The organism is Micromonospora sp. RP3T (assembly GCF_003027925.1).
In the GTDB taxonomy this organism is placed as follows: Bacteria; Actinomycetota; Actinomycetes; order Mycobacteriales; family Micromonosporaceae; genus Micromonospora.
In genome coordinates, this window is the sequence record NZ_PYPS01000038.1 from 1 (window position 1) to 56570 (window position 56570).

Annotated in this window: 55 protein-coding genes (1 of these 55 running past the window's edge); 39 read left to right on the forward strand and 16 right to left on the reverse strand. The window is 72.6% G+C overall.

Annotation, left to right across the window (positions count from 1 at the left end; translation table 11 throughout):
* Positions 1 to 607: DUF1775 domain-containing protein (locus C8054_RS25740; RefSeq protein WP_146179969.1), on the reverse strand; the 607-nt coding region annotated here is incomplete at its 3' end.
* Between the two features lie 200 nt (positions 608 to 807).
* Between C8054_RS25740 and thrS the strand changes: the two genes are divergently transcribed.
* Positions 808 to 2817, forward strand: a complete 2010-nt coding sequence (thrS, locus tag C8054_RS25745; protein WP_107161164.1) for a threonine--tRNA ligase — start codon at positions 808 to 810, stop codon at positions 2815 to 2817.
* Positions 2818 to 2867: 50 nt separating this feature from the next.
* Complete coding sequence (locus C8054_RS25750) at positions 2868 to 3413, forward strand: HIT domain-containing protein (RefSeq protein WP_107161166.1); 546 nt, start codon at positions 2868 to 2870, stop codon at positions 3411 to 3413.
* 31 nt (positions 3414 to 3444) lie between these two features.
* Here the strand turns inward: C8054_RS25750 and C8054_RS25755 are convergent, their stop codons facing one another.
* The gene (locus C8054_RS25755; RefSeq protein WP_107161168.1) at positions 3445 to 3981 is read right to left on the reverse strand and encodes a hypothetical protein; all 537 of its coding nucleotides are present in this window, start codon (positions 3979 to 3981) and stop codon (positions 3445 to 3447) included.
* An 82-nt stretch (positions 3982 to 4063) separates the two neighbouring features.
* Between C8054_RS25755 and C8054_RS25760 the strand changes: the two genes are divergently transcribed.
* Both C8054_RS25760 and C8054_RS25765 read left to right on the forward strand, forming a co-directional pair.
* Complete coding sequence (locus C8054_RS25760) at positions 4064 to 4696, forward strand: hypothetical protein (RefSeq protein ID WP_107161170.1); 633 nt, start codon at positions 4064 to 4066, stop codon at positions 4694 to 4696.
* 262 nt (positions 4697 to 4958) lie between these two features.
* Entirely contained in the window at positions 4959 to 6017 is a 1059-nt protein-coding gene (locus C8054_RS25765; RefSeq protein ID WP_107161172.1) for an aldo/keto reductase, read from the forward strand.
* Between the two features lie 109 nt (positions 6018 to 6126).
* Here C8054_RS25765 and C8054_RS25770 read toward each other — a convergent pair whose 3' ends face one another.
* On the reverse strand, positions 6127 to 8289 hold the full coding sequence (locus C8054_RS25770) for an elongation factor G-like protein EF-G2 (RefSeq protein ID WP_107161174.1): 2163 nt from the start codon (positions 8287 to 8289) through the stop codon (positions 6127 to 6129).
* 252 nt (positions 8290 to 8541) lie between these two features.
* On the opposite strand from C8054_RS25770, the gene pgsA reads away from it, so the two are divergent.
* The 6 genes from pgsA to pdxT all read left to right on the forward strand — a co-directional run bounded on the left by pgsA (position 8542) and on the right by pdxT (position 13577).
* Positions 8542 to 9162 carry a phosphatidylinositol phosphate synthase gene (gene pgsA, locus C8054_RS25775; protein ID WP_107161176.1) on the forward strand — a complete coding sequence of 207 codons (621 nt, stop codon included), beginning with the start codon at positions 8542 to 8544 and terminating at the stop codon, positions 9160 to 9162.
* Positions 9159 to 10094 (forward strand): phosphatidylinositol mannoside acyltransferase, encoded by a 936-nt coding sequence (locus C8054_RS25780; protein ID WP_107161178.1) that lies wholly within the window; start codon positions 9159 to 9161, stop codon positions 10092 to 10094. Before pgsA ends, C8054_RS25780 begins: the two co-directional genes overlap by 4 nt.
* Positions 10095 to 10103: 9 nt before the next feature.
* Entirely contained in the window at positions 10104 to 11264 is a 1161-nt protein-coding gene (locus tag C8054_RS25785; RefSeq protein ID WP_107161180.1) for a glycosyltransferase family 4 protein, read from the forward strand.
* An 82-nt stretch (positions 11265 to 11346) separates the two neighbouring features.
* Positions 11347 to 11850 (forward strand): hypothetical protein, encoded by a 504-nt coding sequence (locus tag C8054_RS25790; protein ID WP_107161182.1) that lies wholly within the window; start codon positions 11347 to 11349, stop codon positions 11848 to 11850.
* A 128-nt stretch (positions 11851 to 11978) separates the two neighbouring features.
* The gene (gene pdxS / locus C8054_RS25795) at positions 11979 to 12896 is read left to right on the forward strand and encodes a pyridoxal 5'-phosphate synthase lyase subunit PdxS (RefSeq protein WP_107161185.1); all 918 of its coding nucleotides are present in this window, start codon (positions 11979 to 11981) and stop codon (positions 12894 to 12896) included.
* A 75-nt stretch (positions 12897 to 12971) separates the two neighbouring features.
* On the forward strand, positions 12972 to 13577 hold the full coding sequence (pdxT, locus tag C8054_RS25800) for a pyridoxal 5'-phosphate synthase glutaminase subunit PdxT (RefSeq protein ID WP_107161187.1): 606 nt from the start codon (positions 12972 to 12974) through the stop codon (positions 13575 to 13577).
* Positions 13578 to 13596: 19 nt separating this feature from the next.
* Here pdxT and C8054_RS25805 read toward each other — a convergent pair whose 3' ends face one another.
* Genes C8054_RS25805 through C8054_RS25815 form a run of 3 tightly spaced genes read right to left on the reverse strand, consistent with a single transcriptional unit; the run spans position 13597 to position 16452 of the window.
* The gene (locus C8054_RS25805) at positions 13597 to 14979 is read right to left on the reverse strand and encodes a type IV secretory system conjugative DNA transfer family protein (protein ID WP_107161189.1); all 1383 of its coding nucleotides are present in this window, start codon (positions 14977 to 14979) and stop codon (positions 13597 to 13599) included.
* Between the two features lie 10 nt (positions 14980 to 14989).
* Positions 14990 to 15529 (reverse strand): hypothetical protein, encoded by a 540-nt coding sequence (locus C8054_RS25810; protein WP_107161191.1) that lies wholly within the window; start codon positions 15527 to 15529, stop codon positions 14990 to 14992.
* Positions 15526 to 16452, reverse strand: a complete 927-nt coding sequence (locus C8054_RS25815; protein ID WP_107161193.1) for a hypothetical protein — start codon at positions 16450 to 16452, stop codon at positions 15526 to 15528. The genes C8054_RS25810 and C8054_RS25815 overlap by 4 nt, the downstream gene beginning before the upstream one ends.
* Positions 16453 to 16920: 468 nt before the next feature.
* Here C8054_RS25815 and C8054_RS25820 point away from each other — a divergent pair, with 468 nt between their 5' ends.
* The 3 genes from C8054_RS25820 to C8054_RS25830 all read left to right on the forward strand — a co-directional run bounded on the left by C8054_RS25820 (position 16921) and on the right by C8054_RS25830 (position 18387).
* Positions 16921 to 17670: a YebC/PmpR family DNA-binding transcriptional regulator gene (locus C8054_RS25820; RefSeq protein ID WP_107161195.1), complete on the forward strand. Its 750-nt coding sequence runs from the start codon at positions 16921 to 16923 to the stop codon at positions 17668 to 17670.
* 112 nt (positions 17671 to 17782) lie between these two features.
* Positions 17783 to 17995, forward strand: coding sequence for a type II toxin-antitoxin system VapB family antitoxin (locus tag C8054_RS25825; RefSeq protein ID WP_107161197.1), 213 nt, complete (start codon positions 17783 to 17785; stop codon positions 17993 to 17995).
* Entirely contained in the window at positions 17992 to 18387 is a 396-nt protein-coding gene (locus C8054_RS25830) for a PIN domain-containing protein (protein ID WP_107161199.1), read from the forward strand. Before C8054_RS25825 ends, C8054_RS25830 begins: the two co-directional genes overlap by 4 nt.
* A 62-nt stretch (positions 18388 to 18449) precedes the next feature.
* On the opposite strand, the gene C8054_RS25835 is transcribed toward C8054_RS25830, so the two are convergent.
* Together C8054_RS25835 and C8054_RS32125 are read right to left on the reverse strand one after the other, a co-directional pair.
* Positions 18450 to 18704, reverse strand: coding sequence for a hypothetical protein (locus C8054_RS25835; RefSeq protein ID WP_107161202.1), 255 nt, complete (start codon positions 18702 to 18704; stop codon positions 18450 to 18452).
* Positions 18701 to 18877, reverse strand: a complete 177-nt coding sequence (locus tag C8054_RS32125; protein ID WP_158273891.1) for a hypothetical protein — start codon at positions 18875 to 18877, stop codon at positions 18701 to 18703. The genes C8054_RS25835 and C8054_RS32125 overlap by 4 nt, the downstream gene beginning before the upstream one ends.
* Positions 18878 to 19225: 348 nt before the next feature.
* Here C8054_RS32125 and C8054_RS25840 point away from each other — a divergent pair, with 348 nt between their 5' ends.
* The 3 genes from C8054_RS25840 (at position 19226) to C8054_RS25850 (ending at position 20902) form a co-directional block, all read left to right on the forward strand.
* Positions 19226 to 20092 (forward strand): helix-turn-helix transcriptional regulator, encoded by an 867-nt coding sequence (locus C8054_RS25840; RefSeq protein WP_107161204.1) that lies wholly within the window; start codon positions 19226 to 19228, stop codon positions 20090 to 20092.
* Complete coding sequence (locus C8054_RS25845; RefSeq protein ID WP_107161299.1) at positions 20088 to 20276, forward strand: DUF397 domain-containing protein; 189 nt, start codon at positions 20088 to 20090, stop codon at positions 20274 to 20276. Before C8054_RS25840 ends, C8054_RS25845 begins: the two co-directional genes overlap by 5 nt.
* 65 nt (positions 20277 to 20341) lie before the next feature.
* The gene (locus C8054_RS25850; protein ID WP_107161206.1) at positions 20342 to 20902 is read left to right on the forward strand and encodes a GNAT family N-acetyltransferase; all 561 of its coding nucleotides are present in this window, start codon (positions 20342 to 20344) and stop codon (positions 20900 to 20902) included.
* Between the two features lie 61 nt (positions 20903 to 20963).
* Here C8054_RS25850 and C8054_RS25855 read toward each other — a convergent pair whose 3' ends face one another.
* Positions 20964 to 21908 carry a permease prefix domain 1-containing protein gene (locus C8054_RS25855; protein WP_107161208.1) on the reverse strand — a complete coding sequence of 315 codons (945 nt, stop codon included), beginning with the start codon at positions 21906 to 21908 and terminating at the stop codon, positions 20964 to 20966.
* The gene (locus C8054_RS25860) at positions 21905 to 22246 is read right to left on the reverse strand and encodes a PadR family transcriptional regulator (RefSeq protein ID WP_107161211.1); all 342 of its coding nucleotides are present in this window, start codon (positions 22244 to 22246) and stop codon (positions 21905 to 21907) included. The genes C8054_RS25855 and C8054_RS25860 overlap by 4 nt, the downstream gene beginning before the upstream one ends.
* Positions 22247 to 22435: 189 nt before the next feature.
* Here C8054_RS25860 and dnaE point away from each other — a divergent pair, with 189 nt between their 5' ends.
* The 4 genes from dnaE to C8054_RS25880 all read left to right on the forward strand — a co-directional run bounded on the left by dnaE (position 22436) and on the right by C8054_RS25880 (position 29570).
* A complete protein-coding gene (gene dnaE / locus C8054_RS25865) occupies positions 22436 to 25969 on the forward strand; it encodes a DNA polymerase III subunit alpha (RefSeq protein ID WP_107161215.1) in 3534 nt (1177 codons plus the stop codon).
* Between the two features lie 38 nt (positions 25970 to 26007).
* Entirely contained in the window at positions 26008 to 26913 is a 906-nt protein-coding gene (locus C8054_RS25870) for a hypothetical protein (RefSeq protein WP_107161217.1), read from the forward strand.
* Positions 26914 to 26934: 21 nt separating this feature from the next.
* Positions 26935 to 28326, forward strand: coding sequence for a cation:dicarboxylase symporter family transporter (locus C8054_RS25875; RefSeq protein WP_107161219.1), 1392 nt, complete (start codon positions 26935 to 26937; stop codon positions 28324 to 28326).
* 206 nt (positions 28327 to 28532) lie between these two features.
* Positions 28533 to 29570, forward strand: coding sequence for an aminotransferase class V-fold PLP-dependent enzyme (locus tag C8054_RS25880; RefSeq protein WP_107161221.1), 1038 nt, complete (start codon positions 28533 to 28535; stop codon positions 29568 to 29570).
* A 54-nt stretch (positions 29571 to 29624) separates the two neighbouring features.
* On the opposite strand, the gene C8054_RS25885 is transcribed toward C8054_RS25880, so the two are convergent.
* Complete coding sequence (locus C8054_RS25885) at positions 29625 to 30146, reverse strand: peptidoglycan-binding protein (protein ID WP_107161223.1); 522 nt, start codon at positions 30144 to 30146, stop codon at positions 29625 to 29627.
* A 90-nt stretch (positions 30147 to 30236) separates the two neighbouring features.
* Positions 30237 to 31409 carry an acyl-CoA dehydrogenase family protein gene (locus C8054_RS25890; RefSeq protein WP_107161302.1) on the reverse strand — a complete coding sequence of 391 codons (1173 nt, stop codon included), beginning with the start codon at positions 31407 to 31409 and terminating at the stop codon, positions 30237 to 30239.
* A 138-nt stretch (positions 31410 to 31547) separates the two neighbouring features.
* Between C8054_RS25890 and C8054_RS25895 the strand changes: the two genes are divergently transcribed.
* Entirely contained in the window at positions 31548 to 32624 is a 1077-nt protein-coding gene (locus C8054_RS25895; RefSeq protein WP_199199919.1) for a zinc-binding dehydrogenase, read from the forward strand.
* Here C8054_RS25895 and C8054_RS25900 read toward each other — a convergent pair.
* Complete coding sequence (locus tag C8054_RS25900) at positions 32608 to 33543, reverse strand: TetR/AcrR family transcriptional regulator C-terminal domain-containing protein (RefSeq protein WP_107161227.1); 936 nt, start codon at positions 33541 to 33543, stop codon at positions 32608 to 32610. The two genes, C8054_RS25895 and C8054_RS25900, sit on opposite strands and share 17 nt — an antisense overlap.
* Before the next feature lie 144 nt (positions 33544 to 33687).
* Between C8054_RS25900 and C8054_RS25905 the strand changes: the two genes are divergently transcribed.
* The 7 genes from C8054_RS25905 to C8054_RS25935 all read left to right on the forward strand — a co-directional run bounded on the left by C8054_RS25905 (position 33688) and on the right by C8054_RS25935 (position 40559).
* Positions 33688 to 34887 (forward strand): FAD-dependent monooxygenase, encoded by a 1200-nt coding sequence (locus C8054_RS25905; RefSeq protein ID WP_107161229.1) that lies wholly within the window; start codon positions 33688 to 33690, stop codon positions 34885 to 34887.
* 263 nt (positions 34888 to 35150) lie between these two features.
* The gene (locus tag C8054_RS25910; protein WP_107161304.1) at positions 35151 to 35912 is read left to right on the forward strand and encodes an ABC transporter ATP-binding protein; all 762 of its coding nucleotides are present in this window, start codon (positions 35151 to 35153) and stop codon (positions 35910 to 35912) included.
* Entirely contained in the window at positions 35899 to 36591 is a 693-nt protein-coding gene (locus C8054_RS25915) for an ABC transporter ATP-binding protein (RefSeq protein ID WP_107161231.1), read from the forward strand. The genes C8054_RS25910 and C8054_RS25915 overlap by 14 nt, the downstream gene beginning before the upstream one ends.
* A gap of 44 nt (positions 36592 to 36635) precedes the next feature.
* Positions 36636 to 37892 (forward strand): ABC transporter substrate-binding protein, encoded by a 1257-nt coding sequence (locus tag C8054_RS25920; RefSeq protein ID WP_107161233.1) that lies wholly within the window; start codon positions 36636 to 36638, stop codon positions 37890 to 37892.
* Position 37893: 1 nt separating this feature from the next.
* The gene (locus tag C8054_RS25925) at positions 37894 to 38775 is read left to right on the forward strand and encodes a branched-chain amino acid ABC transporter permease (RefSeq protein ID WP_107161235.1); all 882 of its coding nucleotides are present in this window, start codon (positions 37894 to 37896) and stop codon (positions 38773 to 38775) included.
* Positions 38776 to 38828: 53 nt separating this feature from the next.
* Positions 38829 to 39842 (forward strand): branched-chain amino acid ABC transporter permease, encoded by a 1014-nt coding sequence (locus C8054_RS25930; protein ID WP_107161306.1) that lies wholly within the window; start codon positions 38829 to 38831, stop codon positions 39840 to 39842.
* 75 nt (positions 39843 to 39917) lie between these two features.
* Positions 39918 to 40559 carry a transcriptional regulator gene (locus C8054_RS25935; protein WP_233220184.1) on the forward strand — a complete coding sequence of 214 codons (642 nt, stop codon included), beginning with the start codon at positions 39918 to 39920 and terminating at the stop codon, positions 40557 to 40559.
* 83 nt (positions 40560 to 40642) lie between these two features.
* Here the strand turns inward: C8054_RS25935 and C8054_RS25940 are convergent, their stop codons facing one another.
* Positions 40643 to 41200: a TetR/AcrR family transcriptional regulator gene (locus C8054_RS25940; protein ID WP_107161237.1), complete on the reverse strand. Its 558-nt coding sequence runs from the start codon at positions 41198 to 41200 to the stop codon at positions 40643 to 40645.
* 55 nt (positions 41201 to 41255) lie between these two features.
* Between C8054_RS25940 and C8054_RS25945 the strand changes: the two genes are divergently transcribed.
* The 3 genes from C8054_RS25945 (at position 41256) to C8054_RS25955 (ending at position 44776) form a co-directional block, all read left to right on the forward strand.
* Positions 41256 to 42317 (forward strand): FAD-dependent monooxygenase, encoded by a 1062-nt coding sequence (locus C8054_RS25945; RefSeq protein WP_107161310.1) that lies wholly within the window; start codon positions 41256 to 41258, stop codon positions 42315 to 42317.
* Between the two features lie 273 nt (positions 42318 to 42590).
* Positions 42591 to 44156, forward strand: a complete 1566-nt coding sequence (locus C8054_RS25950; RefSeq protein WP_107161239.1) for an MFS transporter — start codon at positions 42591 to 42593, stop codon at positions 44154 to 44156.
* Between the two features lie 11 nt (positions 44157 to 44167).
* Positions 44168 to 44776, forward strand: a complete 609-nt coding sequence (locus tag C8054_RS25955) for a TetR/AcrR family transcriptional regulator (RefSeq protein WP_107161243.1) — start codon at positions 44168 to 44170, stop codon at positions 44774 to 44776.
* Between the two features lie 65 nt (positions 44777 to 44841).
* Here the strand turns inward: C8054_RS25955 and C8054_RS25960 are convergent, their stop codons facing one another.
* Both C8054_RS25960 and C8054_RS25965 read right to left on the reverse strand, forming a co-directional pair.
* On the reverse strand, positions 44842 to 46761 hold the full coding sequence (locus tag C8054_RS25960) for a helix-turn-helix domain-containing protein (protein ID WP_107161245.1): 1920 nt from the start codon (positions 46759 to 46761) through the stop codon (positions 44842 to 44844).
* Between the two features lie 14 nt (positions 46762 to 46775).
* Positions 46776 to 47558, reverse strand: coding sequence for a 3-hydroxybutyrate dehydrogenase (locus tag C8054_RS25965; protein ID WP_107161247.1), 783 nt, complete (start codon positions 47556 to 47558; stop codon positions 46776 to 46778).
* A 184-nt stretch (positions 47559 to 47742) separates the two neighbouring features.
* Here C8054_RS25965 and ruvC point away from each other — a divergent pair, with 184 nt between their 5' ends.
* From ruvC to C8054_RS26005, 8 genes are all read left to right on the forward strand, one after another.
* Entirely contained in the window at positions 47743 to 48273 is a 531-nt protein-coding gene (gene ruvC / locus C8054_RS25970; RefSeq protein WP_107161249.1) for a crossover junction endodeoxyribonuclease RuvC, read from the forward strand.
* Positions 48270 to 48872: a Holliday junction branch migration protein RuvA gene (gene ruvA / locus C8054_RS25975; protein ID WP_107161251.1), complete on the forward strand. Its 603-nt coding sequence runs from the start codon at positions 48270 to 48272 to the stop codon at positions 48870 to 48872. The genes ruvC and ruvA overlap by 4 nt, the downstream gene beginning before the upstream one ends.
* On the forward strand, positions 48869 to 49933 hold the full coding sequence (ruvB, locus tag C8054_RS25980; RefSeq protein WP_107161253.1) for a Holliday junction branch migration DNA helicase RuvB: 1065 nt from the start codon (positions 48869 to 48871) through the stop codon (positions 49931 to 49933). Before ruvA ends, ruvB begins: the two co-directional genes overlap by 4 nt.
* Positions 49934 to 50071: 138 nt before the next feature.
* A complete protein-coding gene (gene yajC / locus C8054_RS25985; RefSeq protein ID WP_107161256.1) occupies positions 50072 to 50416 on the forward strand; it encodes a preprotein translocase subunit YajC in 345 nt (114 codons plus the stop codon).
* A 224-nt stretch (positions 50417 to 50640) separates the two neighbouring features.
* Positions 50641 to 52557, forward strand: coding sequence for a protein translocase subunit SecD (secD, locus tag C8054_RS25990; protein WP_199199920.1), 1917 nt, complete (start codon positions 50641 to 50643; stop codon positions 52555 to 52557).
* Position 52558: 1 nt separating this feature from the next.
* Positions 52559 to 53746, forward strand: coding sequence for a protein translocase subunit SecF (secF, locus tag C8054_RS25995; RefSeq protein ID WP_107161260.1), 1188 nt, complete (start codon positions 52559 to 52561; stop codon positions 53744 to 53746).
* A 97-nt stretch (positions 53747 to 53843) separates the two neighbouring features.
* Entirely contained in the window at positions 53844 to 54410 is a 567-nt protein-coding gene (locus C8054_RS26000; RefSeq protein ID WP_107161313.1) for an adenine phosphoribosyltransferase, read from the forward strand.
* 255 nt (positions 54411 to 54665) lie between these two features.
* Positions 54666 to 56570 carry the 5' portion of a bifunctional (p)ppGpp synthetase/guanosine-3',5'-bis(diphosphate) 3'-pyrophosphohydrolase gene (locus C8054_RS26005; RefSeq protein ID WP_199199922.1) on the forward strand. 543 nt of this gene lie beyond the right edge of the window, so only the first 1905 of its 2448 coding nucleotides appear in the window; the start codon lies at positions 54666 to 54668; its stop codon lies off the right edge, out of view.

Sequence of the window (56570 nt, forward strand, 5' to 3'; positions counted from 1 at the left end):
CCGGCGCGCCGTGGCCGCCGTGCGCGCCACCGGCCGCGCCGGCGTCGCCGCCGTGCGGGGCGGCGCCCGACAGCGGCGGCAGCAACGCGACAGTCGGCGCCGGGTGCGCGCCACCGGCCGGGTCCGCCCAGCGGACCACAGTGCCGTCGGCGTACGTCTGCACCACGGTGAAGGTCAGCCGGTCGGTGGCCGGCATCGGGCCCATGCCCAGTGGCAGCCGGACCGCCCCGGCGCCACCGCCGGGCACCCGCAGCCAGGTCACCGCGTGCGTCACCTGGTTCAGCTCGGCGGCGTGGATGCCGGCCACCGGCTGGTCCAGGGTGCGGGTGGTGATGGTCGGCGCCCAGTCCGGCACGGACAACGGGTAGACCTCGCCGATCGGCGCGTCCGCCGGCATGGTCAGCTCGATCTTGCTGGTCCGGGTGCCGGGGCGGTCGGCGGGCACCACCACCGACAGCTCGATCGCGTCGCCCTGGCGCACCTCGCCGGGAGAGGTCGTGACGGTCACGCCGGCGGCGGCGGCGGCCGGGCCCGGCCAGCTCACCGCTCCGGTCAGCGCGGCGGCCAGCAGCGACGCCGCCCACCGGCCCTGACGGGTCATCCTCATGGTCGTCCCCATCCTCGTCGACTGGGGCCGGTTCCGGCTCCGGCCCCACCCGGTAGTTCGGCCGGGACGGCGGAAAGGTTCAACGCGGCGCGGAACTCGTGACCGGCGGGCCGGCGTCGGCGACGGCGTGGTCCGGGTGACCGATAGCATCGCAGGGGCCGGTCCCCGGCAGATCCGTACCGTCGACGACAGGAGTCACCGTGTCCGCACCCCGTACCCCCGCCGTGGCCGACCCCGTCGTCGTCGCCGCCGGGACCACGGCGGCCGACGCGGTGGCCGCGGCCGGCCTGCCCACGACCGGGCCCAAGGCCGTCGTGGTGGTCCGCGACCCGCGCGGTCAGCTCCGCGACCTGGACTGGGTGCCGGCCGAGGAGACCACTGTCGAGCCGGTGGCGCTGAACAGCCCGGCCGGTCTGGAGGTGCTGCGGCACTCCACCGCGCACGTGCTCGCCCAGGCCGTGCAGGACGTCTTCCCGGAGGCGAAGCTCGGCATCGGCCCGCCGATCGAGAACGGCTTCTACTACGACTTCGGCGTCGACAAGCCGTTCCAGCCGGACGACCTGGCGAAGCTCGAGAAGCGGATGCAGGAGATCGTCAAGTCCGGCCAGCGGTTCCGCCGGCGGCGCTTCGCCAGCCTGGACGAGGCCCGGGCCGAGTTGGCCGCCGAGCCGTTCAAGCTGGAGCTGATCGAGGTCAAGGGCGAAGGGCTGGACTCCTCCGAGGTGATGGAGGTGGGCGGCGGCGAACTGACCATCTACGACAACCTCGCCGCGAACGAGGAGAAGGTCTGCTGGTCGGACCTGTGCCGGGGCCCGCACCTGCCGAACACCCGGCTGATCGGCGCGTTCAAGCTGATGCGCTCCGCCGCCGCCTACTGGCGGGGCTCCGAGAAGAACCCGCAGCTCCAGCGCGTCTACGGCACCGCGTGGCCGACCCGGGACGAGCTGAAGGCGTACCTGAAGCTGTTGGAGGAGGCCGCCCGGCGCGACCACCGCAAGCTCGGCGCGGACCTCGACCTGTTCAGCTTCCCCGACGAGATCGGCTCCGGCCTGCCGGTCTTCCACCCCAAGGGTGGCGTGCTCAAGCGGGTGATGGAGGACTACGTCCGCACCCGCCACATCGAGGAGGGCTTCCAGTACGTCGGGACGCCGCACATCTCCAAGGAAGGTCTCTTCCACACCTCGGGACACCTGCCCTACTACAAGGACACGATGTTCCCGCCGATGGAGATGGAGGGCAGCGACTACTACCTCAAGGCGATGAACTGCCCGATGCACAACCTGATCTACCGGTCGCGCGGGCGGTCCTACCGGCAGCTCCCGATCCGGCTGTTCGAGTTCGGATCGGTCTACCGGTACGAGAAGTCGGGCGTCATCCACGGGCTGACCCGGGTGCGCGGCTTCACCCAGGACGACTCGCACTCCTACTGCACCCGCGAGCAGGCGCCGGCGGAGATCAAGCACCTGCTGGGCTTCGTGCTCAGCCTGCTGCGTGACTTCGGCATCGACGACTTCTACCTGGAGCTGTCCACCCGCGACGACACCCGGCCGGACAAGTTCGTCGGCACCGACTCCGACTGGGCCACGGCCACCGCCGTGCTGGAGGAGTGCGCCCGGGAGACCGGCCTGGACCTGGTGCCCGACCCGGGCGGCGCGGCGTTCTACGGCCCGAAGATCTCCGTGCAGGCCAAGGACGCCATCGGCCGGACCTGGCAGATGTCGACGATCCAGTACGACTTCAACCAGCCGAAGGGCTTCGGGCTGGAGTACCAGGCCGCCGACGGCACCCGGCAGCAGCCGGTGATGATCCACTGCGCGAAGTTCGGCTCGATCGAGCGGTTCATCGGCGTGCTCACCGAGCACTACGCGGGCGCGTTCCCGGCCTGGCTCGCGCCGGTGCAGGTGGTCGGCATCCCGATCCGCGACGACCACGGCGACTACCTGGAGGAGTTCGCGGCGACGCTGCGCCGGCACGGGATCCGGGCCGAGGTCGACCTGGGCGACGACCGGATGCAGAAGAAGATCCGCAACGCGCAGCAGCAGAAGATCCCGTTCATGGTGATCGCCGGCGACGACGACGTGGCCGCCGGCACCGTCTCGTTCCGCTACCGGGACGGCTCGCAGCGTAACGGGGTGCCGTTGGCCGAGGCGGTGGCGCACGTCCGCGAGGTTGCGGAGTCCCGCACGAACAGCGGCCCCAGCGCCGCCTGAGCGGCGGCGCGGTTCAGCGGAGGCGGGGCGCGGATCGTAGGATCGCCGGTGTGACAGGGGTGGAGCGGCACACGGACAGTGGCCTGGCGGACGGGCTGGACCGGCTCTGGACGCCGCACCGGATGACCTACATCTCCGGTGACGACCGGCCCGAGGGCGGGTACGAGAAGCCGACCGGCTGCCCGTTCTGCCTGGCTCCGGGCCGGCCGCCGGAGGAGAGCCTGGTGGTCGCCCGGGGCGAGCACGTCTTCGCGGTGCTCAACCTCTATCCCTACAATCCGGGCCACCTGCTGATCTGCCCCTACCGGCACGTGGCCGACTACACCGAGCTGGACGCGCCGGAGACGACCGAGCTGGCCGCGTTCACCAAGGACGCCATGCGGGTGGTCCGGCGCACCTCCAGCGCGCACGGGTTCAACCTCGGCATGAACCAGGGCGGCGTGGCCGGTGCGGGCATCGCCGCGCACCTGCACCAGCACGTGGTGCCGCGCTGGGGCGGCGACGCCAACTTCATGCCGGTCATCGGCCGTACCAAGGTGCTGCCGCAGTTGCTCGCCGACACCCGCGACCTGCTCGCCGAGGCGTGGCCCGCCTGACCCGGCGCAATCGGCCCCGCGCCGGCCCGACTCAGCGCAGCCGGCCCCGCACCCGGGCGAGTCGGCGGCGGGCCCCGCTGGCGGTCCGCTGGGCCGCCGCGGCCCGGTCGGCGGCGAGTTCCGCGCGGACCGCGAGCTGACGCAGCCGACGCTGCACCATCCGGTCGCCGTGCCGCGCGATCCACAGGCAGACCCCGGCCAACGGCAGCTCGACCAGCACCGCCAGCACCACCGACACCACCAGGTCCGGCCCGGGCGGCGTGGTCGTCACGTCGAACCAGGCGTCCACCGCGAGCATGGTCGCGGTGGCGGCGGCCGCGAGCACCACCTGCCGGTTCCCCCGGTACGCGTGCCAGGCGGTCAGCCCGAGCAGCGCCACCAGGCCCAGGTCGAAGCCGACCCAGGCGGCCCGGTAGTGCACCGTGACCTGGTGCCGGGGCAGGGTGAACGCCAGGTAGCCGATCCAGGGCAGGGTGAGCACGGCCAGCGCCACGAACGTGGGCGCCACCCAGCGGGGCGCCGGGCGTACCCGCGCCGCCTCGTCGACCTGATCCACCGACGTCTCCATGCGCGCCTCCCGGCCCCGGTGGTGCCCGCGCCACCGGGCTCGGCAAACCCGACGGTCACCCCTCGACAGTACGATCTTGCGCATGGCCCTGCTGCACCGCGCGGAACTGCGCCCCTCGAAGTTGGAGTTGCTCGCCGGGTGGCTGCCCGGCCGGCCCTGGTTCACCGGCGACACCGACGGGCCGGTGACCCGGGTGGCTGCCTACCGGTTCGACGATCCGGCCGGCGAGGTCGGCATGGAGACGCTGCTCGTGCGCGCCGGCGCCGGGCCGGTGCTCCAGGTGCCGCTGACCTACCGGGGTGCCCCGCTGCCCGGCGCGGAGCGGTTCCTGGTCGGCATCGTCGAGCACTCGGTGCTCGGCCGCCGCTGGGTGTACGACGCCTGCGGCGACCCGGTCTACCCGCTGGCGCTGGCCGCGGCGGTGCTCGCCGACGCGGGCCAGGCGGAGGAGCACTTCGAGGTCGACGGCGAGCGGGAGGTACGGGCCCCGAGCATGACCGTGGCGGGCAGCCGCACCGACCGCGCGCTGCCGGCCGGCCCGGTCGACGAGGTGGTGGACGGCGATCCCACGGTGATCCGCGTCGACGGGGTGGAGTTGGCCCTGGTTCGCCGGCCCGTTCCGGCCGATGTCCCGGCCGACGTCCCGGCGGTGGGCCAACTCACCGGTGCGTGGCCGGGCCGGGACGCGCCGGTGCTGCTGGCCTACGCCCGCTGACGCCCGCCCGTTGCGGGCCCACGGTTCGCGGCCGGGCGCCGAGTGCCGGCGTCCCGGCCCGCTTCGACGTGCGGTGCTCGACGATGTGGCGCTCGACGAACGATTGCTCCGGAGCGATATGACGAGGAGTCATGATTATGACTCTGTGGTATGTCGGTTACCCGGCGACACCTCCCCACTGACGTCACGGAGCGTGACGAGAAGCCGGTACGTCCGGTGACGAACGGGCCCGCGCGTGCCGGGAAGGTGACAGGATTCGGCGATGGCAGTCAGCACGCGGCCGCTCGGCCGCAGCGGCATCGAGGTGAGCGCGCTCGGCATGGGGTGCTGGGCGATCGGCGGCCCGTGGGCCGAGGGCACCCGCCCGTTGGGCTGGGGCGCGGTCGACGACGACGAGTCGGTCCGGGCGGTCCGCCGTGCGCTCGACCTCGGGGTGACGCTCTTCGACACCGCCGACACGTACGGGGCCGGGCACGGCGAGCGGGTCCTCGGGCGGGCCCTCGCGGGCCGGCGCGACGAGGCGGTGATCGCCACCAAGTGGGGCTACACGTTCGACGAGCGCACCCGGCAGGCCACCGGCGAGAACGCCTCGCCACAGTATCTGCGCCGGGCGGTGGTCGACTCGCTGCGCCGGCTGGGCACCGACCGGATCGACCTCTATCAGCTCCACCTCGGCGACCTTCCGCTGCCCCGGGCCGAGGCGCTGATCGGCACGCTGGACGAGCTGGTCGCCGCCGGCCTGATCCGCGCGTACGGCTGGAGCACCGACCGGGCCGACCGGGCCGGCGCCTTCGCCCAGGTGGCCCACGGTGCCGCCGCCGTGCAGCACGCGCTGTCGGTGCTGCGGGACGCCCCCGCCATGCTGGCCGCCTGCGACAAGCACGACCTGGCCAGCCTGGCCCGGGGACCGCTCGGGATGGGGCTGCTCACCGGCAAGTACACGCCGGAGTCGACGCTGCCCCGCGACGACGTGCGCGGCCTCGGGCCGACCTGGCTGGAGTGGTTCCGCAGCGGCCGGCCCGCCCCGGAGTGGCTGCGCCGGGTGGCCGCGGTCCGGGACGCGCTCACCGCGGACGGCCGTACCCTGGCCCAGGGCGCGCTCGGCTGGATCTGGGCGCGCAGCGACCGGGCGGTGCCGATCCCCGGCGCCCGTACGGTCGCCCAGGTGGAGGAGAACGTCGCCGCGCTGGCCCGGGGCCCGCTCGCCCCGGACCACTTCGCCGAGGTCGAGCGCCAACTCGCGGCGGTCAGGTCGGCCGCCCGCCGCGACGCCGACCGCCCGCACTGGCCGATGCCCCCCGTCCCCACCGTCCGCCCCTGACCCACCTCCCCGCTGACCACCGCGCAGATTCACGGAAAGCGTGGCCATCCGACCCGGAATGGCCACGCTTTCCGTGAATCTGCGCCCCCGAAAGGGGGTGGGGTGGGGGTCAGGGGCGGGGGGTGGACTCCTTGACGGTCTGGTCGGCCAGGTGTGGGGGCATGGGGTCGTGGCGGGCGAACTCGCGGCGGAACGTGCCGGTGCCGGCGGTCATCGCGCGCAGCTCGACCGCGTACCGCAGCAGTTCGGTGGCGGGCACCTCGGCGCGCACCAGCGTCCGGCCCTCGGCGTCCGGGTCGGGCTCGGTGCCCAGCACCCGGCCGCGCCGGCCGGACAGGTCGCCCATGACCGCGCCGACCGAGGAGTCGGGCACCCGGACGACGATCTCGTCGACCGGCTCCAGCAGCGTCGGCCGGCCCTTCTCGGCGGCGTCGCGCAGCGCCAGCGCGCCCGCGGTCTGGAACGCGGCGTCGGACGAGTCGACGCTGTGCGCCTTGCCGTCGACCAGCGTCACCCGCAGGTCCACCACCGGGAAGCCGGCGACCAGACCGCGTTCCATCTGCGCCCGGACGCCCTTCTCCACCGACGGGATGTAGTTGTGCGGGACCGCGCCGCCGACCACCCGGTCGACGAACTCGAAGCCGGCGCCCCGGGGCAGCGGCTCCACCTCGAGGTCGCAGACCGCGTACTGGCCGTGGCCGCCGGACTGCTTGACGTGCCGGCCGTGCCCCCGGGAGGCCGTGGTGAACGTCTCCCGCAGCGACACCCGGACCGGCTCGGTGTCCAGCTCGACGCCGCCGCCGCGCAGCCGGTCGAGCACCACGTCGGCGTGCGCCTCGCCCATGCACCAGAGCACCAGTTGGTGGGTCTCCGGGTTGCGCTCCAGACGCAGCGTCGGATCACCGGCGACCAGCCGGGACAGGTTGCGGGCCAGCGCGTCCTCGTCGGCCCGGCTGCGCGCCACGATCGCCACCGGCAGCAGCGGCTCGGGCATCTCCCAGGGCGCGATCAGCAGCGGATCGTCCTTGGCGGACATCGTGTCGCCGGTCTCCGCGCTGCCCGACTTGGTGATCGCGCAGAGATCACCGGCGACGCACACCGGCACCTCGCGCAGCGTCGCGCCGAGCGGGCTGTAGACGTGCCCGACCCGCTCGTCGGCGTCGTGGTCCGGGTGGCCGCGTTCGGCCAGGCCGTGCCCGGACACGTGGACCACCTGGTCGGGGCGGAGCGTGCCGGAGAAGACCCGGACCAACGAGACGCGCCCGACGTGCCGGTCCACAGTCGTCTTGACCACCTCGGCGACCAGCGGGCCGTCCGGGTCGCAGGTCAGCGGCGGGCGGGGCGAGCCGTCCAGCCCGGTGACCGCCGGCAGGTCGTGCTCCAGCGGCGACGGGAACGCCGCGACCAGGCCGTCGAGCAGCGCGTCCAGGCCGACGCCGGTCTCCGCGCAGACCGGCACCACCGGATAGAAGTGGCCGCGGGCGACCGCCGTCTCCAGGTCGGCGATGAGCACCTCGCTGTCGATCTGCTCGCCGCCCAGGTAGCGGTCCATCAGGGTCTCGTCCTCGCTCTCCGCGATGATCCCCTCGATCAGCTCGTCGCGGGCCTCCTGGATGGCCGGCAGGTGCTCCGGGTCCGGCTCGCGTACCGCCGGCGGCAGCCCGCCGGAGTAGTCGAACACCCGGCGGGTGATCAGGCCCATCAGCCCGGCCACCGACTCGCCGTCGTCGCCCAGCATCGGCAGGTAGAGCGGGAGCACGTTGTCGCCGAAGACGCGCTGGCAGAGCGCCACCGCCTCGTCGAAGTCGGCACGCGGGTGGTCCAGCCGGGAGACCGCCACCGCGCGCGGCATGTCCACCGCGGCGCACTCCTCCCAGAGCGCGGCGGTGGCGGCGTCCATCCCGTCGACCGCGGAGACCACGAACAGCGCGGCGTCCGCGGCGCGCAGGCCGGCGCGCAGCTCGCCGACGAAGTCGCCGTAGCCGGGCGTGTCCAGCAGGTTGACCTTCACGTCGCGGTGGACCAGCGGGGCACAGGCCAGGCTCACCGAGCGTTGCTGGCGGACCGCCGCCGGGTCGTGGTCGCAGACCGTGGTGCCCTCGGTGACGGACCCGGCCCGGCTGATCGTGCCGTTGGCCGCGAGCAGCGCCTCGACCAGCGTGGTCTTACCCGCGCCGGAGTGCCCGACGAGCACCACGTTGCGAACCCTGCCGGGCTCGGTCACCACCGGCGCGCCGCCGGTGACACCCTTCTCGTGACTCTTCTGCGCCATCGCGGCGCACCTCCCTCAACCGGTGGTGGTGGCGACCGCCGCGGGCGACGGGAGCGAAGCCCCGGGGTGGGCGCCGCGGCGATATCTTCCGGTGGACTCCTGCGGGACGGGAACGCCGACCGTGATCCGGTGAACTGGCTCACCTCCCACGCTCGATCTCACACCCGCGCCGGTGCCGGCACAAGGTCCGCCGGGCGGGTCGTCCGCCCGGCTGTGTCCCCGGTCCCGGCCGGCCGTTATCGTGGGACCGCCATGGCGAAGATCTTCCAAGTGACGGCCCGAGCGGGGATGACCCGCGTCGTGGAGCCGATCGCGCGCGGACTGCTCCGCGCGGGCGTGTCCCCCAACGCGGTCACCGTGACCGGCACCGTCGGCGTGCTCGTCGGCGCGCTCGGCTTCGGCGCGCGCGGCCAGCTGGTCGCCGGCGCGCTGATCGTCACGGTCTTCGCCCTCACCGACCTGCTCGACGGCACGATGGCGCGGATGAGCGGCGGCTCCACCCGGTTCGGGGCGTTCCTCGACTCGAGCATGGACCGGGTCGCCGACAGCGCGGTGTTCGGCGCGGTCGCCTACTGGCTGGCCACCCAGCACCAGTATTCCGGCGTGGCCGCCGCGCTGGTCTGCCTGGCCGCCGGCGGCCTGGTCTCCTACGTCAAGGCCCGCGCCGAAGGGCTCGGCATGACCTGCAACGTGGGCATCGCCGAGCGCACCGAGCGGCTGCTCATCGTGGGCGTCGGCGGTGTGCTCACCGGCGTCGGCCTCGATCGGGCCCTGGAGGTCGCGCTCTGGCTGCTCGCCGCCGTCTCGATCTTCACGGTGGGGCAGCGGATGGCGCACGTCTACCGGCAGGCCCAGCGGGTCGGCACGGAGTGAACCTCACCGAGGCGGGCTACGTCGCGGGCTGGCGCGTGATCCGCGCGCTGCCCCGGCCCGTCGCGGCCGCGGCCTTCCGGGCGGGCGCCGACCGCGCCCACCGCAAGGACGGCGGGGGTACGCGTCGACTGCGCGCCAACCTGCGCCGGGTGGTCGGCCCGGAACTGCCCGACGCGGAGCTGGACGCGCTGGTCCGCGCCGGCCTGCGCTCGTACGCCCGCTACTGGCTGGAGGCGTTCCGGCTGCCCGGTCTGAGCCGGGCGGAGATCCTCGCCGGGTTCCGCCTCGACGGCGCGGAGAAGCTCGCCGCGGACGTGGCGGCCGGTCGGGGCGCGGTGGTGGCGTTGCCGCACGCCGGCAACTGGGACGCCGCCGGCGCCTGGGTGGCGGCCACCGGCTGGCCGATGACCACGGTGGCCGAGCGGCTCAAGCCGGAGGGCGTCTACGAGCGGTTCGTCGCGTTCCGGGAAGGGCTGGGGATGGAGATCCTGCCCACCCACGGCGGCCCGCGTCCGGCGTTCGACGTCCTGGTCGACCGGCTGCGGGCCGGCGCGGTGGTGCCGCTGCTGGCCGACCGGGACCTGTCGGCCCGGGGTGTGGAGGTGGACTTCTTCGGCGGCCGGACCCGGATGCCGGCCGGCCCGGCGCTGCTGGCGCTGCGCACCGGCGCGCCGCTCTACGTGGCCTCGATGTGGTACGAGCCGGACGCCGCCTGCGCCTCGATCGAGGGCCCGCTGGCGTTGCCGGAGCCGGACAGCGCGCCGCTGGACGCCCGGGTCAAGCTGGTGACCCAGCGGATAGCCGACGGTCTGGCGGCGGGCATCGCCCGGCATCCGCAAGACTGGCACATGTTGCAGCGGATGTGGCTGGACCAGGGACCGGCCGGGGCGCCGGCGTCGGCGCAGCCGCCTTCCACCACCGGGACGGTCTAGGGGGACGCCATGCGGATCGGCATCGTCTGCCCGTACTCCTTCGACGTCCCGGGCGGCGTGCAGAACCACGTCATGGACCTGGCCGAGGCGCTGCTCGGGCTGGGCCACGAGGTGAGCGTGCTGGCCCCGGCCGACGAGGACGCGACGTTGCCGCCGTACGTGGTGTCGGCGGGGCGGGCGGTGCCGCTGCCGTACAACGGGTCGGTGGCGCGGATCGCGTTCGGCCCGGTCTCCACCGCCCGGGTGCGCCGATGGATCAACCGGGGCGACTTCGACGTGCTGCACGTGCACGAGCCGCTCACCCCGAGCCTGTCGATGCTGGCGGTGCTCTGTGCCCGGGGCCCGGTGGTGGCCACGTTCCACACCGCGATGACCCGGTCCCGGGTGCTCTCCGCGGCGCAGGGCGTGCTCCAGATCCTGCTGGAACGGATCACCGCCCGGATCGCGGTCAGCGCGCTCGCCCGCAAGGTGCAGGTCGAGCACATGGACGGCGGCGCGGTGGAGATCCCGAACGGCGTGGCGGTGGCGAAGTTCGCCGGCGTCGAGCCGCTGCCCGGCTGGCCGGGGGAGTGCGCGCCGGGCGCCGGCGGCACGCTGGGCTTCCTGGGCCGGTTCACCGAGCCGCGCAAGGGCTTCCCGATCCTGCGGGACGCGTTCGTGGCGCTCGCCCCGGACCGTCCGGGGCTGCGCCTGCTGGTGGCCGGGCCGGGTGACGCCGACGAGCTGTACGGCCGGTTTCCGGCCGAGCTGCGTGACCGGGTCACGTTCCTCGGTCTGGTCTCCGAGGCGGACAAGGCGCGCATGCTGCGCAGCGTGCACCTCTACGTCGCACCGAACACCGGCGGGGAGTCGTTCGGGATGATCCTCACCGAGGCGCTCGCCGCCGGGACCACGGTGGTCGCCAGCGACCTGGACGCGTTCCGCCGGGTGCTGGACGGCGGGCGGGCCGGGCGGCTCTTCCCGACCGGGGACGCGGCCGGCCTGCGGGCCGCGCTGACCGAGTTGCTCGACGACTCGGGTGGACGGGCCGCGCTGACCGGCCGGGGCGACCAGGTGGTGGCGAATTTCGACTGGCCCGTGGTTGCCCGCCGGGTTCTGGAGGTATACGCAGCGGCGATCGAGGCCACCGACGGTCGGGTCATGGACCAGGAGTGGGCGGGGCTGGGCTGACCAGGGTGGCCGGTGGGGCCGCTGTGACGAGCGCGTCGACCGGTGCCCACGCCGGCCGGCCGGGATGAGGGGCAGCACTACGATGCCGGGCATGTGGTGGGTGGTGGGCACGGCACTGGTGCTCGGGCTGGTCTCGGCGTACCTGATCTGGACCGCCGGCCGGGTGCAGCGGCTCCAGGTCCGCGCGGAGTCGGCGGCCCGCGCGCTGGAGGCGCACCTGCTGCGCCGCGCGGCCGCCGCCGCGGTCCTGGCCGAGCAGCGGTACGGCGTGGAGCTGTACGCCGCCGCCCGGATCGCGCTGGACGCGCTCCCGGAGGAGCGGGAGGCCGCCGAGAACGACCTGACCCGGCAGTTGCGCGCGGTGCGGCTGGACCCGGACGACCCGGCCTGCGGCGCGGTGATCGCGGCGAGCCGACGACTGGCACTGGCCCGGCAGGTGCACACCGATCTGGTCCGGGACGCCCGCTCGGCGCGGGGCCGTCCGGTGGTGCGGCTGTTCCGGATGGGGCGGGGGCGTGAGTGGCCCCGCTACTTCGACATCGACGACCCGACAGTGGTCCCGCGCGCGGACGTCACCACCGGCTGAGGCGGCGCCGGGCGGGGCCGTGACGGCGGCCACAGGGCAGGCCACCAGGGGTGCGATTGGCTGTCGGAGCGGCGTCGTGGCGGCCGTAGCATTTCCGCGCAGCCACCCCGACCGCCTGCCGAGGAGCGATGACCGTGTCCGAACCCACCGCACCGACCACCGACCCCACCGTCGGCACCGCCCGCGTGAAGCGGGGCATGGCCGAGATGCTCAAGGGCGGCGTGATCATGGACGTGGTCACGCCCGAGCAGGCGAAGATCGCCGAGGACGCCGGCGCGGTGGCCGTGATGGCGCTGGAGCGGGTGCCGGCGGACATCCGCGCCCAGGGCGGCGTGTCCCGGATGAGCGATCCGGACATGATCGACGGCATCATCTCCGCCGTCTCGATCCCGGTGATGGCCAAGGCCCGGATCGGCCACTTCGTCGAGGCGCAGGTCCTCCAGGCGCTCGGCGTGGACTACGTCGACGAGTCCGAGGTGCTGACCCCGGCCGACTACGCCAACCACATCGACAAGTGGGCGTTCACGGTGCCGTTCGTGTGCGGCGCGACCAACCTGGGTGAGGCGCTGCGCCGGATCACCGAGGGCGCCGCGATGATCCGCTCGAAGGGCGAGGCGGGCACCGGGGACGTCTCCAACGCCACCACCCACATGCGGAAGATCCGGCAGGAGATCCGCCGGCTCCAGAACCTGCCGGCCGACGAGCTGTTCGTCGCGGCGAAGGAGCTTCAGGCCCCGTACGAGCTGGTCAAGGAGGTCGCCGAGCGCGGCAAGCTGCCGGTCGTGCTGTTCACCGCCGGCGGCATCGCCACTCCGGCGGACGCGGCCATGATGATGCAGCTCGGCGCCGAGGGCGTCTTCGTCGGCTCGGGCATCTTCAAGTCCGGCAACCCCGCCCAGCGGGCCGCCGCCATCGTCAAGGCGACCACGTTCCACGACGACCCGGACGTGCTGGCGAAGGTGTCCCGTGGGCTGGGCGAGGCGATGGTCGGCATCAACGTCGACGACATCCCCGTCCCGCACCGCCTGGCCGACCGCGGCTGGTGAGTAAGGCGGGGCCCCCGCTTAACGTTTTCGGTATAGGCGGGGCCCCCGCCTAACACCTGTGAGAGGAGCGACCGGGTGCGCGTACCCGTGATCGGGGTGCTGGCCCTGCAGGGCGACGTGCGTGAGCATGTCGCGGCGCTGGCCGGTGCGGGCGCCGAGGCCCGGCCGGTCCGCCGGCCGGGCGAGCTGGACGCGGTCGACGGCCTGGTGGTGCCCGGCGGTGAGTCCACCACGATCAGCAAGCTGGTGGACATCTTCGAGATGCGCGAGCCGATCGACAAGCGGATCGCCGGCGGCATGCCGGTCTACGGCTCCTGCGCCGGCATGATCATGCTGGCCGCCGAGGTGCTGGACGGCCGCCCCGACCAGCGTGGCTTCGCCGGCATCGAGATGACCGTGCGGCGCAACGCGTTCGGCCGCCAGGTCGACTCGTTCGAGGCCCCGGTGACGATCACCGGGGTCGACGGCGAGCCGTTCCACGCGGTGTTCATCCGCGCGCCCTGGGTGGAGCGGGTCGGCGCGGGCGTGGAGGTGCTCGGCCGGGTCACCGACGGCCCGGCCGCCGACCGGATCGTCGCGGTCCGGCAGGGAAACCTGCTGGCCACCTCGTTCCATCCCGAGCTGACCGGGGACCTGCGCCTGCACCGCCTCTTCGTGGACCTGGTCCGGGCGGCGTCCTGACGCGCCCACCCGACGTCGGTCAGCGGTGTCGCGGATTGGGTGCGGCCCACTCCCGGAGCACCGGGTCGGTGAGGTGGTTGAAGCGTTGGATCCGGGTCGGCTGCTCGCTCTTGAAGGCGACCACCTGCTCTCCGGGGGACAACTGCAACAGCTCGCCCACGTTGACGCCGAGCCGTCGGGACAGCTCGGCGGCGGCGCCGAAGTTCGCCGGACTGAACACCTGGAGCACGCCGGAGTTGTTGATCATCGTTTCGCCGACGCCCCGGTAGATGCTGGTGAGCTGCGCCAGGTCCTGCCAGAACGTCCAGGTGCGCAACCCGTAGCCGCGCAGCAGGGTGATCGCGTCCTGGAGCAGGGAGAACCGGCCCAGTTGCGCCGCCTCGTCGATGAGGAACAGCAGGCGTGACTGGTTGATCGTCCGGCTGTTCATGACGTAGTAGAGCAGGCAGCCGATCCAGGCCCGGAGCAGGCGCTGGTGGGTTCGGAGCTTGTGCGGCGGGACGACCACGTAGATCGAGATCCGGCGGTCCGGGTCCACCAGGTGGGCGAGCGGAAAGCTCGTACGGTCGGTGGCCTCCACCGTCCGCCGGGAACTGAACGGCGCGAGCTGCTGGGCCGCCGTGACCACGATGCTGGGGAAGGTCTTCTCCCGGTCGACGCCGAGCAGCATCTGGAACTCCTGCCGGGTGCCGGCCGGCATCCGGCCGTCCCGGTCGTTGATCAACGCGTCGGCCATATACGTCACCAGGTCGCTCTGGAACAGCCGACTGCGCAGCTTCTGGAGGGTCAGCGAGGAGGCGCCCGACGGTTCGGCCGTCGCCTCCGCGGTGATCAGGTGGGTGGTCAGGCCCGCGATCAGGAGCTGGGCCATCTCGTCCCAGAACGGCTCGACCGTCGACTTCTCGCCCCCCATCAGCAGGTCGGACAGGAGCCGCCCGAAGTCCTCCGGCTCCTCGGCGTCCTCGTTGTCCCGAACCAGTTCGGCGAACACGTCGAAGGGGTTCAGGGCGCCGCGGTCGGCTCGGCTGCCGTTGCTGGCCCCGAACGGGTCGAGCAGCACGATCTCGTGACCCAGCGCGTCGCGCCGGTGGGCGTGGGTGACGTCGTAGTTCTCCCCCTTCGGATCGAGCACCACCACCGAGCCCTCGTAGCTGAGCAGGTTCGGGATGATCACGTCGCGGCCCTTACCGGCGCCGGTGGGCGCGATGGTCATGAGATGGCTGTCGTCGTCCGAGGCGACCACCGGGCCCAGCGCGTCGTCCGCGATGATGTGTTCCTCGCGCAGGCCGAGCCGGATCCGCGCGTCGGTGACGCTCGCTCGACGCGGCGCGAACTGGCTCCTCGACTTCGACTCCGGATCGAGGTGGCGGGCCAGGAAGCGTCCGATGATCAGCTTGGACACCGGGATCCCCTCACGCTCGACGACGGGTGATGTGGGCGGGCGTGAAGCCGGTCATCGTGCCGCTGCCGGATCCGGCTGAGATGCGGAGGTTGAGGGGCTTGTCGTGTTCGTTGCCGAGCACGTCGAAGTAGCGGATCCGGAGCACCAGCGAGCCCAGCTCGGGGATGTGCGGCGGGTCGCGGAACCGCAGCCGCTGTTCGATGTCCGTCATGGGTTGCACCGCGTCCGCCTTCGGCTCGCCCAACGGCACGAACTCCAGCGCCGAGCGGTCCAGCGTGATCTGGTCGATCCGCAGGCCGAGCAGCGGGCCGGCGCCGACGTTGCGCAGCCGGACGGAGAGCACCACCAGCTCCTGCCCGCGCCAGGTGAGCCGGGAGTCCTGAATCATGGCGACCGGCACCACCGACGCCTCCAGCTGTTCGCCGGCGATCCGCGCCTCCCGGGCCGTGGCGCGGTTGTTCTGCCAGGACAGGATCAGGGCGATGACACTCAGGGTGAGCGTGACCGCCAACCCGACGACCTGGAGCGTGTTGAGCGATTCCTGACTCATGGCATCGAGCCGACGGCGCAGGAGAAGTTCCATTCCCGGAAGAAGTCCGCCATGAAACCCTTCACCACCCGGTCGCGGAAGAAGTCGCGGTACGGCACCTCGTAGTTCTCCAGCAGAAAATCCGGACGGGGCGCGATGCGCGCACCCGGCTCCGCGTTGTCCGAGCCGATCGTCTCGGCGATGGAGTGGAAATCCAGCCAGATGCCCCGGTAACCCTGATTGGCCGGCGCCTGGATGTCGTAGACCTCCCGCAGGTGCACGCCGGGGGCGGCCTCCCGGAAATTGGAGATCTTGATGTCGAGCCGACCGGTGCGCAGCGAGCTGGCCGCGTCCTGACCGGTCGGCACCGGTCGGAACCGGCCGTCCTCGTCGGGCCGACGGGACAGCAGCGGTCCGATCAGTTCATGGCTGCTTACCGGTTTCTGCCGGTGCACCGGAATGAAGTCGTAGACGATCATCGAGAAGCGGTAGGCGGCGCGCAGGGGTTGCAGGTCGAAGTCCGAGTGCAGCACCTCGGACAGGTCGATCGCGATTCGGGAGACCAGCCCCCGGAGGTACGGCATCAGGAGCCGGTACCAGTTGTGGAACAACCGCAGCGACGAGCCCGAACGGCTCAGGGTGATCCGCAGGTCCCGCCGGATGTCGATGCGGAAACCGAACGAGGGCTCCTTGTAGACCACGCCGACGTCGCCGTCGCTCCAGTCCAGCCGCAGCGTGTCCACCTCGTGCAGCTCGCTGGCCTCCAGCACCTCCGCCACCGCCCGGTAGAGTCGCGCGCCCAGTTCGCGCCGCAACGCGTCCAGCCCTTGGAGGTCCCGCGCCGCGGGCAGTTCGACGATGAGGGAGAAACCATTCAGGGCGTCCACACCGTGCGGCCCCAGCATGTCGATTCCGGCGGAGAATTCGTCGAACGTCTCGAGCACGCTTCCTCCGCTCATCGCTTTCGGAGATTCGCAGGCTAGCCGGGATGCCAATCAGCTCCGTAGGACCGGACAAGGCAGGAGAGACTGACTCGTCGTTCGGGCCCGGATGGCTGTTCGGTTGAGCGGGTCCGGTAGGCCGACCCAAAGACGCAGGTCGACGCGAATACGCGAGCCGATCGCCATCCGACGCGGGGCGTCACGGTCATCGGGCGGGGCGTACCCGAATGATTGTCGGATCTCCGTCATCGGCCCGGCGCGGCGGCCACTCCGGCCGGTTGCCGCGTCCGGCCGGCGGGCGTGCGACGTCCGGGGTGCGACCTCGGTAGGATTGCCGACGGTTCGGCAGGGCCGTCACCGCCCCAGCCCGTCACGCGGAGCCGTCGGGGTGCTGCGGCTCGCGGCGCCCGGGCGGTGGGGTGCCGGCGCGAGCAGTCGACGCAGGCGTGGGTCAACAGACGGAGGTATCAGATGTCCGGCCACTCAAAGTGGGCGACCACCAAGCACAAGAAGGCCGTGATCGACGCCAAGCGCGGCAAGATGTTCGCCAAGCTGATCAAGAACGTCGAGGTGGCGGCCCGCACCGGCGGCGGCGACCCGGCCGGTAACCCGACGCTCTTCGACGCCATCCAGAAGGCCAAGAAGAACTCCGTCCCGAACGACAACATCGACCGCGCGGTCAAGCGGGGCTCCGGCCTGGAGGCCGGCGGCGCCGACTGGCAGACGATCATGTACGAGGGGTACGGCCCGAACGGCGTGGCGATGCTGATCGAGTGCCTGACCGACAACCGCAACCGCGCCGCCACCGAGGTCCGCACCGCGCTGACCCGCAACGGCGGCTCGCTGGCCGACGCCGGCTCGGTGTCCTACATGTTCTCCCGCAAGGGCGTGGTGATCGTGCCGAAGACCGGCACCTCCGAGGACGACGTGATGATGGCGGTCCTCGACGCCGGCGCCGAGGAGGTCAACGACCTCGACGAGGCGTTCGAGGTGATCTCCGAGCCGGGTGACCTGATCGCGGTCCGGACCGCGTTGCAGGACGCCGGCATCGAGTACGAGTCGGCCGAGTCCTCCCTGATCCCCAGCGTGAACGTGCCGCTGGACGAGGACGGCGCGCGCAAGATCTTCAAGCTGATCGACGTGCTGGAGGACTGCGACGACGTGCAGAACGTCTACGCCAACTTCGACGTCTCCGACGAGGTCATGGCCGCGGTCGGCTGACCCGCACCCCTGCGACCGAACGCCGGACACCCTGACCCGGGTGTCCGGCGTTTCGCCGTCCATCAGCGCGGCATCGTGGATATACGAATCCTTGTCCGGGAGGTGTATCTCAATGGCGAAGACTCTGCTCGACCTTGATGAGGATCTTCTTGAGGAGGCGACTGCCGCACTCGGCACCGCAACCAAGAAGGAGACGGTGACCGAAGCGCTCCGGCAGGCCGTGGAGTCCAGTCGTGAGCGCCGGCAGCGCGCGCTGGCAGACCTCCAAGAGATCGCCGACGAGGGCGGTTTCCACTTCGACCAACTCGACGAGCTGGATCGATGAGATACCTCGTCGACACGAGCACGTTGGTCCGAATGGTCCGCCGTCAGGTCGACCCGAAGTGGGCCGAGCCGGCCGGTCGCGGCTTGATCGCGATCTGCGACCCGGTGCTCGTGGAGACGCTCACCATCGCCGACGCCAAGGCCTACGATCGGGCCGAGCGCGGGCTTCGCGATGTGTATCCCTGGGTTACCGTGCCGAAGGACGCATGGCAGATGGTGCGCGCAGTGCGGCAGGAACTCGCCACCCACAGTGCCCATGAGGGTCTGTCGGTGGCCGATCACTTGGTGATCGCAACCGCGATTCGCCTGAAGCTGGTCGTGCTGCATCAGGACGCCGACTTCGAAACCGCGGCGAGATTCGTACCGCAGTTGGGCCAGGAGCGCATCGCCTGACCGCCTTCATGATCGATTCCAGCACGGCGTAGTGGCGGTATCCCAGACCCGGGATACCGCCACTACGCCGTACCGGTGCGTCGCCGCTTCGGTTGATCGCTGGTGGTCGACGGGCGGCGTAGGCCCGCCGGCCGGACGAAGACGGTCCGGCGGGCGACGGCGTCGCCGGTGGCGTCCAGTTCGTAACCCTCCAGCCAGGCCCACCCGTCGTACGTGGTCCAGTCCAGTGTCCTGATGACGCGGAACATGATGGGCCGGACGAACTGGACCGAGGCCGCCCGGCTGATCTCCAGCAGCTCCCCGGAGCGCGGCGTCACCCGCGCTTCCGGTCCCGCCACGCCCGCAGCGTCTCCCCGGCCCGGGCGAGCCGTTCGCAGCCGCCGTCCGGCCGGCACCGGGAACACGCGTCCCGATGGTGCAGGTCGACGACGTAGCCGGCCAGGACGACGGCGAACGGCGGCTCGGGCAACCGCTGCTCCGCCCCCGTCACGACGCGCCCCGCGAGTGCCCGGTGCCGTGGCCGGCTCGTCCGTCCCCGGGCCGGTCCGTCGGAGGGTCGTCTGTCGACGCCCCCGGACCGTGCGTGCCGTAGGCGCCGCCCCGGTGCGCGTAAGCCGGGCGCTGCACCACGTCGACGGGTCCGTCCTGCCGCTGGAACCACTTCCACCGCCCCATGCCCACCTCCGGTCTCCTGCCGTCACGATCGGGGACTGTCGGTGCCTTCTGCAACACTCTCCGTGAGACAGTCACCGCAGGGGGCGACTGACGGTTGTTGATGCGGAAGGCGTCTCACGGCAGGCCGGATGAGGCGTCAGGATGAGACAGCGAGGACGGGCCGATGAACGAAGCGGGATCGACGGTGCCGAGGCGCGAGCTGGGCCGCCTGCTGCGGCAGACCCGGGAGGAGGCGGGCATCGGGCTTGAGGCTGCCGCCGCCGAGCTTGAGTGGTCGCGCGCCAAGATGTACCGCATCGAGGCCGGGCAGACGCCCATGCGGGCCCTGGACGTGGACCAGATGTGCCGGCTCTACCAGGCCCCTCCGGACATGACGGAGGTTCTCGTCAGCCTCGCCCGGGAGTCCAAGAGCAAGGGGTGGTACCACGCCTACGGGGATGTGATTCCCCGCTGGTTCGAGCTGTACGTCGGCCTGGAGTCGGCGGCCAGCCGACTACGCACCTACGAGCACGCGTTGGTGCCGGGGCTGCTGCAAACACCGGAGTACGCGGCTCAGGTGGCCAGAACGCGGCCGAACGTCTCCGACGACGAGGCGGCGAAAGTGGTGGAGCTGCGCATCGAGCGGCAGCGGCTGCTCATCCGGAAGCGACCCGCAGCGCCCGTGCTGGACGCGATCATCGAGGAGGCGCTTCTGCACAAGAACGTGCCCGGAATGCGGGCCCAGATCGACAAACTCGTGCAGGCCAGCGACGCGCCGAACGTGTCCGTCCGCGTGCTCCCGCTCGGCGGCGCGATCACTCATATAGTGGTTTCCGGCGGTTTTGTCATTCTCGATTTCCCGTCGAAGGGCGCGAGGTCGGCCGAGCCGACGACGGTCTACAACGAAGGTCTCTCGGGTGCGCTCTACCTCGACCGGATCGACGAGGTGAGGACGTACGCGGAAGTCTGGAAGGCGCTCGCGGCTCAGGCGTTGGGCGTGGCGGAATCCCGGAAGCTGATGCAGGAGATCAAGGAGAGACACCGTGATTGATCTGACGGAAGCGACCTGGCGCACGAGCACCAGGAGCAGTGCCCAGGGCAATTGTGTGGAGGTCGCCGACAACCTCCCCGGTGTGGTCGCCGTTCGGGACAGCAAGGATCGGCAGGGCCCGGTCCTGGCCTTCACGCCACGCTCCTGGCAGGCGTTCGTCTCCCACACGAAGTCGGTCGCCTGACCCGCCGGCGTCACGCCCACCGAAACCGGGCTGACCGGGGCGCAGGCAGCCCGTAGCCTGCCGGGGTGCTCGTACCCGATCTGCCGTTGCGCACCGCGCGCCTGGTGCTGCGTGCCTTCACCGCCGACGACCTCGCCGTGGTCCGGGACTACCGGGGCCGCCCGGAGGTCACCCGGTTCCTCTACCACCAGCCGTACGACGACGCCGCCGCCCGGGCGGCGATCGACCGGCTGGTCCGGCGCACCGCGTTGCGCGCGCCGGGCGACGTGCTCAACCTGGCCGTGACGCTGGCGGACACCGGCGTGTTCGTCGGCGACGTGCTGCTGACCTGGACCAGCGCGGAGCACCGGCAGGGCGAGATCGGTTACGTGGCCCATCCCGACCACACCGGCCACGGCTACGTGACGGAGGCGGCCCGGGAGTTGTTGCGGCTGGGCTTCGAGGGGCTGGGCCTGCACCGGATCGTCGGCCGGTTGGACGCCCGCAACACCGCCTCGGCCCGGGTGCTGGAACGGTTGGGCATGCGTCGCGAGGCGCACCTGCGGGAGAACGAGTTCGTCAAGGGCGAGTGGACCGACGAGGCGGTCTACGCCCTGCTGGCGCGGGAGTGGCAGGCGGCGGGCTGACGGCCCGCGTACCGGAGGGCCCGGCGCGCCCTCGACGGGCGGCGCCGGGCCGTCGCACGTCTCAGCGGGCGGCCCGCCGCGCCTTGATCATGCTGTCGGCCACGTCCCAGATCGCGATGACCACGGTGACCACCACGGCGACGCGGGCCACGTCGTCCGCCCCGCCGTCGCGCAGCCAGGTGAACCGTTCGATCAGCTCCGGGTTGAGCAGCCGGTCGGTGAGCAGCAGCCAGACCACCGGGCCCGCGAACGCCAGGTTGAGCAGCGCGTTGACCGCCACCAGCGGCCAGGTCCAGCGGCCGGCCCGGTACTTCGCGACCTCCAGGCCGACGGTGGCCAGCAGCACCACGATCAGGGCGGGGAGCCAGAAGCTCCACAGTGCCGGGTCGAGCACCGGCAGCCGGGAGCCGTCGTCGGTGGCCCAGCGCTGGAAGTGCTGCCCGACCAGGACCGCGACGGTGCCGAGCAGGAAGACGACCGAGGCCACGCTGTCCGGCTGGCTGATCTGCCGGTCGCGGCTCTCCTCGGGGAGCTGGTCGACGGTCCACTCGGGCAGGCCGAGCGGGGCCCGGGTGCGCTCCAGGATGGCGAAGCTCAGCGTCACCCAGAACGCGACCTGCACCGCGGTCTGGAGCGCGACCGAGATCGCCGCGCCGATGGCCCGGCCGGGCTCGTCGCCGACGGTGGCCGTGACGAGCCCGGTGATCACGCCGACCGCCGCCGGGATCCAGGTGAGCAGGGTGCGCAGCAGCCGCCACCAGAGCAGGTAGTAGCGCGGGCCGATGAGCTGGAGCGTGCGGTCGCTGTAGCGGGCGGCGAGCTGCTCGGGGCGGCCCAGCTCGGTGAGCACCTCGCGTTCGGCGGCGGCGTGGTCCTGCCCGCCGGCGGTCCGGTCGTCGATCATGTCGGCGATGGAGGCGCGCAGCTCCTCGGCGAGTTCGGCGCGGCGCGGCGCGGGCACGGTCCGCAGCGTGGCCGCCAGGTAACGGTCGGTCAGGGAACTCATCGCCCTACTCCTTCGATCAACTGGGTGACGGACGTCCGCACCGCGGTCAGGTCGTCGAGCAGGCGGCCCAGCACCGTCTCGCCGTCGTCGCTGGTGCGGTAGAACTTGCGCGGCCGGCTCTCCTCGGTGTTCCACTCGCTGGTGAGCAGGCCCTGTTCCTCGAGCCGGCGCAGCAGCGGGTAGAGCGTGTTGGCGTCGACCGCGAAGCCGTGCGCGGCCAATCGTTGCAGCAGGGCGTAGCCGTAGTCGGGGCGGCGCAGGGCGACCAGGCTGGCCACCACGACCGTGCCGCGTCGCAGCTCCTGGAGATGGGTCCGGAGGACCTCGTCGCTGACCATGCGTCACACGATACTGTGTGGCACACACTATGGCAACCGGATACAGCATCGTGTGGTGTACCTGCTGGGTCGTCGGAGAGACGGCCACCACCGCCGCCCGCGTGGCCAATGGAGCCGCCGAGATCACCTCGGTAGGGTGGGTCGGTCGACTCCGACGCAGCTTGATCCACAACCCGGGGGGCGCCACGCATGGGCGATTCGTTCGCGCATCTGCACGTACACACCGAGTACTCGATGCTCGACGGTGCGGCCCGCCTCAAGGACCTGTTCGCCGAGGCGGCGCGGCTCGGCATGCCGGCCGTGGCGATCACCGACCACGGCAACATGCACGGCGCGAACGACTTCTACAAGCAGGCCATGGCCGCCGGCGTCAAGCCCATCCTCGGCGTCGAGGCGTACGTGGCGCCGGAGTCGCGCTTCCACAAGGCGCGGGTGAAGTGGGGGCGCCCCGAGCAGAAGAGCGACGACGTCTCCGGCAACGGCGCCATCACCCACATGACCATGTGGGCGGCGAACCGCACCGGCCTGCACAACATGTTCCGGCTCAACTCCCGCGCCTCGATGGAGGGCCACTACGTCAAGTGGCCCCGGATGGACATGGAGCTGATCGCCGAGCACGCCGAGGGCATCATGGCCACCACCGGCTGCCCCTCCGGCGCGGTGCAGACCCGGCTGCGGCTCGGCCAGTTCGACGAGGCGCTCAAGGTCGCCGCCGCGTACCAGGACATCTTCGGCAAGGAGAACTACTTCCTGGAGATCATGGACCACGGCCTCGACATCGAGCGCCGGGTCCGCGACGGGCTCACCGAGATCGCCCACAAGCTCGACATCCCGCCGGTGGTCACCAACGACTCGCACTACACGCACGAGGCGCAGGCCGAGGCGCACGACGTGCTGCTCTGCGTGCAGACCGGCAGCAACGTCGCCGACCCCAACCGGTTCCGCTTCGAGGGCGGCGGCTACTTCGTCAAGTCCGCCGACCAGATGCGCGCGGTCGACTCGTCCGAGCTGTGGCAGCAGGGCTGCCGCAACACGCTGCTGGTGGCCGAGAAGGTCGACCCGACCGGCATGTTCACGTTCCACAACCTGATGCCGCGGTTCCCGATCCCGGACGGCGAGACCGAGGAGTCCTGGTTCCGCAAGGAGACGTTCGCCGGGCTCAAGCGCCGCTTCCCGAACGGCATCCCGGAGGGCCACGTCGTCCAGGCCGAGTACGAGCTGGGCGTCATCATCCAGATGGGCTTCCCGTCCTACTTCCTCGTGGTCGCCGACTTCATCCAGTGGGCGAAGAGTCAGGGCATCGCGGTCGGCCCCGGCCGTGGCTCGGCGGCCGGCTCGCTCGTCGCGTACGCGTTGGGCATCACCGACCTGGACCCGATCCCGCACGGCCTGATCTTCGAGCGGTTCCTCAACCCCGAGCGCGTCTCGATGCCGGATGTCGACATCGACTTCGACGAGCGTCGGCGCGGCGAGGTGATCAAGTACGTGACCGACAAGTGGGGTGAGGACAAGGTCGCGCAGATCGCCACGTTCGGCACGATCAAGGCGAAGGCCGCGATCAAGGACTCGGCCCGGGTCCTCGGCTTCCCGTACGCGGTCGGCGACCGGATCACCAAGGCCATGCCCCCGGCGGTGATGGGCAAGGACATCCCGCTCTCCGGCATCTTCGACCCGAAGCACCCGCGCTACGCCGAGGCGGGTGAGATCCGCGGCCTCTACGAGACCGACCCGGACGTCAAGAAGGTCATCGAGACCGCGAAGGGCATCGAGGGCCTGATCCGGCAGACCGGTGTGCACGCGGCCGGCGTCATCATGTCCGCCGAGCCGATCATCGAGCACATCCCGCTGATGCGGCGCGACGCCGACGGCGTCATCATCACGCAGTTCGACTACCCGACCTGCGAGTCGCTCGGGCTGCTGAAGATGGACTTCCTCGGCCTGCGCAACCTGACCATCATCGACGACGCGGTGAAGAACATCCAGCTCAACCACGGCAAGGAGCTGGACCTGCTCGGCCTGCCGCTGGACGACAAGCCGGCGTACGAGCTGCTCGCCCGCGGCGACACGCTGGGCGTGTTCCAGCTCGACGGCGGGCCGATGCGCTCGCTGCTGCGGATGATGAAGCCGGACAACTTCGAGGACATCTCCGCCGTGCTGGCGCTCTACCGGCCCGGCCCGATGGGCGTGGACTCGCACACCAACTACGCGCTGCGCAAGAACGGCCTCCAGGAGATCACCCCGATCCACCCGGCGCTGGAGGAGCCGCTGCGCGAGATCCTCGCCCCCACCTACGGCCTGATCGTCTACCAGGAGCAGGTGCAGCGCGCCGCGCAGATCCTCGCCGGCTACACGCTCGGCCAGGCCGACCTGCTGCGCCGCGCGATGGGCAAGAAGAAGAAGGAGATCCTGGACAAGGAGTTCGTCCCGTTCCGGGACGGCTGCCGCGAGCGCGGCTACCCCGACGACGCCATCCAGGCGGTGTGGGACGTCCTGGTGCCGTTCGCCGGCTACGCGTTCAACAAGGCCCACTCCGCCGCGTACGGCCTGGTGTCGTACTGGACCGCCTACCTGAAGGCGCACTACCCGGCGGAATACATGGCGGCGCTGCTCACCTCCGTCGGCGACGACAAGGACAAGATGGCGCTCTACCTGTCCGAGTGCCGCCGGATGCGGATCCAGGTCCTGCCGCCGGACGTGAACACCTCCGCCGGCCCGTTCACCCCGGTCGGCAAGGAGATCCGCTTCGGCCTCGGCGCGGTCCGCAACGTCGGCGCGAACGTGGTCGCCTCGATCATGCGGTGCCGTGAGGAGAAGGGCGAGTACGCCGACTTCTACGACTTCCTCTCCAAGGTCGACGCGGTGGCCTGCAACAAGAAGACCATCGAATCGCTGATCAAGGCCGGCGCGTTCGACTCGTTGAAGCACCCGCGCAAGGCCCTGCTCGCCGTGCACGCCGACGCCATCGACGCGTACGCCGACGTCAAGCGCAAGGAGGCGGTCGGCCAGTACGACCTGTTCGGCGCCGGGTTCGGCGACGCGGACGCCGGCGGCAGCACCACGGTCATGCCGGTCATCGCGGACAGCGAGTGGGACAAGCGCGACAAGCTGGCGTTCGAGCGCGAGATGCTCGGCCTGTACGTCTCCGACCACCCGCTGTTCGGCCTGGAACACGTGCTCGGCGCGGCGGCCGACACCACCATCGCCGCGCTGTCCGAGGAGGGCACCGTGCCCGACGGCGCGGTGGTCACCCTCGCCGGCATCCTCTCCGGCGTGCAGCGCCGGGTCACCAAGCAGGGCCGGGCCTGGGCCTCGGCCACGCTCGAAGACCTCGCCGGCGGCGTCGAGACGCTGTTCTTCCCCAACACCTACGAGGTGATCGGGCAGTACATCGCCGAGGACGCGATCGTGGTGGTCAAGGGCCGGGTGGACCGCCGCGACGACACCCCCCGGATCATGGCGATGGACATGTCCATGCCGGACGTCACCAGCAACCCGGGGACCAAGCCGGTCACGCTGACCATCCCGGTGCACCGCTGCACGCCGCCGCTCGTCGAGCGGCTCAAGGAGACGCTGGTGCTGCACCCCGGCGACACCGAGGTGCACGTCAAGCTGCTCAACGGCGGCAAGGTCACCACGCTGCGTCTCGGGCCGTTCCGGGTCGCCGCGACCACCGCGCTGATGGGTGACCTGAAGAGCGTCCTGGGCCCGGCCAACGTGAGCTGACCGAGCGGTCCGGCCGGTGATCGGGCAGCATCGAAGGGATGCCACCCGATCATCTGCTGCACGTCCGTAATCTCGTGCCCGACGCGCTGGCCTGCCTGCGCGAATGCCGGTCCGCGCCGGCCGACAGCTGGCCGCGGCACTGGCGGTCCGGCTACCTCGACCGGCACCCGGACGTGTTCCGGATGCTCGACCGGGACGGCGACTGGTCCGAACCGGCGTCCGTGACCGCCGCCGTGGCCGGGCTCCGCGACCGGGTCGCCGACCTGGCCGCCCGCACCGAGGCGGTACGCGCACTGCTGCCCGCCGCCGTCGCGGACGCGGCCGGCGCGCTGGGCTGGTCCGGCGCGGGTGGACCGGTCGAGTGCGTGGTGCTGGTCGGGCTGCACCAGGCCAACGGCTGGGCCGACGACCTGGGCGGTCGCTACGCGCTCTTCCTCGCCGTCGAGCGCCTCGGCCCACCGGAGGACATCGGGCTGCTGGTTCGGCACGAGGCCGCGCACGTGGTGCACGACCGGTGGGCCGGGATCCGCGGCTGGCCCGAGCACGGGGTGGCGAACCAACTCTTCGCCGAAGGGCTGGCCACCCAGGTCACCGCCGAACTCGACCCGGGCCGGCCGCCGGAGGCGTACCTCTGGTTCGGCCGCCCCGGCCACCGGGCCTGGCTGGACGAGTGTCGCCGCCGCTGGCCGGAGATCCTGGGCCGGGTCCGGGCCGACCTGGACGCCACCGACCCGGACCACCACGCCGCCTGGTTCCGCACGCGGGACTCGCCGCTGCGCGGCGACCTGCCCGCGCGCAGCGGCTACCTGGTCGGGCTGGCGGCGGCGCGGCGACTGCGGGCGCGGCACGCCCTGCCCGAACTGGCCGCCTGGCGGCTGGACCGGGTCCGGGCGGAGCTGGCGACCGTGCTCGCGGACCTGCCCGCCCCTCGTGCGGATCGATGAGACCTGCCTCACAGTATGGGCATGGACACCACCACCTCCGCCCCCGAGGACGTCCGGCCGGCCCGCCGGGACCGGACCCGGTACCTCTACCTGGCGGTCATCGCCGCCGTCGTCGCCGGCATCGTGGTCGGCCTGCTCGCACCGGACGTCGGCAAGGCGCTGAAACCGCTCGGCACCGGCTTCGTGAACCTGATCAAGATGATGATCAGCCCGGTCATCTTCTGCACCATCGTGCTCGGGGTCGGCTCCGTCCGGCAGGCGGCCAAGGTGGGCAAGGTCGGCGGTCTCGCGCTCGGCTACTTCCTGGTCATGTCCACCGTGGCGCTGGCCATCGGCCTGGTGGTCGGCAACGTCATCCACCCCGGCGCCGGCCTGGACCTGGGGCCGGACGTGGCCGACGCGGGCCGGTCCGCGGCCGGCGAGGAGGGCGGCGGCACCGTCGACTTCCTGCTCGGCATCATCCCGACCACGCTGGTCTCCGCGCTGACCGAGGGCGAGGTGTTGCAGACCCTGCTGGTGGCGCTGCTGGTCGGCTTCGCGGTGCAGGGCATGGGCCGCCGGGGCGAGCCGGTGCTGCGGGCGATCGGCGTGCTCCAGCGCCTGGTCTTCAAGGTGCTGGCGATGATCATGTGGCTGGCGCCGATCGGCGCGTTCGGCGCGATGGCGGCGGTGGTCGGCGCCACCGGCGTGGACGCGCTGAAGAGCCTGGCGCAGATCATGCTCGGCTTCTACGCCACCTGCCTGATCTTCGTGATCGTGGTGCTCGGCCTGCTGCTGCGCCTGATCGCCCGGATCTCGATCTTCTCGCTGCTGCGTTACCTGGGCCGCGAGTTCCTGCTGATCCTGTCCACCTCGTCGTCGGAGTCGGCGCTGCCCCGGCTGATCGCGAAGATGGAGCACGTCGGCGTCAGCCGGCCGGTCGTCGGCATCACGGTCCCCACCGGCTACTCCTTCAACCTCGACGGCACCGCGATCTACCTGACCATGGCCGCGCTCTTCGTGGCCGACGCGCTGGGCAAGCCGCTCGCGGTCGGGGAGCAGATCTCGCTGTTGGTGTTCATGGTGATCGCGTCCAAGGGCGCGGCCGGCGTGACCGGCGCCGGGCTGGCCACGCTGGCCGGTGGCCTCCAGTCGCACCGGCCGGACCTGGTCGACGGCGTCGGCCTCATCGTCGGCATCGACCGGTTCATGTCCGAGGCCCGGGCGCTGACCAACTTCGCCGGCAACGCGGTGGCGACCGTGCTGGTCGGCACCTGGACCGGGGAGTTCGACCGGGACCAGGCCCGCGCCGTGCTCTCCGGCGACCGCCCGTTCGACGAGACCAGCATGCTCGACGAGGACGACGACCGCCCCGCCGACCCCGGAACCCCACCGGCCCCCGACCGCCCCCTCGCCACCTCCACCACCCCCTGACCCCGCCCCGCCCTCTCGCGTGATCTTGCACTTTCTGCCCCGGCGAAACGGGCGAAGCACCCACCGCAGGGGCCGAAACCGCAAGATCGGCGAGGGGAGGGTGGGGAAGGGAGGGATGGGAGGGAAGGGCAGGGAGGGCAGGGGTGGGCCACGGGGGTGGGATTGGCGGTGTCGGGTGGAGGGGTGGGGTGGTTAGCGTCGGTGACATGGAGCTGGAGCAGGCACGGAAGTTGTGGCAACCGGAGCCGGGCTGGTTGAACACCGCCACCTACGGGTTGCCGCCCGATCCGGTGTGGACGGCGATGCAGCAGGTGCTCGCCGACTGGCGGACCGGCCGGGTGTCGTTCGAGGTGTGGGACGAGTCGGTCGGGCGTTCCCGGGCCGCGTTCGCCCGGCTGGTCGGCGTGGACCCGGCCGACGTGAGCATCGGCGCGGCCGTCTCCCAGTTGGCGGCGCCGATCGCGGCGTCGCTGCCGGCGGGGGCCACGGTGGTGGTGCCCGAGGTCGAGTTCACCTCGATCCTGTTCCCCTGGTTGGTGCAGGAGGAGCGCGGCGTGCGGGTGCGCACCGTCCCGCTCGACGGTCTGGTCGACGCCATCGACGCCGACACCGACCTGGTGGCGTTCAGCCTGGTGCAGTCCGCCGACGGCACGGTCGCCCCGTACGACGAGATCGTCGCGGCGGCCCGGGCGCACGATGCGTTGGTGGTGGTCGACGCCACCCAGGCCTGCGGATGGCTGCCGTTCGCGGCGGACCGGGCGGACGCGGTGCTGGTGGGGGCGTACAAGTGGTTGATGGCGCCGCGCGGCTCGGCCTTCGCCTACCTGGCCCCGGCGCTGCGCGAGCGGATGCGTGCCGACGCCGCCGGTTGGTACGCCGGCCGCGACCCGAGCGCCTCCTTCTACGGCCTGCCGCTGCGGCTGGCCGACGACGCCCGCCGGTTCGACATCTCCCCGTCCTGGCTCTGCTACGCCGGTGCGGCGCCGGCGCTGGAACTGCTCGCCGAGCTCGACCCGGTGGCGGTGCGCGACCACGACGTGGCGCTGGCCAACCGGTTCCTGGCCGGGCTGGGGCGACCACCCGGCGACAGCGCGATCGTCACCGTCGAGGTGCCGGACGCGCAGGAGAAGCTGGCCCGGGCCGGGGTACGGGCGGCGGTGCGGGCCGGTCGGGTGCGCGCCTCGTTCCACCTCTACACCACCGAGGCGGACGTGGACCTGGCACTGGAGGCGCTGACCGACTGACCGGGCGGGGCGGCCGGCGTGCCCGGAGTGGGACGCCGGCCGCCCCGCCCGCCTTCAGGAGCAGATGCTGAAGTTCGCGGACGTGTAGGAGAGCAACCGCCACTCGAGGTCGGGACCGAGGCTCATGTCCCACCTGCCGTCCGCCTGGCGTCCGAGGTGGACGAGCCTGCTGCCGACACCGTCGTAGTAGTACCACCCCTCGCCCTCCCAGACGCCGAGGCGGGTCGCCGCCTTGGCCAGCGTCCTGGAGCCGACGACGCCGTCGCTGACGAGACCTCGGGCGCTCTGCCACTGCTTGGTGGCGGCCGTCGTGGCCGGCCCGAACCGGCAGTCGACGCCGGAGCGGGCGAGATACCCGTCGGCCCACAGGATCATCTGCCACATGGCGACGACGTTGCTGTGCGAGCGCGTCGACGCGGAGACGGGACCCTCGTCCCCCCAGTCGTCGGTCCAGGTGCCGGAGCCCGCGATGTACCCCTGGCTGACGTTGGCCGACGCCGGCCCGGTCGAAACGGCGAGTGTGCCGAACGTGACGACGGCCATCGCCGCCGCGAGGGCTCTGATTCGAGTGCGCATGAGCGTCCCTTCTGCCTGCCGGTGGTTGTGCCGGAGACACGTGTCGCGAGCGTCTCCGGTTGCTCTCCGTCAGGGTTCGGACACCCCGGTTCAGGCCAGGTGGCCGCCGATCCTCGTGTAGCCGCGCAGCAGGTCCCGCGCGATGATCAGCCGCTGCATCTCGTCGGTGCCCTCGAAGATGCGGTACAGGCGCACCTGCCGGTACCAGCGCTCGATCGGCAGCTCCCGGGTGTAGCCCATGCCGCCGTGGATCTGGAGCACCCGGTCCACCACCCGGTTGACCATGCCGGCGCCGTAGAGCTTGCCCATCGAGGAGGCGTGCCGGGGGTCCAGCCCCTGGTCGACGGTCCAGGCCGAGCGCAGGATCAGCCAGCGGGCGGCCTCCAGTTCGGTCTCCGAGTCGGCGATCATCCACTGGATGGCCTGGTTGGTGGCGATCGGCGCGCCGAACGTCTCCCGGGTGTTGGCATGGTCGATCGCCATCTGGAGAGCCCGCTCGGCGATGCCGATCGCGTGCGAGGGGATGGTGTAGCGGCCCTTGCCGATCCACTCCATGCCGAGCGTGAAGCCCTGACCGATCTCGCCGAGGATGTTGCGGTGCGGCACCCGTACGCCGTCGAAGACCAGCGCGGCGGGGCCGCCCTCGCCCATCGTCGGGATGAACTCCGACCGCCAGCCCATCGCGCGGTCGACCAGGAACGCGGTCGCGCCGCCGCGCCGGGCACCCTTCTCCGGGTCGGTGACCGCCACCACGATGGCGAAGTCGGCGTCGTTGCCGCCTGTGATGAACGTCTTCTCGCCGTCGAGGATCCAGTCGTCGCCGTCGCGGCGGGCGCGCAGCTTGATGTTCGCCGCGTCCGAGCCGGCCCCGGGCTCGGTGATGGCGAAGCAGGAGATCCGGTCGCCGGCGATGGTGGGGAGCAGGAACTCGCGCTTCTGCGCCTCGGTGGCGTGAAACAGGATGTTGTCGGCCTCGCCGCCGAAGCGGAACGGCACGAAGCTGCGCCCCAGCTCCGTCCAGATCAACGACTGCGTGACCGCCGGCAGCGCCATCCCGCCGTACTCCTCCGGAGTGGCCAGCCCCCAGAAGCCGAACGTCTTCGCCTTGAGCTGGAGTTCGCGCAGCTCGGTGCGGTCCAGGCCGGGGCGGTGGGCGCGTTCGCGACGCAGCAGCTCCGCCTCCAGCGGCATCACCTCGCGGGTGACGAACGCGCGGACGGTGTCGCGGATCGCGCGTTCCTCGTCGGACAGGGCGAAGTCCACGGTGCCTCCTCGGGTCGGCGTCGGCTCCAAACTAGTCGGGGGTAGCGTCGAGGACCCACCGTCGATCTCCGCCCCGAAGGACGCCATGGATCCCGTCGCCACGCCGCCCGTCCCGCGCCCGCTGCCGGCGGTCCGGCGATGAGGGCGCTCGTGGTACGCGGCCGGGGCGCGACCCCGGCCGTCGAGGAGGTGCGCCTGCCCGCCCCGGGCCCGGGTGAGCTGCGGGTCCGGATCCGCGCGGCCGGCCTGTGCCACTCCGATCTGGCCATGGTGCAGGGCACGTTGACGCCCGGGTACCCGCTGGTGCTGGGGCACGAGGCGACCGGCGTGGTGGTCGAGATCGGGCCGGGCACCGCGTTGCCAGTGGGCACGCCGGTGGTGCTCAACTGGGCGCCCGCCTGCCGCGACTGCTGGCACTGCCGGCACGGCGAGCCCTGGCTCTGTGTCGCGAACGGCGCCGCCTCGGTGCCGCGCGGCGAGACCGCCGACGGGGAGCCGGTGCAGGTCACGCTCGGGCTCGGCGCGCTCGCCGAGGAGGTGGTGGTGCCGGAGCGGGCGGCCGTGCCGGTGCCGGCCGGGCTGCCGCCGGCGCAGGCGGCGCTGCTGGGCTGCGCGGTGCTCACCGGCACCGGCGCGGTCCGCAACACCGCCCGGGTCGCCGCCGGCGAGTCGGTCGCGGTGATCGGGCTGGGCGGCGTCGGGCTGGCCGTGCTCACCGCCGCGCGCCGGGCCGGCGCGGCGCCGATCCTCGCCGTCGACGTGGTGGCGGCGAAACGGGAGCTGGCCCTGGCCGCCGGCGCGACCGACTTCCTGCCCGCCGACGACGCGCTGAGCCGGGAGATCCGGGCCCGCACCGACGGGCGCGGGGTGGACCACGCGTTCGAGTGCGTCGGCCGGGCCGCCACCATCCGCGCCGCCTGGCGGGCGACCCGGCGCGGGGGCGCGGTCACCGTGGTCGGCATGGGCGGCCGGGACGACCTGCTCAGCCTCTCCGCGATGGAGATCTTCCACTCGGCGCGGACGCTGCGCTCCTCGGTCTACGGCTCGACCGACCCGGACCGGGAGGTGCCGGAGCTGGCCGCCGCGCTCGCCGCCGGTGACCTCGACCTGGCGCCGCTGGTCAGCGGCACGGTGTCGCTGGCCGAGGCGCCCGCCGCGCTGGAGCGGCTGGCCCGGGGCGAGGGCGCCCGCTGGGTGGTCACGTTCCCGGAGTGAGCCCGCCGTCGACCAGGACCGCGACGCCGTCGAGCAGCCGTCGTAGGCCGAAGTCGAAGACCGTCTCCAGGTCCAGGTCGACGCCGCCGGCGGTCAGCGCGTCCATGGTGGCGAGCCGGCCGCCGGTCATCAGCCGGTGGAACGTGTCCTGCTGCCGGTCCACCCACTCCTCGTCGGTGAGCCCGGTGTCCTGCACCGCCCGCGCGCCGGCCTCCAGGTTGACCGCGACGCCCTTCACGTACGCCATCAGCGTGATCGCCACATGCCAGCGCGCGTGGCGGTCCAGGCCCAGGCCGGCGGTGGCCCGCAGCGCCCGGTCGGTGTGCGCCATGCCGTGCGGCAGCGGCTGCGGCCGGGCGATGGTGATGACGTGCGGTACCCAGCGGTGCCGCCGGTAGATCGCCCACTGCGCCCGGGCCAGCGCCTCCAGCCGGGCCCGCCAGCCGGCCGGCTCGACCGCCGGCAGCGGCGCCTCGGCCAGCGCCGCGTCGACCATCGCCAGGATCAGCTCGTCCCGGCTGCGCACGTGCCGGTGCAGCGCCAGCGTGGCCACGCCCAACTCCGCGGCGACCGACCGCAGCGAGACCGCGCCGAGCCCGCCGGCGTCGGCCAGCGCGACAGCGGTCCGGAGCACCCGGTCGCGGCTCGGCTCGGGTCGCGACCGCGCCGGCCGGGCCGGGCCGGTGGGCTCGGCCACCACCGTGCCGGCGCCGGGCCGGGTGAGCACCAGGCCGTCGTCGCGCAGGCGGGCCAGCACCCGGGTCGCGGTGGCGATGGCGATGCCGTGTTCGCGGGTGAGCTGCCGGGCCGAGGGCACCCGGTCGCCCGGTCGCAGCTCACCCCGCTCGATCCGGTGCCGGATCTCGGTGGCGATCCGTTGGTACGGCGGCTGCGGCCGCGGTCCGCGCTGCGCTGGCATGCCGGCACCTCCGCGCCGAAGCGTACTAGTGCGGTGGTGGTCCTGGGGCCCGTGCGCGGGGGGCGTACTAGGTCGCGGCGCCTCCCGCCGGCCGGGTGGACCTAGCGTCCGACCCGACCGACGGGTGCGAACAGGGGAGACCCGATGAACGAACCGACAGTGCTCATCTCCGGGGCCGGCGTGGCCGGCCCGGCGCTCGCCTTCTGGCTGGCCCGGCACGGCTGGGCGGTGACAGTGGTGGAACGCGCGCCGGGGCTGCGTCCCGGCGGGCAGGCGGTCGACGTGCGGGGGACCGCCCGGACCGTGCTCGACCGGATGGGACTGACCGACCGGGTCCGGGCCGTCGGCGTCCGCGAACACGGCATGGCGTACGTGGACGCGCGCGGCCGGACCCGGGCCCGGCTGCCGGTGGCGGCGTTCGGCGGGGAGGGGATCGTCGCCGACCTGGAGATCCAGCGCGGTGACCTGGCCCGGCTGCTGTACGAGGCGACCCGCGACCACGTCGAGTACGTCTTCGACGACTCGATCGAGACGCTGACGCAGGACGCCGACGGGGTGCGGCTCACCTTCGACCGCTCCGCCCCGCGCACCGTCGACCTGGTGGTCGGCGCGGACGGCTCGCACTCCCGCACCCGGGCATTGGCGTTCGGTCCGGAGTCGGCGTACGTCCGGCCGCTCGGGGCGTACCTGGCGTACTTCTCCACCCCGGGGTCGGACGCCGACGGGTGGTTCCGGATGCACAACGCGCCCGGCGGTCGGGTGGTCGGCGTCCGGCCGACCCGGGACGGCCGCACCGCGGCGCTGTTCAGCTTCCGCTCCGACGCGCTCGACGTGGACCGGCGGGACCGGGCCGCCCAGCAGCGGCTGCTGGCCGAGCGGTTCGCCGACGTGGGCTGGCGCGCGGCCGAGCTGCTGGCCGCCGCGCCCGCCGCCACCGACTTCTACTTCGACAGGTACGCCCAGGTGCGGATGGACTCGTGGCACGCGGGCCGGGTCGGGTTGCTCGGCGACGCGGCCTGGTGCCCGTCCCCGTTGACCGGGCAGGGCACCAGCCTCGCGCTGGTCGGCGCGTACCTGCTGGCCGGCGAGCTGACCGCCGCCGGGGGCGACCACCGGACCGGTTACCGGCGGTTCGAGGAGCGGCTGCGGGCGCACGTGGCGAAGGGGCAGGAGATCCCCGGCGGTGGGCTCGCCGGGTTCCTGCCGGCCGGCCGGGCCGCGATCCGGATGCGGGACGCGTCGATGCGGGTGCTGGCGTCCCGGCCGATGCGCGGGCTCGCCACCCGGCTGTTCTTCAGCCATGCCGACGGGCTCGACCTGCCGGAGTACGCCGCCTGCCGGTGAGCCGGCCGCCGGGCCGGGCCGGTCGTGGTGCGGGCCGGGCCGGTCGGGGCCGGTCACGGTGGCCGGGCCACATGTCGACGGCCGCCGATGGGTCGGCAGTGCCCGGCGCCTGTGGAGGTCCGCCCCGTGCCGGCCGGGGGGAATGTGTGGCGCATCGACATGGTTCGACCCGTTCGACGCCCCGTAGGTTTCCTGCACGCGACGGCCCTGTGACCCCGGTCACCGACCCGGCCGTGGCGGACGGACCTGCGGAGGGTGAGGCGATGGCCGGGCAAGCGATCCTGTCGGCCCGTGGGCTGACCCGGGACTTCCGGGGTTTCCGGGCCGTCGATCGCGTCGACCTGGACGTGGCGTCGGGCACCGTGCACGCCCTGGTGGGCCCGAACGGCGCCGGCAAGACCACGCTGTTCAACCTGCTCACCGGCTTCCTGCCGCCCAGCGGCGGCCGGATCGAGCTGGACGGCCGGGACGTCACCGGGCTGCCCCCGGAGCGGGTGGCCCGGCTCGGCGTGGCCCGGTCGTTCCAGATCACCAGCCTTTTCCCGCAGCTCGGCGCGCGCGAGCACGTCGAGCTGGCGCTCCAGTCGCCCAGCGGGCTGGGCTGGCGGTTCTGGCGGTCGGCGAAGCTGATGCGCCGCTACCGGGAGCGCGCCGACGAGCTGCTGGCCATGGTCGGTCTCGCCGACCTCGCCGAGGCACCGGCCGAGGCGCTCGCGTACGGGCGCAAGCGGGCCCTGGAACTGGCCATCGCGCTCGCCCTGGACCCGAAGGTGCTGCTGCTCGACGAGCCGACCGCCGGGATGGGCCTGGAGGACGTCGACCGCACCGTCGAGCTGATCGCCACCGTCCGCGCCGGACGCACCGTGGTCATGGTCGAGCACAACATGAGCGTGGTGGGCCGGCTCGCCGACACGGTCACCGTTCTGCAGGCCGGCACCGTACTGGTCGAGGGGCCGTACGAGCAGGTCCGCGCCGACGAGCGGGTCATCACCGCCTACCTGGGAGCCAGCGATGCTGCGCATTGAGAACCTGTCCGCCTGGTACGGCGAGGCCCAGGTGCTGCGCGAGGTGAGCCTGGAGGTGGCCGCCGGCGAGGTGGTCACGCTGGTCGGGCGCAACGGCGCCGGCAAGTCCACGCTGCTGCGGAGCGTGATGGGGCTGCACCCCGGCCAGCGCGGGACGGTGCACCTCGACGGGCGGGACATCAGCCGGCTGCCGGCGTACAAGCGGGCGCGGGCCGGGCTCGGCTGGGTCCCCGACGACCGGGGCGCGTACGCCACGCTCACGGTCACCGAGAACCTGACGCTGCCGCCCCGGGTCGGCCCGGACCCGTGGCCGCTGGCGCGGGTGTACGAGGCGTTTCCCGCGCTGCACGCCCGGCGCGACTCGGCCGCGACCATGCTCTCCGGCGGCGAGCAGCAGATGCTCGCGCTGGCCCGGGTGCTGCGCATGGGCGCCCGGCTGCTGCTCTGCGACGAGCCCACCGAAGGGCTGTCGCCGCTGCTCGTGCAGCAGGTCGGCGACCTGCTGCGGGAGGCCAAGCGGCACGGCGTGACCGTGCTGCTGGTGGAACAGAACCTGCACTTCGCCACCGGCGTCGCCGACCGGCACTACCTGCTGGCCGAGGGCCGGATCGCGGAGGCGATGGAGAACACGGAGGTGCGCTCGCGGGAACGCGAGCTGCTGGCGTACCTCGGGATCTGACAGTCGACGGCCGAACCCGCGCGGACCGCGCGGCGATGAAGGGGATGACCATGCGTAGGAGCGTGGGTGTGGCCGCCGCCTCGGCGGCGGCGCTGCTGGTGGCCGGCTGCGGCGGGGGTGGCCCGCAGTCCGGCGGCGACTCGAAGCTGACCGGCGACAAGATCGTGCTGGGCGTGCTCAACGACCAGTCGGGGGCCTACTCGGAGCTGTCCGGGCGCAACTCGGTCAAGGCCGTGGAGATGGCCATCGCCGACTTCAAGGCCAAGCACGGCGACGACGCGGTCACCAAGGACATCAGTGTGGAGACCGCCGACCACCAGAACAAGCCGGACGTGGCCAACAGCAAGGCCCAGGAGATGGTCGACCGCAAGGGCGTCGACGCGATCCTGGACGTGCCGACCTCGTCGGCCGCGCTGAAGGTCGCCGACGTGGCCAAGGAGAAGAAGAAGCTCTACTTCAACATCGGTGCGGCGACCACGGACCTGACCGGCAAGAGCTGCAACAAGTACACGTTCCACTACGCGTACGACACCTACATGCTGGCGCACGGCACCGGCACGGTGACCACCGAGCAGGTCGGCAAGAACTGGTACATCCTCTACCCGAACTACGCGTTCGGACAGGACATGGAGAAGAGCTTCACCGCCGCCATCGGCGCGGCCGGCGGGCAGGTCGTGGGCAAGGACGGCGCGCCGTTCCCGAACACCAGCGGCGACTACTCGTCGTTCCTGCTCAAGGCGCCGACGCTGAACCCGAAGCCGCAGGTGCTCGGCACCATGCAGGCCGGCGCGGAGCTGGTCAACGTGGTGAAGCAGTACAACGAGTTCAAGCTGCGGGAGAAGGGTGTCGGGCTGGCCGTCGGCCTGATGTTCATCACCGACATCCACTCGCTCACCCCGGCCGCGCTGGCCGGCACCACCTACACCGACGCCTGGTACTGGAACTTCGACAAGCAGAACCGGGAGTGGGCGGACCGGTTCCAGTCCGAGACGGGGACCCGGCCGTCGTTCGCGCACGCGGCCAACTACTCCGCCGCCATGCAGTACCTGGAGGCGGTGCAGGCCGCCGGCACCGACGACGCCGACGCCGTGGTCAAGGAACTGGAGGGCAAGGAGATCAACGACCTGTTCCTGCGCAACGGCAAGATCCGCGCGGAGGACCACCGGGTCGTCCACGACGCCTACCTGGCCCAGGTGAAGCCGCAGGCCGAGGTCAAGGAGCCGTGGGACTACGTGAAGATCCTCAAGACCATCCCGGCGGCCGAGGCGTTCCGCGCCCCGTCGGCGGACTGCAAGCTCTGACATGTCCGGCTTCCTGCAGAACACGTTCAACGGGCTGGTGGGCGGGGCGTTCTACGCCCTGCTCGCGCTCGGGCTCGCGGTCATCTTCGGCATGCTCCGAGTGGTGAACTTCGCCCACGGCGCGTTCTACATGCTCGGCGCGTTCGGGGCGTACGTGCTGCTGGCCGAGGCGGGCGTGCCGTTCTGGGCCGCGTTGGTGATCATGCCGCTGGCGCTGGGCCTGCTCGGCATGGCGCTGGAACGGGCGGTGATCCACCGGCTCACCCGGCTCGACCCGCTCTACAATTTCCTGCTCACCTTCGGCCTGACGCTGATCCTGCAGGACCTGGTCAAGTCCCGGTACGGCGTGCAGTCCAGCCCGTACGCCACGCCCGCCGAGCTGAGCGGGACCGTCGACTTCGGGCTCTTCGACTTCCCGACGTACCGGGTGTTCATCCTCGGCTTCACCGTGCTGCTCTGCGCGGCGGTCTGGTGGGTGCTCGGGCGGACCCGGATCGGCATGGTGGTCCGGGCCGCCACCGAGCGGCCGGAGCTGACCCGGGCGTTCGGCATCGACGTGGGGAGGTGGGTCACCCCGGTCTTCGGTTTCGGCATCGCGCTCGCCGGGCTGGCCGGGGTGCTCGCCGCCCCGATGCGGGCGGTCAACCCGCTGATGGGCGCCGACCTGATCATCGTGGTCTTCGCGGTGGTGGTGATCGGCGGGCTCGGCTCGATCTTCGGTTCGGTCGCCGCCGGCTTCGGCATCGGCCTGATCCAGGCGTGGGGCGAGGCTTACCTGTCCGACTACCCGCTCGTGTCGCAGACCGTCGTGTTCGTGGTGATGGCCGCCGTGCTGCTGTGGCGCCCGGCCGGCCTGTTCGGCCGAGAGGAGGCTCCGGCATGAGCGAACGCACCGAGCGGAGCGAGGGCCGTGAGGCCATGCCCGGTCGGCTCGGCGTGACCAGCACTGTCGACACCAGCCCCGTGAAGAAAGCGGCCCCACGGTCCGGGCTGCTCGCCGTCGCGCGGGCGCCCGGCTGGGTCCGGTACGCGTTGCTGGCCGCCGGCCTGCTGGCGGCGCTCTGGCTGCCCAACGGGCTCTACCCGGCGGTCGCGGTGGACATCCTGTGCTGGGCGCTGTTCGCCGTCTCGGTGGACCTGCTGCTCGGCTTCACCGGGCTGATGTCGTTCGGGCACGCCGCGTTCTGGGGCACCTCGGCGTACGTCACCGGGCTGGTCGCGATCCACGCCGGCCTGCCGTTCCCGGCCGCGGTGCTGGTCGGGGCGCTGGCCGCGGCGCTGCTCGCGCTGCCGATCGGCTACCTGGCGGTGAAGCGCACCGGGATCTACTTCGCGATGGTCACGCTGGCGTTCGCGCAGCTGGTCTACTACGTGGCCAACGAGTGGCGCTCGGTGACCCAGGGCGAGAACGGTCTCCAGGGCGTGCCGCGCGCGTTCTTCGGCGCCGATCTCACCGACGACTACTACTTCTACTACGCGATCCTGCCGATCGTGCTCCTCGGGCTGCTCGCGGCGTGGCGGATCGTGCACTCGCCGTTCGGCCGGGTGCTGGTCGGCATCCGGGACAACCCGGCGCGGGCCCGCGCGCTGGGCTACCCGGTGCACCGGTACAAGCTGACCGCGTTCGTGCTCTCCGGGTTCCTCGCCGGGCTCGGCGGCGGGCTGTTCGCCGTCGGTCACCGGTTCGTCTCGCTGGACGTGCTGCACTGGACCACGTCCGGCAAGGCGGTCATCGTGGTGGTGCTCGGCGGCATCGGCACGCTGTGGGGCGGCGTGCTCGGCGCGGCCCTGGTGGTCCGGCTGGAGGACTGGCTGTCGTTCTCCGGGTTCGAGGCCATCGGGCTGGTCACCGGCGGCATCTTCGTGCTGGTCGTGCTGCTGTTCCGGCGGGGCGTCTGGGGCACTGTCGCGCACCTGGCCCGGCGTCGGGGAGCCGCCCGGCGCGAATGAACCTCCCGGTGGCGCATCCGGATCGGGCCGCCCGGACGAACCCCCAGGTAGAAGAGCTACCCGGGGGTACGTCCGTTGCTGACCGAGAACATGCCGGCCGGGGCCGCCGAGTCGGCCCGTAAACGGCTCATCACCGCCGCCGAGGATCTGGACGACAACCAGGTCGCCGGGCTGGTGCTCGACCTCGCCGCCGAGGTCGGGGTCACGCCCTTGTGGGAGCAGGTCTGCCTGCCGCTGCTGGGCGCGCTGCGCGGGCACAGCGCCGCCGAGATCGCGGTCGAGCACGCCCTGTCCGAGGGCGTCCGGGTCGGGCTGGACGTGTTCCGTCGGGAACCGACCCGACCGCTGCCGGTCGAGGGGGTGCTGCTCGCCGGCGCCGAGCACGAGACGCACTGTCTGGGGTTGCACGCCCTGGCGGCGGCGCTGCGCGAGCGCGGTCGGGGGTGCCTGCATCTGGGCTCGGCCCTGCCCTGGTCCGCGCTGGCCAGCGCCGTGGCCCGGGTCCGGCCCCGGGTGGTGGTGGTGTGGTCGCAGACCCCGGTGACCGGTCGGGCGTACCGCCTGGTCCGGCTCCGTCGGGACGTCCCGGACGTCCGCCTGCTCGCCGCCGGGCCGGGTTGGATCGAGCCGTTCCCGCCCGGTCCCGCCGCCCCGCGCCGCCTCACCACCCTCGCCGAGGCCACCGCCGCCTGCCTGAAAGGCGGGGCCCCCGCTTAACGCCTCCGGTAGAGATGGGCGCCCCGCTTGGCGGGCGCCTCGTGGGTGGGTGCGCCGCCGGTGGGTGCGCCGTCGGCGGGCGTTCAGCCGGCGCGGAAGCCGTGCAGCAGGGCCGCCACCGCCGACTCCGGATCGAACGTCTCCTCGGGGGCGGCGAGCTGGTTGCCGAGGAGCCCGTCAACGAGCGCGAGTAGGCTCCGGAAGTGGTTCGCCGGATCGGTGGAGCCGAGCGCCGCGACCAGCGGCACCCCCCACCCGGCCAGCCGTGCCCGCCCGGCCTCGATGGCGGGCCGCAGTTCGGGCCGCACGGCCGCCTCCACGAACAGCGCGTACCGGGCCAGCGTGACCACCCGCTCCTCCTCGGTGAACCGGCGGATCAGCCGGCCGAGCACGCGGGTGAAACCGGCGACGTCCCCGGGCGGCAGATCGACGGCGAGCCGCTGCCAGGCCAGCGTCTCCACCTCGACCAGCCGGGCGAAGACGCCGTCGACGAGCGCCTCCCGGGTGCGGAACCGGTTGGACGCGGAGCCCTCGGGCAGGCCCGCCTCGGCGTCCACCGCCCGGTGGGTGAGCTGCCGCGGACCTCGGGTGCCGAGCACCCGGATGGCGGCGTCGAGCAGGAGCTGCCGGCGATCGGTCACCTGATCAGACTACAGGTGTAGTGGAGGCGACTACACCTGTAGTACGGTGGCCGGCATGGCGGGTCGGGCGGTGGTGGTCGGTGGCGGCATCGGAGGGCTGGCGGCGGGCATCGGGTTACGCGCCGCCGGCTGGGAGGTCACGGTCCTGGAGCGATCCGCCGGACTGCCGGAGACCGGGACCGGCCTCGGCATCTGGCCCACGGCGATGCGCGCGATGGACACGCTCGGCGTGGGCGACGAGGTGCGGCGGCGGTCCCGCCGACAGGCCGGCGGATCGATCCGGCGACCGGACGGACGCCGCATCGCCACCATCGACGTCGACCGGCTGGAACGCCGCCACGGCGAGCCGGTCCGCCTCATCACCCGGCCGGCGCTGCTCGCGGTGCTGGCCGGCGCGCTGCCCGGACCGGCGCTGCGGTTCGCCGCGCCGGTCGTCGACCCGAGCGCGCTCGTCGACGCGTACGACCTGGTGGTCGGCGCGGACGGGATCAACAGCGTGGTCCGCGTCGCGCTGCACGGGCAGCGCTGTCCGTTGCGCTACGCCGGCGCGGTCGCCTGGCGCGGAGTGGTCGACGTGGAACTGTCCGAGGGGGGTGAGACCTGGGGGCGGGGCCGCCGGTTCGGCCTCACGCCGATCGGCGACGGGCGGACCAACTGGTACGCCTCGGTGCGCCTCCCGCACGGGCATCCCGCCCCGGTGGACGACGTCGCCGAACTGCGCCGCCTCTTCGGTGACTGGCACCCGCCGGTGCGCCGGGTGCTGGACGCCCTCACCCCGGCCGGCGTCCTGCGGCACGAGATCCGTGACCTGACGCCGCTGCCGTCCTACGTGGCCGGCCGGACGGCGCTGCTCGGCGACGCCGCCCACGCCATGACCCCCGACCTCGGGCAGGGCGCCTGCCAGGCGCTGATCGACGCGGTAGCGCTGGCCGACTGCGTCCGCGACGCCGACGACCTGCCGGCCGCGCTGCGGGCGTACGACAGGCGTCGCCGCCGGCCCACCCAGCGGATCGCGACCGGCGCGCGGTGGGCGGGGCGGCTCGCCCAGGCCCGGCGGCTGCTGCCGGTGCGGGACGCGGTGCTCCGGCTGGCACTGACCGCAGGCCCACCGGCCTGAGATCCCCCGCCCCGCCCCGCCCCGCCCGGACCGCGACCCCCCGGCGCCCTGTTTCCCGGAAAGAGTGGCCAACTGGGCCCCGATGGCCACTCTTTCCGTGAAGGAGGCGCGTGGGGCGGCGTGGCGGCGGGCGTGGCGGCGGGCGGCGGCGTGACGTGGCACACATCCGATACGGACCTGTTCCGTATCGAAACTCGCTCACCTACGCTCGGCAGCGTTACGAGTCTGCCCCGTATCGTATTCGGACACGGGTGAGCCGGGGGGAGAACCCAGATGGAAGCGCACGAAAACACCGGACACCCGAGGAGGTGGGCGATCCTGAGCGTGCTGGTGATCAGCCTGCTGGTGGTCGTCCTCGACAACACCATCCTCAACGTCGCCCTGCGCACGCTCGCCGACCCGGTGCACGGCCTCGGCGCCAGCCAGGGCGACCTGGAGTGGGCGATCAACTCCTACACGCTGGTCTTCGCCGGCCTGCTCTTCACGTTCGGCGTGCTCGGTGACCGGTTCGGCCGTCGGCGCTTCCTGATCGTCGGGCTGGTGCTGTTCGGGCTGGCCTCGCTGCTCTCCGCGTACGCGCAGGACCCGGCGCAGCTCATCGGCGCGCGGGCCCTGATGGGCGTCGGCGGCGCCGCCATCATGCCGGTGACGCTCTCGATCATCTCCAACGTCTTCGACCCGCGCGAGCGCGCCCGCGCGATCGGCGTCTGGGCCGGCGCGGTCGGTCTCGCCGTGGCCATCGGCCCGGTGCTCGGCGGTGCCCTGCTGGAGCACTTCTGGTGGGGCTCGGTCTTCCTGATCAACGTGCCGGTGGTGGTGATCGGCGTGGTGCTGGTGGCGATGCTGGTCCCCGAGTCCCGGGATCCCGCCCCCGGCCGGGTGGACGTGCTCGGCGTGCTGCTCTCCGTGGTCGGCCTGGTCGCGCTCACCTACGGCATCATCGACGGTGGCGAGCACGGCTTCGGCCGGCCGCAGGTCTGGGCCGCGATCGTCGGCGGGCTCGCGGTGCTCGGCTGGTTCGTCACCCACGAGCTGCGCAGTGACCACCCGTCGCTGGACGTGCGGCTGTTCCGGGTGCCCCGGTTCGCCGCCCCGGTGGCGCTGGTCGGGCTGGTCTTCTTCGCCGCCATGGGCGTGATGTTCTTCGGCGCGTTCTACCTCCAGCTCGTGCGCGGCTACAGCCCGCTGGAGAGCGGCCTGCTCTTCCTGCCCTTCGCGGCCGCCCAGCTGATCTTCGCGCCGCGCAGTGCCGCGATGGTCCGTCGCTACGGCGGCCGGGCGGTCGCCGCGGTCGGGCTGCTGCTCACCACGGTGGCGCTCGCCGCCTTCGTGTTCATCGACGCGGACACGCCCATCTGGATCTTCTCGGCGGTGGGCTTCGTGCAGGGCGCCGGAATGGCCAACATCATGCCGCCGGCCACCGAGTCGATCATGTCGGCGCTGCCCCGGGAGAAGGCCGGCGTGGGCTCGGCGGTCAGCAACACGATCCGCCAGGTGGCCGGCGCGCTCGGCGTGGCGGTGCTCGGCTCGGTGCTCTCCGCGGTCTACCGCGACCAGGTCGGCCCCGCGGTGGCCGCACTGCCCGCCCCGATCCGCGACGCGGCCCGGGAGTCGATCTCCGGCGCGTACGCGGTCGCCGACCGGCTCGGCCCGGCCGCGCCCCGGCTGATCGACGCCGCCAACGACTCCTTCGTCTCCGCGATGCACTGGGCCGCCGGCATCTCCGCGCTGGTGGCCGCGCTCGGCATCGTGATCGTGCTGCGGTGGATGCCGGGGCGGGCGGTCGTCGTGCCCGACGCGGCCCCGGCCACCGAGCCGGAGTTGGCCGGGACCGCGTAGGTTCGTGGACAATGTCTGACATGACGTCCACGACGGGTGCTCCGCGATCGCCGGGTCGACCCCGGAGCACCCGCGCCGACGAGGCGATCGTGGAGGCCGCGCTCGACCTGCTCGCCGAGGGCAGCACGCTGGAGGCGCTCTCCATCGAGGCGATCGCCGCGCGCGCCGGGGTCGGCAAGGCCACCATCTACCGCCGCTGGTCGGGCAAGGAGGCGCTGCTGCTGGACGCGCTGCGTCGCCTCAAGGGCGTCCCGCCGCGCCCCGCTGGGCGCTCCGTCCGGGACGACCTGGTGCTGCTGGTCGGCGCCGTGGGCCAACACACCGACCCCCGGGCCCGCAAGATCATGCCCTGCCTGGTGCCCGAGGTGAGCCGCAGCTCCGCCCACCGGCAGGCCTACGAGGCGATCATCGAGCCCCGGCGGCAGGCGATGCGCGAGGTGCTGCGCCGTGCGGTGGACGGCGGCGAGCTGCGCGCCGACCTCGACATCGAGGTGGCGATGGCGTTGCTCACCGCGCCGATGCTCGCCCAGCGCATGCTGCACTGGCACACCGAGCTGGACGAACGCATCCTGCCCGAGCGGATCGTGGACGCCGTCCTGGACGGCCTGCGCGCCCGCTGACGCCCGGGCCGCGCCCGCCGGCGGGGGTGCGCGCCGACGTCAGCCGGACGGGGTGCGCGCCGAGGTCAGCCGGCGGGGGTGCGGAGCCGGTGCAGGCGCAGCGCGAGCTGCACCTCCAGCGCCCGCTCCGGCTTCTGCCAGTCGGCGCCGAGCAACTGCCCGACCCGCTCCAACCGCTGGGTCACGGTGTTGACGTGCACGTGCAGCTGCTCGGCCGCCCGGGCCAGGCTGCCGCCCACCCCGAAGTACGCCTCCAGCGTCCGCACCAGCGCGGTGCCCCGCCGGGCGTCGTAGTCGACCACCGGCCCCACGGTGGCGGCGAGGAACCGGGCCACGTCCCGGTCGCCCGCGTCGCCGACCGCCCCGAGCAGCAGCCCGACGAAGCCCAGCTCCGCGGTGCTCGCGCCCTGCCCGGCCCGACCCAACGCGCCGAGCGCGGTCAGGCAACGCTCCGCCTCGGCGAACGCGACCGCCAGCGACGCCGGACCGGTCGACGGCCCGCTCGCCCCGGCGGTCACCGGGCGGGCGGTCACCCGGGACAGGTCCCGCGCCACCGCGCGGGCCGCGCCGCCGGCGTCCCGGCCGGGCAGCATCAGCACCACCCGCCCGTCCCGCGCCGCGGCCAGCCCGCCCCGCGTCGAGGCGTACGTGGTGGCCCAGGAGAACACCCGCTGCCGGGCCGAACCGGTCTCGGCGAACGCGTCGTCACCGACCGCCACCAGCACGTGCGGGGCGTCCAGGTCCACCCCGATCCGGCGGGCCCGGCCGCGCAGCGCGTCGGCGTCCCGCACCGGGCGGGCGATCAGGTCGTCCAGCAGCTCGCCCCGGACCCGCCCCTCCGCCTCGGCCACCGTGCGGCGGAACAGCAGCAGCAACGCGGTCACCAGCGCGGCCCGCTCCAGGATGCGCTGGTCGGCGTCGACCAGCTCGTCGTCCGGGCGCAGCACCAGCGCGCCCAGGTTCTCGGTGCCGGCCACCACCGCGGCGTACCAGAGCGGGCCCCGGCGTACGCTTCGCCCCTCGGTGCGCGACGCGGCGACCGCCTCCACGATGTCCGCCCGGTCCGGCTCGTCGATCTCGCCGACCCGGGCCAGCCGCCGCCCCTCGGCGTCCAACGCCAGCAGCGCGCCGCCGAGCACCTCGGTCACCGCGGCCGCCACGTCCTCCATGCCGCCGCCGCGGACCACCAGCGCGGTCATCCGGTCGTGCGCGGCGGCGGCCCGCTCCACCGAGCTGCTGTGCGCCCGGATCGTGCCGTTCGCCGCCGACAGCTCCGCCAACGCGGCCCGCGTCTCGGCCAGCAGCCGGGCGGTGTCGATCGCCACCGCGGCGTGTGCCCCCAGCGAGACCAGCAGCGACACCTCCTCCCGGGCGAACGGGCGCGCCGAGCGGTTGGCCGCGTAGAGCACGCCGATCACGCTGGAGCCCAGCCGCAGCGGCACGCCCAGGATGGCCACCAGGCCCTCCTCGCCCACCCCGCCGTCGATCTCCCCGGTGTGCCGGAACCGCTCGTCCTCCTGGTAGTTCGAGGTGACGTACGGGGTGCCGGTCTGCGCCACCAGACCGCCCAGCCCGTCGCCCATCTCCAGCCGCAGCCGCTGGAACCGGGCCGAGATCGACCCGTCGGTCACCCGCATGTACGTGTCGCCGCGCTCGTCGTCGTTGAGCGTCATGTACGCCACGTCGGTGCCGAGCAGGATCCGGGCCCGGTGCACGATCGCGCGCAGCACGTCGTCCAGGTCCCGCAGGCCGGCCAGGTCGCTGGCGGTGTCGTACAGGCCGGACAGCTCGGTCTCCCGGCGCCGGCGGCGCTCCAGCAGCGCCCGCACCCGCAGCGCCACCACCTTCGCCTGCTCCAGCTCGGCCAGCCGGTCGGCGGGCAGGCCGGCGGCGCGCGCGGCGACCAGCGGACCCTCGAACTCGACCGCGGCGGCCTCACGCGCCAGCAGCTCCAGGAACTCCACCGGCGACGACATGACCGACATTGTGCGCGGCGCCACTAGTTGGCCGTCCAGCCCCCGTCGAGGGCGATCGAGGCGCCGGTGAGGAACGCGGCCGGCGGCGCGCACAGGTACGCCACCAACTCCGCCACCTCCTCCGGCTCGATCAGCCGCTTGATCGCCGCCCGCGCCAGCATGATCTTCTCGATCACCTCGTCCTCGCCGATGCCGTGACTGGCCGCCTGGTCGGCGATCTGGCTCTCCACCAGCGCGGTCCGCACGTACGCCGGGTTGATGCAGTTGGCCGTCACGCCGTGCGCGGCGCCCTCCAGCGCGACCACCTTGGACAGCCCTTCGAGGGCGTGCTTCGCCGAGACGTACGCCGCCTTGAACGGCGAGGCGCGCAGCCCGTGCACCGAGGAGATGTTGACGATCCGGCCCCAGCCGTTCGCGTACATCCGGGGCAGCGCCCGGCGGATCAGCAGGAACGGCGCCTCGACCATCACCCGCTGGATGTACTCGAACCGCTCGACCGGGAACTCCTGCACCGGCGCGACGTGCTGCAGGCCGGCGTTGTTCACCACGATGTCGGCGTCCACGTCGAGCCGGTCCACCGCCCGCGGGTCGGCCAGGTCGATGCCCTCGGCCCGGCCCCCGGCCTCGGCGGCGACCGCCTTGGCCGCCTCCACGTTGCGGTCCAGCACCACGACCGAGGCGCCGGCCGCGGCCAGCCGCAGGGCGCAGGCCCGTCCGATGCCGCTGCCACCACCGGTCACCAGCGCGTGGCGACCGGAGAGGTCGACGTGTACGACGTGGGGGACCGCCACGGGTTCTGCCGTCATGGCGCAAGAAGTTACGAGGCGTGTGGCCCCGGGCACATGGGGCGGCGACACATACTCGACCGCTCCGGTGTGTGGTGCGTTCCGCCCCCTTCCACCTCCGGCGTGTCCGCCCGTCCGCTGGTCGGACCCGACCAGTAGGGTGTGTCGAACACACGTACTGCTGACGGCTCGGGGAGGAGGCGGCGTGCGCGTGCTGGGCGTCGACCCGGGGCTGACCCGGTGCGGGGTCGGCGTGGTCGAGGGCTTCCCCGGGCGCGCCTGCACGCTTGTCGCCTACTACGTCGTCCACACCGATCCCGGGGACGACCTGCCGATGCGCCTGCTGCACCTGGACCGGTCGCTCACCGACCTGGTCGCCGAGCACCGACCGGACGCGGTCGCCGTGGAACGCGTGTTCAGCCAGCACAACGTGCGCACCGTGATGGGCACCGCCCAGGCGAGCGGCATCGCGGTGCTCGCCGGCGCGCGGGCCGGGCTGCCGGTGACGACCTACACCCCGAGCGAGGTGAAGGCGGCGGTGACCGGTTCCGGTCAGGCCGACAAGAAGCAGATGACCACCATGGTCACCCGTCTGCTGCGGCTGGCCGAGCCGCCGAAACCGGCCGACGCCGCCGACGCGCTGGCGCTGGCCATCTGTCACGTCTGGCGGGGCGGCACCCGGTCCAAGCTGGCCGCCGCCGCCGACCAGGCCCGACGAGGAGGGGCGCGACGATGATCGCGAGTGTGCGCGGCACCGTGACCGCGACCGGTCCGGATCACGCGGTGGTGGAGGTGGGCGGCATCGGCCTGGCCGTGCAGTGCGCCCCCGGCACGCTCGCCGACCTGCGGGTCGGCCAGCCGGCCCGGCTGGCCACCAGCCTGGTGGTCCGGGAGGACTCGCTCACCCTCTACGGCTTCGCCGACGACGACGCCAAGCAGCTGTTCGAGCTGCTCCAGACCGCCAGTGGGGTCGGTCCGCGGCTGGCCCAGGCGGTGCTCGCCGTGCACACCCCGGACGCGGTCCGCAAGGCCATCGCCAACGCCGACACCGCGGCGCTGACCCGGGTGCCGGGGATCGGCAAGAAGGGCGCCGAGCGGCTGGTGCTGGAGCTGCGCGACCGGATCGGTCCGGTGGCGATCGGCCCGGACGGCGCGGCCGGGGTGACCGCCGGCGCCTGGCCGGAACAGGTGCGTCAGGCGCTGGTCGGGCTCGGCTGGTCGGCGGCCCAGGCCGAGCAGGCGGTGGTCGCGGTCGCGGAGACCGTCGACGGTGCGACCCCGCCGGTGCCGGTCCTGCTCAAGCAGGCCATCCGCCTGCTGGGCCGCACTCGATGAGCAACGAGAACCTGGTCTCGGCGTACGTCAGCGACGCGGAGCTGGACGCGGAGGCCAGCGTCCGGCCGAAGCGGCTCGCCGAGTTCATCGCCCAGGACCGGGTCCGCGACCAGCTCGACCTGCTGTTGCAGGGCGCGATGCGGCGCGGTTCCCCGCCGGACCACATCCTGCTCTCCGGCCCGCCCGGGCTCGGGAAGACCAGCCTGGCCAACATCGTGGCGGCCGAGCTGGGCGCCGGCATCCGGGTGACCAGCGGGCCGGCGATCGAGCGGTCCGGTGACCTGGCCGCGATCCTGACCAGCCTCGCCGAGGGCGACGTGTTGTTCATCGACGAGATCCACCGGATCGCCAAGCCGGCCGAGGAGCTGCTCTACAGCGCCATGGAGGACTTCCGGGTCGACGTGGTGGTGGGCAAGGGGCCCGGCGCGACCGCCATCCCGCTGGACGTGGAGCCGTTCACGCTGGTCGGCGCCACCACCCGGTCGGGCCTGCTGACCGGCCCGATGCGCGACCGGTTCGGCTTCGTCGCGCACCTGGACTTCTACTCCCCGGCCGACCTCGAGACGCTGTTGCACCGATCCGCCCGGATCCTCGGCGTGCCGATCACGCCGGAGGGAGCGGCGGAGATCGCCGGCCGGTCCCGGGGCACGCCGCGGATCGCCAACCGGCTGCTGCGCCGGGTCCGGGACTACGCCGAGGTCCGCGCCGACGGCGTGGTCACGGTGGAGACCGCCCGGTCCGCGCTGACCGTCTACGACGTGGACGCGCTCGGCCTGGACCGGCTCGACCGGGCGGTGCTCAAGGCGCTGGTGGACTCGTTCCGGGGCGGCCCGGTCGGGGTCTCCACCCTCGCGGTGGCGGTGGGGGAGCAGCCGGACACGGTCGAGGAGGTCTGCGAGCCGTTCCTGGTGCGGGCCGGGCTGCTGGCCCGGACGCCCCGGGGCCGGGTGGCGACCGAGGCTGCCTGGCGGCACCTGGGGCGCAATCCCCCGAATGGTACATTTGGCATGGAAGCCCCTCCGGGGCCCGATCTGTTCTCGACGCAGACGGATCGGCCGTGATCCTAACGTGATCTGTGCCGCATTCGGTCTTCTCAGGAGCAGGGACTAGACTTCGCCGCGGTCTGTACAGGACGTGAGAATCCGCCTCCGCTGCGGTGCCCCCCGGGGCCGCCGGGGGCCAACCGGAAGGTCGACACCGTGCTTTACGCAGCAGCGAGTGGCGGGGGAGCCGGCGGTCTGACGCCGATCCTCATGATCGCTCTGCTCTTCGTCGTCATGTACTTCATGATGATCCGTCCGCAGCAGAAGCGCCGCCGGGAGGCGGAGCAGATGCAGTCCGCGCTCGCCCCAGGCGACGAGGTGGTCACCATCGGCGGCCTGCACGGCACGGTCACCGTGGTCGAGGACGAGACGGTCCTGCTCGAGGTCGCCCCCGGCGTGCAGACCCGGTACGCGCGTCCCGCCGTGGCCCGGGTGGTCAAGCGGGCCGAGGCGCCCGAGGCCGAGACCATCAGCGAGGAAGCCGAGCCGGTCAAGGAGTGACCGGCCGCCCCGGACGGGGCAGCGGAACCACCCCCACAAGTGGATAGTTGGGTCGGCGTCCGTCGTCGGCACGCGGCCGGACCCGCGCGACGCCCCCGCGTCGCGCCGGGGTCTGCGTGCCGGTCGCCGGTGCCGGCCAGCCGGAGCAGTCGGGCGGACACCCCCGGCCCGACAGTTGTCGCCGCCGTGGAAGCGGCGCGACCGTACAGGGAGACAGGACAGCCGTGGCACCACCTCAGGGACAGATGCGCCCCGGACGGCAACTCGCCGTGCTCGGGTTCATCTTCGTCGTCCTCTATCTTTTGGTGTTCTTCTCGGGCGGCGCCAGCGGTGGCTGGAAGGACCGGCTGGAGCCCCGGCTCGGCCTGGACCTCATCGGCGGCACCCGGCTGACGCTCGAGGCCACCAACACGGTCGACGGCAAGCCGCCGACCTCGGAGAACCTCGAAGAGGCGCGCCAGATCATCGAGAGCCGGGTCAACGCCTACGGCGTGGCCGAGGCGGAGGTGGTCACCGAGGGCAACCGGAACATCGTCATCTCCCTGCCCGGTCAGAACCGTGACCTGACCGACGTGGGCAGCGCCGCCGAGCTGCGCTTCCGCAAGGTACTCAAGGCCACCGACGGCAGCGGCGCGGCCGCCGCCCCGCCGCCGAGCCCCAGCGCCTCGGCGGCCCCGTCCGGCAGCGCCAAGCCCTCGGGCAGCGCCTCGCCGAAGCCGTCCGGCAGCGCGTCGCCGAAGCCGAGCGCCAGCGCCAAGGTCACCGCGTCGCCGAGCGCCGGCGGGCAGGGCGGCATGGCCCCCGCGCCGAGCGCCAGCGCCACGCCGACGCCGTCGGCCCCGGCGAGCGCCGCGCCGAGTCCGAGCGCCAGCGCCGCGCCGGTGCCGCAGAGCATCGAGCAGCAGCGCAAGGCCGTCGAGCAGAAGGTGGGCGCGGCCGCCTGGGCCGCCGCCTCCGGGCTCCAGGCCCCGGCCGATCCGGCGCAGGCCGCCGCGTTCAAGCCGTTCGGCACGCTCTCCCCGCAGGAGATCGCGGTGCTCCCGGTCGAGATGCAGTTCAACGTGCCGACCATCACCTGTGCCCAGCTCGACAAGCGGCCGGCCGGCTCGATCAACGACCCGAAGCAGAAGGCGGTGGCCTGCGAGTCCGGCGCCAAGTACCTGCTCGACGTGGCCAAGGTGGAGGGCACCGACGTCAAGAACGCCTCCGCCCAGCTCGACCAGACCAGCTCCTGGGTGGTCAGCCTGAACTTCACCGGCGACGGCCAGGAGAAGTGGACCGCGCTGACCCGCGAGTCGTTCAACAACGAGGGCCAGGCCTGCGACCAGACCGCGCTCGGCCAGGACGGCAAGTGCCGGGTCGCCGTGGTGCTGGACAACGAGATCGTCTCCTCGCCGGAGATCCAGGGCGTGCTCACCGGCGACTCGCAGATCACCGGCAGTTTCGACAACAAGTCGGCGAACGCGCTGGCCAGCCAGCTCCGCTACGGTGCGCTGCCGGTCACGTTCGAGCCGCAGGAGAGCCAGAACGTCACCGCGACGCTTGGTGACAGCCACCTGCGGGCCGGCCTGCTGGCCGCCGGCATCGGCATGCTGCTGGTCATCATCTACTCGTTCTTCTACTACCGGCTGCTGGGCTCCGTCATCTTCCTCAGCCTGGTGCTCTCCGCGCTGCTGGTCTTCGGCGCGCTGGTGGTGCTGGGCCGGTCGATCGGGTTCACGCTCACGCTCGCCGGCATCGCCGGCATGATCGTCTCACTCGGTGTGGCGGCGGACTCGTTCGTCATCTACTTCGAACGACTCAAGGACGAGATCCGCGAGGGCCGCAGCCCGCGCAGCGCGGTGCCCCGTGCCTGGATCCGGGCCCGCCGGACGATCATCTCGGCGAACGCCATCACGCTGATGTCGGCAGTGGTGCTCTACATCGTGTCGGTCGGCGCGGTGAAGGGCTTCGCCTTCGCGCTCGGCCTGGCGACCGTGCTCGACCTGGTCGTCGTGTTCCTCTTCCGCCACCCGATCATGACGATGTTCGCCCGCACCCGGGCGTTCCTGTCCCCGCGGGTCAGCGGTCTGGGCCGGGCGCTGCCGGCCCGGTCGGCCGAGCCGGGCACCGCCCGCAACCCGCGCGTCAAGGAGGCCTGAGATGGCTAAGAGTGGTCTGGCCGCCCGGCTCTACCGGGGCGAGGCCGATCTCAACATCGTCGGCAAGCGCAAGCTGTGGTTCGGCGTGGCCGGCGCGCTGGTGCTGATCGCGGTGCTGAGCTTCGCGATCAACGGGTTCAAGCTCGGCATCGAGTTCGCCGGCGGCAACTCGTTCCAGGTGCCGGCCAGCGTCGGCACGCTCGACCGGGCCGAGACTGTCGTCGACGACGTGCTGGCCAAGGAGGCCCCCGGCGTCGAGGTGGTCACCGCGCAGAAGGTTGGCGGCGCCGGCGGCGAGACCTACGAGATGCGCACCGGGCAGCTCACCCCGGAGCAGGCCAACGCGGCCAAGACCGCGATGGCGCAGGAGTTCGGCATCCAGGCCGACCAGATCAGCGGCAGCCAGGTCTCCGAGGCCTGGGGCAGCCAGGTCACCTCCCGCGCGTTCCTCGGCCTGCTGATCTTCCTCGCCGTGGTGTCGATCTACCTGGTGCTGCGCTTCGAGTGGCGGATGGCGGTCGCCGCGATCATCTCGCTGCTCACCAACCTGGTCCTCACCTCCGGCATCTACTCACTGGTCGGCTTCGAGGTCACCCCGTCGACGATCATCGGCTTCCTCACCATCCTGGGCTTCGCGCTCTACGACGTGGTGGTGGTCTTCGACAAGGTGCAGGAGAACACGCGGGGCATCACCGCCAACAACAACCTCACCTACGGCGAGGCGTCGAACCTGGCGCTCAACCAGAGCCTCATGCGTTCGCTGAACACGTCGGTGGTGGCGCTGCTCCCGGTCGGCGGCCTGCTGTTCATCGGTGCCGGCCTGCTCGGCGCCGGCACCCTGAAGGACCTGGGCCTGGTGCTCTTCGTCGGCATGGCGGTGGCGTTCCTGACCTCGATCCTGCTGGCCACCCCGCTGCTGGTGCTGCTGAAGAACCAGGACCCGCGGATCAGCGCGCACCACAAGCGGGTGCTCTCCCGCCGGGCGGCCATCGCCCGGGGCGAGCTCACGCCGAAGGGCGCCCCGCGCCCCGCGTCGACCGGTGACCAGCCGATCGAGGCGGACGCGGCGCTGGCCGGCGCCGCCCCCAAGGTCGGCTCCCGGCCGACCGGCAAGCGCCCCACCGGCGCCCGGGGCGGGCGGCCCAGCGGCGGCGGGGGCAACCGGCCGGGCGGCGCGAAGCGCCGCTGACCGCAGGACCCGAGAAGATCCACCGGACGGCGTCCGTCATGCTGTTGCCACGGCATGACGGACGCCGTCGTCGTTTCGAGAGGACATGGGACGCATCGTGACGGAGACGCACACCACCGGCGTACGGGGAGACAGCGGTCCCGAGGCTGCCCGGCTGGTCGCCAGCCGGCTGCTGGACGTGCCGGACTTTCCCAAGCCGGGGGTCATGTTCAAGGATCTGATGCCGCTCTTCGCCGACGGCGTGGCGTTCCGTGAGGTGATCGACCGGATCATCGCGTACCACGGTCCGGAGTCCTTCGACGTGGTCGCCGGCATCGAGGCGCGCGGGTTCGTGCTGGCCGCCGCCGTCGCGTACGCCACCGGCGTCGGCGTGGTGCCGGTACGCAAGGCCGGCAAGCTGCCCCGCGCCACCCACTCGGCCTCGTACGCGCTGGAGTACGGCGAGGCGACGCTGGAGGTGCACCAGGACGCGTTCACCGCCGGGCACCGGGTGCTGGTGCTGGACGACGTGCTGGCCACCGGCGGCACCGCCGAGGCCACGCTCGACCTGGTGGAGCGGGCCGGCGGCACGGTCGCCGGTTTCACGGTCCTGCTGGAGCTGGGCTTCCTCCAGGGGCGGGAGCGCCTCGCTCCGCGTCCGGTCCATGCCCTGCTGACCGTTTGACAGTGCTCGTCCCGCGCCGCCCGCCGGCACCGACCGTCCGGGGGAGCGGCGGTGTGTCCTGCCTACGGGTAGCATTGCCCTTTGCCTGACCGGGCGGGCGACCGTCCGCGGGCGGCGGAGCCGCCGGGGCCGAGCCCCGGTGACCGGAGCGGAACAACACCGGCCCCCGGGTCGGTTGGATCAGACGTCGGCCGGACGGCCGGCGCATCCCGGCGAACGGTGAGGAGGCCGGTGTCCCACGATGTCGTCCCTCCGGTGGAGGGCACGGTGCACCCGACAGGCGACGCGGACGGCTCGGTGACCGAGCGCGACGGCAACCCACCGGTCGGGGCGATCGACGCCACCGACGGCACGCCGGACGCACCGGCCGACGGCGGTGGGGTCGTGGTGCCGTTCCCGACCGACGGCCCCGATGACCCCTCATCCCGCGGCGGCTTCGCGCTGTCCAACGCGCCGACCGGCCGGCGGGTCCGCGCCCGGCTGGCACGGTTCAACGCGCCTTGGCAGACCTCCCAGGTCAGCGAGGTGCTGGAGCCGCTGATCGCGACGCACCGGGTGAACCATCCCAAGGCCGACGCGCGGCTGTTGCAGCGCGCCTTCGACACCGCCGCCCGGTGGCACTCGGGGCAGTACCGGAAGTCCGGCGACCCGTACATCACGCACCCGCTCGCGGTGGCGACGATCCTCGGCAACCTGGGCATGGACACCACGACGCTGGTGGCGGCGCTGCTGCACGACACGATCGAGGACACCGAGTACACCCTCGATGCGATGCGTGCCGACTTCGGCGGCGAGGTCGCGCTGCTCGTCGACGGCGTCACCAAGCTCGACAAGGTCAAGCTGGGCGACGCGGCCAAGGCGGAGACCATCCGCAAGATGGTCGTGGCGATGGCCAAGGACCCGCGGGTCCTGGTGATCAAGCTGGCCGACCGGCTGCACAACATGCGGACGCTGACCTTCCTGCCTCGCCCCAAGCAGGAGCAGAAGGCCAAGGAGACGCTGGAGATCCTCGCCCCGCTGGCGCACCGCCTCGGTATGAACACCATCAAGTGGGAGCTGGAGGATCTGGCCTTCGGCACGCTGTTCCCGAAGCGGTTCGAGGAGATCAACCGGCTGATCGGGGAGCACCAGCCGCAGCGTGAGGCGCTGCTGCGCCAGGTGACGCAGAAGGTGCAGACCGACCTGAAGGCCGCCAAGATCAAGGCGGAGACCACCGGGCGGCCGAAGCACCTCTACTCGATCTACCAGAAGATGATCGTGCGGGGGCGCGACTTCAACGACATCTACGACCTGGTGGGTGTGCGGATCCTGGTCGACACGGTGCGCGACTGCTACGCGGCGTTGGGCGTCATCCACGCCAACTGGCAGCCGGTGCCGGGCCGGTTCAAGGACTACATCGCCATGCCCAAGTTCAACATGTACCAGTCGTTGCACACGACTGTCATCGGGCCCACCGGCAAGCCGGTGGAGATGCAGATCCGCACCTACGCGATGCACCGCACGGCCGAGTTCGGCATCGCCGCGCACTGGAAGTACAAGGAGCACAAGGGCACCCAGGTGGTCGGCCCGCCGGCGCACATCGACGAGATGACCTGGCTGCGGCAGCTCCTGGACTGGCAACGGGAGGCGGCCGACCCGAGCGAGTTCCTGGACGCGCTGCGGTTCGACCTGTCCAGCCAGGAGGTGTACGTCTTCACGCCGAAGGGCGACGTCATCCCGCTGCCCACCGGGTCGACGCCTGTCGACTTCGCGTACGCGGTGCACACCGAGGTCGGGCACAAGTGCATCGGGGCGCGGGTCAACGGCAAGCTGGTGCCGCTGGAGTCGACGCTCTCCAACGGCGACGTGATCGAGATCTTCACGTCGAAGTCCGACACGGCCGGCCCGACGCAGGACTGGCTCGGCTTCGTCAAGAGCCCGCGCGCCCGCACCAAGATCCGCCAGTACTTCAACAAGGAGCGGCGCGAGGAGGCGATCGAGGCCGGCAAGGACTCGATCGTCAAGGCGATGCGCAAGCAGGGCATGCCGTTGCAGCGGATGCTCACCTCGGACGCGCTGATGGCGATCGCCCGGGACCTGCACCTCGCGGACGTGGCCTCGCTCTACGCGGCGGTCGGCGACAGTCAGGTCTCCGCGCAGTCGGTGGTGCAGAAGCTGATG

Coding starts and splice junctions, on each gene's coding strand:
- C8054_RS25755 (WP_107161168.1), bottom strand. CDS start 3,981: ATGGAGACGTCGGTGGATCAGGTCGACGAGGCGGCGCGGGTACGCCCG.
- C8054_RS25760 (WP_107161170.1), top strand. CDS start 4,064: ATGGCCCTGCTGCACCGCGCGGAACTGCGCCCCTCGAAGTTGGAGTTG.
- C8054_RS25765 (WP_107161172.1), top strand. CDS start 4,959: ATGGCAGTCAGCACGCGGCCGCTCGGCCGCAGCGGCATCGAGGTGAGC.
- C8054_RS25770 (WP_107161174.1), bottom strand. CDS start 8,289: ATGGCGCAGAAGAGTCACGAGAAGGGTGTCACCGGCGGCGCGCCGGTG.
- pgsA (WP_107161176.1), top strand. CDS start 8,542: ATGGCGAAGATCTTCCAAGTGACGGCCCGAGCGGGGATGACCCGCGTC.
- C8054_RS25785 (WP_107161180.1), top strand. CDS start 10,104: ATGCGGATCGGCATCGTCTGCCCGTACTCCTTCGACGTCCCGGGCGGC.
- C8054_RS25790 (WP_107161182.1), top strand. CDS start 11,347: ATGCCGGGCATGTGGTGGGTGGTGGGCACGGCACTGGTGCTCGGGCTG.
- pdxS (WP_107161185.1), top strand. CDS start 11,979: ATGACCGTGTCCGAACCCACCGCACCGACCACCGACCCCACCGTCGGC.
- C8054_RS25810 (WP_107161191.1), bottom strand. CDS start 15,529: ATGAGTCAGGAATCGCTCAACACGCTCCAGGTCGTCGGGTTGGCGGTC.
- C8054_RS25820 (WP_107161195.1), top strand. CDS start 16,921: ATGTCCGGCCACTCAAAGTGGGCGACCACCAAGCACAAGAAGGCCGTG.
- C8054_RS25825 (WP_107161197.1), top strand. CDS start 17,783: ATGGCGAAGACTCTGCTCGACCTTGATGAGGATCTTCTTGAGGAGGCG.
- C8054_RS25830 (WP_107161199.1), top strand. CDS start 17,992: ATGAGATACCTCGTCGACACGAGCACGTTGGTCCGAATGGTCCGCCGT.
- C8054_RS25840 (WP_107161204.1), top strand. CDS start 19,226: ATGAACGAAGCGGGATCGACGGTGCCGAGGCGCGAGCTGGGCCGCCTG.
- C8054_RS25855 (WP_107161208.1), bottom strand. CDS start 21,908: ATGAGTTCCCTGACCGACCGTTACCTGGCGGCCACGCTGCGGACCGTG.
- C8054_RS25860 (WP_107161211.1), bottom strand. CDS start 22,246: ATGGTCAGCGACGAGGTCCTCCGGACCCATCTCCAGGAGCTGCGACGC.
- dnaE (WP_107161215.1), top strand. CDS start 22,436: ATGGGCGATTCGTTCGCGCATCTGCACGTACACACCGAGTACTCGATG.
- C8054_RS25870 (WP_107161217.1), top strand. CDS start 26,008: ATGCCACCCGATCATCTGCTGCACGTCCGTAATCTCGTGCCCGACGCG.
- C8054_RS25875 (WP_107161219.1), top strand. CDS start 26,935: ATGGACACCACCACCTCCGCCCCCGAGGACGTCCGGCCGGCCCGCCGG.
- C8054_RS25880 (WP_107161221.1), top strand. CDS start 28,533: ATGGAGCTGGAGCAGGCACGGAAGTTGTGGCAACCGGAGCCGGGCTGG.
- C8054_RS25885 (WP_107161223.1), bottom strand. CDS start 30,146: ATGCGCACTCGAATCAGAGCCCTCGCGGCGGCGATGGCCGTCGTCACG.
- C8054_RS25895 (WP_199199919.1), top strand. CDS start 31,548: ATGAGGGCGCTCGTGGTACGCGGCCGGGGCGCGACCCCGGCCGTCGAG.
- C8054_RS25900 (WP_107161227.1), bottom strand. CDS start 33,543: ATGCCAGCGCAGCGCGGACCGCGGCCGCAGCCGCCGTACCAACGGATC.
- C8054_RS25905 (WP_107161229.1), top strand. CDS start 33,688: ATGAACGAACCGACAGTGCTCATCTCCGGGGCCGGCGTGGCCGGCCCG.
- C8054_RS25910 (WP_107161304.1), top strand. CDS start 35,151: ATGGCCGGGCAAGCGATCCTGTCGGCCCGTGGGCTGACCCGGGACTTC.
- C8054_RS25915 (WP_107161231.1), top strand. CDS start 35,899: ATGCTGCGCATTGAGAACCTGTCCGCCTGGTACGGCGAGGCCCAGGTG.
- C8054_RS25920 (WP_107161233.1), top strand. CDS start 36,636: ATGACCATGCGTAGGAGCGTGGGTGTGGCCGCCGCCTCGGCGGCGGCG.
- C8054_RS25925 (WP_107161235.1), top strand. CDS start 37,894: ATGTCCGGCTTCCTGCAGAACACGTTCAACGGGCTGGTGGGCGGGGCG.
- C8054_RS25945 (WP_107161310.1), top strand. CDS start 41,256: ATGGCGGGTCGGGCGGTGGTGGTCGGTGGCGGCATCGGAGGGCTGGCG.
- C8054_RS25950 (WP_107161239.1), top strand. CDS start 42,591: ATGGAAGCGCACGAAAACACCGGACACCCGAGGAGGTGGGCGATCCTG.
- C8054_RS25955 (WP_107161243.1), top strand. CDS start 44,168: ATGTCTGACATGACGTCCACGACGGGTGCTCCGCGATCGCCGGGTCGA.
- C8054_RS25960 (WP_107161245.1), bottom strand. CDS start 46,761: ATGTCGGTCATGTCGTCGCCGGTGGAGTTCCTGGAGCTGCTGGCGCGT.
- C8054_RS25965 (WP_107161247.1), bottom strand. CDS start 47,558: ATGACGGCAGAACCCGTGGCGGTCCCCCACGTCGTACACGTCGACCTC.
- ruvA (WP_107161251.1), top strand. CDS start 48,270: ATGATCGCGAGTGTGCGCGGCACCGTGACCGCGACCGGTCCGGATCAC.
- ruvB (WP_107161253.1), top strand. CDS start 48,869: ATGAGCAACGAGAACCTGGTCTCGGCGTACGTCAGCGACGCGGAGCTG.
- secF (WP_107161260.1), top strand. CDS start 52,559: ATGGCTAAGAGTGGTCTGGCCGCCCGGCTCTACCGGGGCGAGGCCGAT.